61 protein-coding genes and 1 pseudogene are annotated in these 55,556 nt (G+C 67.1%); 41 read left to right on the top strand and 21 right to left on the bottom strand.

Features of this window, described 5'->3' with window-relative positions:
• A pseudogene (locus tag A9W95_RS23275) lies at window positions 1-343 on the bottom strand (S9 family peptidase); the annotation flags it as partial.
• Window positions 344-413: 70 nt separating this feature from the next.
• Between A9W95_RS23275 and A9W95_RS23270 the strand changes: the two are divergent.
• The 6 genes from A9W95_RS23270 to A9W95_RS23245 are packed head-to-tail and all read left to right on the top strand — an operon-like array spanning window position 414 to window position 5,070.
• Window positions 414-1,937 carry an aldehyde dehydrogenase family protein gene (locus A9W95_RS23270; RefSeq protein WP_067418383.1) on the top strand — a complete coding sequence of 508 codons (1,524 nt, stop codon included), beginning with the start codon at window positions 414-416 and terminating at the stop codon, window positions 1,935-1,937.
• Window positions 1,937-2,431 (top strand): DUF779 domain-containing protein, encoded by a 495-nt coding sequence (locus A9W95_RS23265; RefSeq protein WP_067418381.1) that lies wholly within the window; start codon window positions 1,937-1,939, stop codon window positions 2,429-2,431. Before A9W95_RS23270 ends, A9W95_RS23265 begins: the two co-directional genes overlap by 1 nt.
• 20 nt (window positions 2,432-2,451) lie before the next feature.
• Complete coding sequence (locus tag A9W95_RS23260) at window positions 2,452-2,730, top strand: putative holin (protein WP_172826698.1); 279 nt, start codon at window positions 2,452-2,454, stop codon at window positions 2,728-2,730.
• Complete coding sequence (locus A9W95_RS23255; RefSeq protein WP_067418380.1) at window positions 2,723-3,370, top strand: hypothetical protein; 648 nt, start codon at window positions 2,723-2,725, stop codon at window positions 3,368-3,370. The genes A9W95_RS23260 and A9W95_RS23255 overlap by 8 nt, the downstream gene beginning before the upstream one ends.
• 25 nt (window positions 3,371-3,395) lie before the next feature.
• Window positions 3,396-4,790 (top strand): dihydrolipoyl dehydrogenase, encoded by a 1,395-nt coding sequence (lpdA, locus tag A9W95_RS23250; protein WP_067418400.1) that lies wholly within the window; start codon window positions 3,396-3,398, stop codon window positions 4,788-4,790.
• Between the two features lie 4 nt (window positions 4,791-4,794).
• Complete coding sequence (locus tag A9W95_RS23245) at window positions 4,795-5,070, top strand: hypothetical protein (protein ID WP_067418378.1); 276 nt, start codon at window positions 4,795-4,797, stop codon at window positions 5,068-5,070.
• A gap of 4 nt (window positions 5,071-5,074) precedes the next feature.
• Here A9W95_RS23245 and A9W95_RS23240 read toward each other — a convergent pair whose 3' ends face one another.
• Together A9W95_RS23240 and ramB are read right to left on the bottom strand one after the other, a co-directional pair.
• Window positions 5,075-5,644 (bottom strand): carboxymuconolactone decarboxylase family protein, encoded by a 570-nt coding sequence (locus A9W95_RS23240; RefSeq protein WP_067418376.1) that lies wholly within the window; start codon window positions 5,642-5,644, stop codon window positions 5,075-5,077.
• On the bottom strand, window positions 5,641-7,059 hold the full coding sequence (gene ramB, locus A9W95_RS23235; protein ID WP_067418375.1) for an acetate metabolism transcriptional regulator RamB: 1,419 nt from the start codon (window positions 7,057-7,059) through the stop codon (window positions 5,641-5,643). Before ramB ends, A9W95_RS23240 begins: the two co-directional genes overlap by 4 nt.
• A 152-nt stretch (window positions 7,060-7,211) precedes the next feature.
• Here ramB and A9W95_RS23230 point away from each other — a divergent pair, with 152 nt between their 5' ends.
• From A9W95_RS23230 to A9W95_RS23220, 3 genes are all read left to right on the top strand, one after another.
• Complete coding sequence (locus tag A9W95_RS23230) at window positions 7,212-8,006, top strand: acyl-[acyl-carrier-protein] thioesterase (RefSeq protein ID WP_067418398.1); 795 nt, start codon at window positions 7,212-7,214, stop codon at window positions 8,004-8,006.
• Window positions 8,007-8,269: 263 nt separating this feature from the next.
• Complete coding sequence (gene aceA / locus A9W95_RS23225) at window positions 8,270-9,556, top strand: isocitrate lyase (RefSeq protein WP_067418373.1); 1,287 nt, start codon at window positions 8,270-8,272, stop codon at window positions 9,554-9,556.
• Window positions 9,557-9,654: 98 nt separating this feature from the next.
• Window positions 9,655-10,518 (top strand): 3-hydroxybutyryl-CoA dehydrogenase, encoded by an 864-nt coding sequence (locus A9W95_RS23220; RefSeq protein ID WP_067418372.1) that lies wholly within the window; start codon window positions 9,655-9,657, stop codon window positions 10,516-10,518.
• Between the two features lie 5 nt (window positions 10,519-10,523).
• On the opposite strand, the gene pcaA is transcribed toward A9W95_RS23220, so the two are convergent.
• Window positions 10,524-11,387, bottom strand: a complete 864-nt coding sequence (gene pcaA, locus A9W95_RS23215; RefSeq protein ID WP_067418370.1) for a cyclopropane mycolic acid synthase PcaA — start codon at window positions 11,385-11,387, stop codon at window positions 10,524-10,526.
• A 156-nt stretch (window positions 11,388-11,543) separates the two neighbouring features.
• On the bottom strand, window positions 11,544-12,248 hold the full coding sequence (locus A9W95_RS23210) for a TetR/AcrR family transcriptional regulator (RefSeq protein WP_067418369.1): 705 nt from the start codon (window positions 12,246-12,248) through the stop codon (window positions 11,544-11,546).
• A 124-nt stretch (window positions 12,249-12,372) separates the two neighbouring features.
• On the opposite strand from A9W95_RS23210, the gene A9W95_RS23205 reads away from it, so the two are divergent.
• The 6 genes from A9W95_RS23205 to deoC all read left to right on the top strand — a co-directional run bounded on the left by A9W95_RS23205 (window position 12,373) and on the right by deoC (window position 16,807).
• A complete protein-coding gene (locus A9W95_RS23205; RefSeq protein ID WP_371328107.1) occupies window positions 12,373-13,749 on the top strand; it encodes a DUF445 domain-containing protein in 1,377 nt (458 codons plus the stop codon).
• An 87-nt stretch (window positions 13,750-13,836) separates the two neighbouring features.
• Window positions 13,837-14,274, top strand: coding sequence for a helix-turn-helix domain-containing protein (locus A9W95_RS23200; protein WP_067418367.1), 438 nt, complete (start codon window positions 13,837-13,839; stop codon window positions 14,272-14,274).
• Between the two features lie 344 nt (window positions 14,275-14,618).
• Window positions 14,619-15,338, top strand: coding sequence for a heparin-binding hemagglutinin (locus A9W95_RS23195; protein WP_067418365.1), 720 nt, complete (start codon window positions 14,619-14,621; stop codon window positions 15,336-15,338).
• An 87-nt stretch (window positions 15,339-15,425) separates the two neighbouring features.
• On the top strand, window positions 15,426-15,713 hold the full coding sequence (locus A9W95_RS23190) for a DUF2516 family protein (RefSeq protein ID WP_067418362.1): 288 nt from the start codon (window positions 15,426-15,428) through the stop codon (window positions 15,711-15,713).
• A gap of 3 nt (window positions 15,714-15,716) precedes the next feature.
• Window positions 15,717-16,136: a DUF2599 domain-containing protein gene (locus tag A9W95_RS23185; protein WP_067418359.1), complete on the top strand. Its 420-nt coding sequence runs from the start codon at window positions 15,717-15,719 to the stop codon at window positions 16,134-16,136.
• Complete coding sequence (gene deoC, locus A9W95_RS23180; RefSeq protein ID WP_067418357.1) at window positions 16,136-16,807, top strand: deoxyribose-phosphate aldolase; 672 nt, start codon at window positions 16,136-16,138, stop codon at window positions 16,805-16,807. The genes A9W95_RS23185 and deoC overlap by 1 nt, the downstream gene beginning before the upstream one ends.
• Here deoC and A9W95_RS23175 read toward each other — a convergent pair.
• Genes A9W95_RS23175 through A9W95_RS23165 form a run of 3 tightly spaced genes read right to left on the bottom strand, consistent with a single transcriptional unit; the run spans window position 16,797 to window position 19,230 of the window.
• Window positions 16,797-17,843, bottom strand: coding sequence for a DUF2993 domain-containing protein (locus A9W95_RS23175; RefSeq protein ID WP_067418354.1), 1,047 nt, complete (start codon window positions 17,841-17,843; stop codon window positions 16,797-16,799). The two genes, deoC and A9W95_RS23175, sit on opposite strands and share 11 nt — an antisense overlap.
• A complete protein-coding gene (locus tag A9W95_RS23170; RefSeq protein WP_067418351.1) occupies window positions 17,840-18,673 on the bottom strand; it encodes a carbon-nitrogen hydrolase family protein in 834 nt (277 codons plus the stop codon). Before A9W95_RS23170 ends, A9W95_RS23175 begins: the two co-directional genes overlap by 4 nt.
• 32 nt (window positions 18,674-18,705) lie before the next feature.
• On the bottom strand, window positions 18,706-19,230 hold the full coding sequence (locus tag A9W95_RS23165; RefSeq protein WP_067418348.1) for a DUF2505 domain-containing protein: 525 nt from the start codon (window positions 19,228-19,230) through the stop codon (window positions 18,706-18,708).
• A gap of 26 nt (window positions 19,231-19,256) precedes the next feature.
• On the opposite strand from A9W95_RS23165, the gene A9W95_RS23160 reads away from it, so the two are divergent.
• The gene (locus tag A9W95_RS23160; protein WP_067418345.1) at window positions 19,257-20,357 is read left to right on the top strand and encodes a UDP-N-acetylmuramate dehydrogenase; all 1,101 of its coding nucleotides are present in this window, start codon (window positions 19,257-19,259) and stop codon (window positions 20,355-20,357) included.
• Between the two features lie 40 nt (window positions 20,358-20,397).
• On the top strand, window positions 20,398-21,786 hold the full coding sequence (locus A9W95_RS23155; RefSeq protein ID WP_156746362.1) for an Ig-like domain-containing protein: 1,389 nt from the start codon (window positions 20,398-20,400) through the stop codon (window positions 21,784-21,786).
• Here the strand turns inward: A9W95_RS23155 and A9W95_RS23150 are convergent.
• Entirely contained in the window at window positions 21,764-22,522 is a 759-nt protein-coding gene (locus A9W95_RS23150; RefSeq protein WP_067418341.1) for an SDR family NAD(P)-dependent oxidoreductase, read from the bottom strand. The two genes, A9W95_RS23155 and A9W95_RS23150, sit on opposite strands and share 23 nt — an antisense overlap.
• Before the next feature lie 179 nt (window positions 22,523-22,701).
• Here A9W95_RS23150 and A9W95_RS23145 point away from each other — a divergent pair, with 179 nt between their 5' ends.
• From A9W95_RS23145 to regX, 6 genes are all read left to right on the top strand, one after another.
• Entirely contained in the window at window positions 22,702-24,027 is a 1,326-nt protein-coding gene (locus tag A9W95_RS23145; protein WP_082983277.1) for an ROK family transcriptional regulator, read from the top strand.
• 51 nt (window positions 24,028-24,078) lie between these two features.
• Window positions 24,079-25,410: a D-inositol-3-phosphate glycosyltransferase gene (mshA, locus tag A9W95_RS23140; RefSeq protein ID WP_067418338.1), complete on the top strand. Its 1,332-nt coding sequence runs from the start codon at window positions 24,079-24,081 to the stop codon at window positions 25,408-25,410.
• Complete coding sequence (locus tag A9W95_RS23135) at window positions 25,407-25,919, top strand: YbjN domain-containing protein (protein ID WP_067418336.1); 513 nt, start codon at window positions 25,407-25,409, stop codon at window positions 25,917-25,919. Before mshA ends, A9W95_RS23135 begins: the two co-directional genes overlap by 4 nt.
• Before the next feature lie 98 nt (window positions 25,920-26,017).
• Window positions 26,018-26,773 (top strand): phosphoglyceromutase, encoded by a 756-nt coding sequence (locus A9W95_RS23130; RefSeq protein WP_067418333.1) that lies wholly within the window; start codon window positions 26,018-26,020, stop codon window positions 26,771-26,773.
• 146 nt (window positions 26,774-26,919) lie between these two features.
• Window positions 26,920-28,152, top strand: coding sequence for a cell wall metabolism sensor histidine kinase WalK (locus A9W95_RS23125; protein WP_156746358.1), 1,233 nt, complete (start codon window positions 26,920-26,922; stop codon window positions 28,150-28,152).
• Between the two features lie 22 nt (window positions 28,153-28,174).
• Window positions 28,175-28,858, top strand: coding sequence for a two-component sensory transduction protein RegX (gene regX, locus A9W95_RS23120; RefSeq protein ID WP_067418331.1), 684 nt, complete (start codon window positions 28,175-28,177; stop codon window positions 28,856-28,858).
• 110 nt (window positions 28,859-28,968) lie between these two features.
• On the opposite strand, the gene A9W95_RS23115 is transcribed toward regX, so the two are convergent.
• Genes A9W95_RS23115 through A9W95_RS23105 form a run of 3 tightly spaced genes read right to left on the bottom strand, consistent with a single transcriptional unit; the run spans window position 28,969 to window position 32,134 of the window.
• On the bottom strand, window positions 28,969-30,837 hold the full coding sequence (locus tag A9W95_RS23115) for a GMC family oxidoreductase (protein ID WP_067418328.1): 1,869 nt from the start codon (window positions 30,835-30,837) through the stop codon (window positions 28,969-28,971).
• The gene (locus A9W95_RS23110; protein ID WP_067418325.1) at window positions 30,834-31,175 is read right to left on the bottom strand and encodes a hypothetical protein; all 342 of its coding nucleotides are present in this window, start codon (window positions 31,173-31,175) and stop codon (window positions 30,834-30,836) included. Before A9W95_RS23110 ends, A9W95_RS23115 begins: the two co-directional genes overlap by 4 nt.
• Window positions 31,172-32,134, bottom strand: a complete 963-nt coding sequence (locus A9W95_RS23105; RefSeq protein ID WP_067418391.1) for a hypothetical protein — start codon at window positions 32,132-32,134, stop codon at window positions 31,172-31,174. Before A9W95_RS23105 ends, A9W95_RS23110 begins: the two co-directional genes overlap by 4 nt.
• 79 nt (window positions 32,135-32,213) lie before the next feature.
• On the opposite strand from A9W95_RS23105, the gene A9W95_RS23100 reads away from it, so the two are divergent.
• The gene (locus A9W95_RS23100; protein WP_067418322.1) at window positions 32,214-32,936 is read left to right on the top strand and encodes a FadR/GntR family transcriptional regulator; all 723 of its coding nucleotides are present in this window, start codon (window positions 32,214-32,216) and stop codon (window positions 32,934-32,936) included.
• 8 nt (window positions 32,937-32,944) lie between these two features.
• On the opposite strand, the gene A9W95_RS23095 is transcribed toward A9W95_RS23100, so the two are convergent.
• The gene (locus A9W95_RS23095; protein ID WP_067418320.1) at window positions 32,945-33,739 is read right to left on the bottom strand and encodes a hypothetical protein; all 795 of its coding nucleotides are present in this window, start codon (window positions 33,737-33,739) and stop codon (window positions 32,945-32,947) included.
• 106 nt (window positions 33,740-33,845) lie between these two features.
• On the opposite strand from A9W95_RS23095, the gene A9W95_RS23090 reads away from it, so the two are divergent.
• From A9W95_RS23090 to A9W95_RS23055, 9 genes are all read left to right on the top strand, one after another.
• Window positions 33,846-34,880, top strand: coding sequence for a Ppx/GppA family phosphatase (locus A9W95_RS23090; protein WP_067418317.1), 1,035 nt, complete (start codon window positions 33,846-33,848; stop codon window positions 34,878-34,880).
• Window positions 34,877-35,941: a hypothetical protein gene (locus A9W95_RS23085; RefSeq protein WP_067418313.1), complete on the top strand. Its 1,065-nt coding sequence runs from the start codon at window positions 34,877-34,879 to the stop codon at window positions 35,939-35,941. The genes A9W95_RS23090 and A9W95_RS23085 overlap by 4 nt, the downstream gene beginning before the upstream one ends.
• A gap of 16 nt (window positions 35,942-35,957) precedes the next feature.
• On the top strand, window positions 35,958-36,800 hold the full coding sequence (locus tag A9W95_RS23080; RefSeq protein WP_067418311.1) for a sugar phosphate isomerase/epimerase: 843 nt from the start codon (window positions 35,958-35,960) through the stop codon (window positions 36,798-36,800).
• Window positions 36,801-36,813: 13 nt separating this feature from the next.
• Entirely contained in the window at window positions 36,814-37,647 is an 834-nt protein-coding gene (locus A9W95_RS23075) for a thioesterase family protein (RefSeq protein WP_067418308.1), read from the top strand.
• Between the two features lie 36 nt (window positions 37,648-37,683).
• Window positions 37,684-38,553, top strand: a complete 870-nt coding sequence (gene proC / locus A9W95_RS23070) for a pyrroline-5-carboxylate reductase (RefSeq protein ID WP_172826697.1) — start codon at window positions 37,684-37,686, stop codon at window positions 38,551-38,553.
• Window positions 38,554-38,693: 140 nt separating this feature from the next.
• Window positions 38,694-38,951, top strand: coding sequence for a cell division/environmental response transcriptional regulator (locus A9W95_RS23065; RefSeq protein WP_067418303.1), 258 nt, complete (start codon window positions 38,694-38,696; stop codon window positions 38,949-38,951).
• Between the two features lie 141 nt (window positions 38,952-39,092).
• Window positions 39,093-39,194, top strand: a complete 102-nt coding sequence (locus tag A9W95_RS26575) for a 30S ribosomal protein bS22 (protein ID WP_003402602.1) — start codon at window positions 39,093-39,095, stop codon at window positions 39,192-39,194.
• 69 nt (window positions 39,195-39,263) lie between these two features.
• The gene (locus A9W95_RS23060) at window positions 39,264-40,388 is read left to right on the top strand and encodes an SDR family oxidoreductase (protein WP_067418300.1); all 1,125 of its coding nucleotides are present in this window, start codon (window positions 39,264-39,266) and stop codon (window positions 40,386-40,388) included.
• A gap of 5 nt (window positions 40,389-40,393) precedes the next feature.
• Complete coding sequence (locus A9W95_RS23055; RefSeq protein WP_067418298.1) at window positions 40,394-41,461, top strand: lysophospholipid acyltransferase family protein; 1,068 nt, start codon at window positions 40,394-40,396, stop codon at window positions 41,459-41,461.
• 60 nt (window positions 41,462-41,521) lie between these two features.
• Here A9W95_RS23055 and cmaA2 read toward each other — a convergent pair whose 3' ends face one another.
• The 7 genes from cmaA2 to A9W95_RS23020 all read right to left on the bottom strand — a co-directional run bounded on the left by cmaA2 (window position 41,522) and on the right by A9W95_RS23020 (window position 47,366).
• Window positions 41,522-42,427 carry a cyclopropane mycolic acid synthase CmaA2 gene (gene cmaA2 / locus A9W95_RS23050; protein WP_067418295.1) on the bottom strand — a complete coding sequence of 302 codons (906 nt, stop codon included), beginning with the start codon at window positions 42,425-42,427 and terminating at the stop codon, window positions 41,522-41,524.
• A 10-nt stretch (window positions 42,428-42,437) separates the two neighbouring features.
• A complete protein-coding gene (locus A9W95_RS23045; RefSeq protein WP_067418292.1) occupies window positions 42,438-42,950 on the bottom strand; it encodes a MaoC family dehydratase N-terminal domain-containing protein in 513 nt (170 codons plus the stop codon).
• Window positions 42,951-42,993: 43 nt separating this feature from the next.
• Window positions 42,994-43,893, bottom strand: coding sequence for an HAD family phosphatase (locus A9W95_RS23040; protein WP_067418389.1), 900 nt, complete (start codon window positions 43,891-43,893; stop codon window positions 42,994-42,996).
• A 315-nt stretch (window positions 43,894-44,208) separates the two neighbouring features.
• Window positions 44,209-44,424, bottom strand: coding sequence for a hypothetical protein (locus A9W95_RS23035; protein ID WP_067418290.1), 216 nt, complete (start codon window positions 44,422-44,424; stop codon window positions 44,209-44,211).
• A gap of 39 nt (window positions 44,425-44,463) precedes the next feature.
• Window positions 44,464-46,767, bottom strand: a complete 2,304-nt coding sequence (locus tag A9W95_RS23030) for an ADP-ribosyltransferase (protein WP_067418287.1) — start codon at window positions 46,765-46,767, stop codon at window positions 44,464-44,466.
• Window positions 46,768-46,771: 4 nt separating this feature from the next.
• Window positions 46,772-47,062 carry a WXG100 family type VII secretion target gene (locus tag A9W95_RS23025; protein ID WP_067418285.1) on the bottom strand — a complete coding sequence of 97 codons (291 nt, stop codon included), beginning with the start codon at window positions 47,060-47,062 and terminating at the stop codon, window positions 46,772-46,774.
• Complete coding sequence (locus A9W95_RS23020; RefSeq protein ID WP_067418282.1) at window positions 47,055-47,366, bottom strand: WXG100 family type VII secretion target; 312 nt, start codon at window positions 47,364-47,366, stop codon at window positions 47,055-47,057. Before A9W95_RS23020 ends, A9W95_RS23025 begins: the two co-directional genes overlap by 8 nt.
• A gap of 60 nt (window positions 47,367-47,426) precedes the next feature.
• On the opposite strand from A9W95_RS23020, the gene A9W95_RS23015 reads away from it, so the two are divergent.
• From A9W95_RS23015 to A9W95_RS22985, 7 genes are all read left to right on the top strand, one after another.
• On the top strand, window positions 47,427-47,702 hold the full coding sequence (locus A9W95_RS23015) for a glutaredoxin family protein (protein ID WP_067418279.1): 276 nt from the start codon (window positions 47,427-47,429) through the stop codon (window positions 47,700-47,702).
• 76 nt (window positions 47,703-47,778) lie between these two features.
• Window positions 47,779-49,149, top strand: a complete 1,371-nt coding sequence (locus A9W95_RS23010) for a glutamyl-tRNA reductase (RefSeq protein WP_067418276.1) — start codon at window positions 47,779-47,781, stop codon at window positions 49,147-49,149.
• Between the two features lie 4 nt (window positions 49,150-49,153).
• Window positions 49,154-50,110: a hydroxymethylbilane synthase gene (hemC, locus tag A9W95_RS23005; protein ID WP_067418273.1), complete on the top strand. Its 957-nt coding sequence runs from the start codon at window positions 49,154-49,156 to the stop codon at window positions 50,108-50,110.
• 22 nt (window positions 50,111-50,132) lie between these two features.
• Window positions 50,133-51,791 carry a uroporphyrinogen-III synthase gene (locus tag A9W95_RS23000; protein WP_067418271.1) on the top strand — a complete coding sequence of 553 codons (1,659 nt, stop codon included), beginning with the start codon at window positions 50,133-50,135 and terminating at the stop codon, window positions 51,789-51,791.
• Entirely contained in the window at window positions 51,791-52,789 is a 999-nt protein-coding gene (hemB, locus tag A9W95_RS22995; RefSeq protein ID WP_067418268.1) for a porphobilinogen synthase, read from the top strand. The genes A9W95_RS23000 and hemB overlap by 1 nt, the downstream gene beginning before the upstream one ends.
• Before the next feature lie 35 nt (window positions 52,790-52,824).
• Window positions 52,825-53,367: a DUF3093 domain-containing protein gene (locus tag A9W95_RS22990; RefSeq protein WP_067418386.1), complete on the top strand. Its 543-nt coding sequence runs from the start codon at window positions 52,825-52,827 to the stop codon at window positions 53,365-53,367.
• Window positions 53,364-53,612, top strand: coding sequence for a hypothetical protein (locus A9W95_RS22985; protein WP_067418387.1), 249 nt, complete (start codon window positions 53,364-53,366; stop codon window positions 53,610-53,612). The genes A9W95_RS22990 and A9W95_RS22985 overlap by 4 nt, the downstream gene beginning before the upstream one ends.
• Here the strand turns inward: A9W95_RS22985 and A9W95_RS22980 are convergent.
• Complete coding sequence (locus tag A9W95_RS22980) at window positions 53,596-54,021, bottom strand: STAS domain-containing protein (RefSeq protein WP_067418265.1); 426 nt, start codon at window positions 54,019-54,021, stop codon at window positions 53,596-53,598. The genes A9W95_RS22985 and A9W95_RS22980 overlap by 17 nt on opposite strands.
• A gap of 332 nt (window positions 54,022-54,353) precedes the next feature.
• Here A9W95_RS22980 and A9W95_RS22975 point away from each other — a divergent pair.
• Window positions 54,354-55,556 (top strand): acyltransferase (locus A9W95_RS22975; RefSeq protein ID WP_172826695.1); only part of this gene is annotated, 1,203 nt, incomplete at its 3' end.

Here is a 55,556-nt window from a genome sequence, read left to right as displayed (position 1 = left end):
GGCCCAGCGCGTCGACGTCGATCAACACGTCCCACTGCGGCGAGTCGGTGCGGTAGCTGTCCAGCGTGGTGCGCCGCCACAAGCCGCGCGGGTTGGCCGCGTCACGCCAGAAGTTGTACAGATACTCCCCGCGGCGCACCACGTAAGGAATGCGCGCGTCGGTGTCGAGCACTTCGAGCGCCTCTATCCGCATCCGCTCGAATTCCTCGTCGCAGAATTTCGCCAAGGTCGGCTCGTTGCGGGCGCGTACCCAGTCCAGCGCGTCGTCGCCGGTGACGTCCTCGAGCCAGAGGTATGGGTCTGCGTTGTCGTCGGGAGCCGTCTCGGAAGCGGTGGCAGCCATGAAAACCATTGTGTCCTGCGGCGGTAGTGTGAGCTGTATTACATAGTCTTCAAAGAGGAGCCGAAAACCCATGACTGTCTTTTCGCGTCCGGGTTCTGCCGGAGCGCTGATGTCCTTTGAGTCGCGGTACGGAAACTTCATCGGAGGTGAATGGGTCGCGCCGGCACAAGGCCGTTACTTCGAGAACCCGACGCCGGTCACCGGCCAGCCGTTCTGCGAGATCCCGCGTTCGGACGAGGCCGATGTGGACAAGGCGCTGGACGCCGCCCACGCCGCGGCGCCGGGATGGGCCAAAACCTCGCCGGCCAAGCGCGCGGCGATCCTGAGCAAGATCGCCGACCGCATCGACGAGCACACCGCCGCGCTGGCGGTGGCCGAAGTGTGGGACAACGGCAAACCGGTTCGCGAGGCCCTAGCCGCCGACATCCCGTTGGCCGCCGATCATTTCCGGTATTTCGCGGCGGCGATCCGGACCCAGGAAGGCTCGCTGTCCCAGGTCGACGAGGACACCGTGGCCTACCACTTCCACGAACCGCTCGGGGTGGTCGGCCAGATCATTCCGTGGAACTTCCCGATTCTGATGGGCGCCTGGAAATTGGCGCCGGCGCTGGCGGCCGGCAACACCGTGGTCCTCAAGCCGGCTGAGCAGACCCCGGCGTCGGTGCTGTACCTGATGTCGCTGATCGGTGACCTCCTGCCGCCGGGGGTCGTCAACGTCGTCAACGGCTTCGGCGCCGAAGCCGGCAAGCCCTTGGCGTCGAGCAACCGCATCGCCAAGGTCGCGTTCACCGGCGAAACCACCACCGGGCGGCTCATCATGCAATACGCCTCCCAGAACCTGATCCCGGTAACCCTGGAATTGGGCGGCAAGAGCCCGAACATCTTCTTCTCCGACGTGATGGCCGCCCATGACGACTTCCAGGACAAGGCGCTGGAAGGGTTCACGCTGTTCGCGCTCAACCAGGGCGAGGTGTGCACCTGCCCGTCGCGCAGCCTGATCCAGGCCGACATTCACGACGAGTTCCTCGAACTCGCCGCGATCCGCACCAAGGCGGTCCGGCAGGGTGATCCGCTGGACACCGAGACCATGCTCGGGTCGCAGGCCTCCAACGACCAGCTGGAAAAGATCCTGTCCTACATCGAGATTGGCAAGGACGAGGGCGCCAAGCTGATCACCGGCGGCGAGCGCGCCGAACTCGGTGGCGACCTGTCGGGCGGGTACTACATGCAGCCCACCATCTTCAGCGGCAACAACAAGATGCGGATCTTCCAGGAGGAGATCTTCGGGCCGGTGGTCGCCGTGACACCGTTCCAGGACTACGACGACGCCATGGGCATCGCCAACGACACTCTCTACGGCTTGGGCGCCGGGGTGTGGAGCCGGGACGGCAACACCGCCTACCGGGCCGGCCGGGAGATCAAGGCCGGGCGGGTGTGGGTGAACTGCTACCACGTCTACCCCCCGCACGCCGCGTTCGGCGGCTACAAGCTGTCGGGGTTCGGCCGGGAGTGCCACAAGATGGCGCTCGAGCACTACCAGCAGACCAAGAACCTGATGGTGTCCTACTCCGAGAAGGCGCTCGGGCTGTTCTGATGGGCGCGGGGACGTCCGCCGCACCGCCGGGAGCGCTGATCACCGCCGCCGCCGCGGCGCTGCTGGCGCGACTGCAGGATCAGCACGGCCCGGTGATGTTTCACCAGTCTGGCGGGTGCTGCGACGGCTCCTCGCCGATGTGTTACCCGAGCGGGGACTTCCTGGTCGGTGACCGTGACGTGCTGCTCGGGGTGTTGGACGTGGGACCGGACGGAGTTCCGGTGTGGATCTCCGGTGCGCAGTACGAAGCGTGGAAGCACACCCAACTGGTCATCGACGTAGTCCCCGGCCGCGGCGGTGGATTCAGCCTGGAAGCACCCGAAGGAGTGCGGTTCCTCAGCCGCGGCCGGGTGTTCAGCGACGCCGAGAACGCACTATTGGCGGCGACCCCGGTGATCACCGGCGCGACCTATGAGCGGGGTGCGCGGCCTAACGCCCGAGGCGAGGTGATAGCGGACAACGCGCCGGGAACGTGCCCGGTCTCTAGGCCGTAGCCGCAGTAAGGTCGTACACCGTGATTCCGCTACCCCGGGCATGGCTGCTGACTGGCGCCATGTTGGTCGGCGTGGCGGTGGGCCAGTTGGCCGGGGTGGCAGCCGCTGTGCTGGTGCACACCCGGTTGCGCCCAGAACTCGTCGTCGCCCTGGTGGTTGGGGTTCCCAGCGTGATCGGCATGTCGGCGATCCTGTTCTCCGGACGCCGGTGGGTCACGTTGCTGGGGGCGTTCCTCATTGCACTGGCACCCGGCTGGTTCGGTGTGCTGGTGGCGCTGCAGGTGGTCCGCAGTGGCTGACCGAGCCGCTGACGAATCCGCGGATAAGGAACCCGACGCCGGCCCCGGCACCGAACCGTTCGTGCCCGAGTTCGACACCGGCGAGCACTCGCTGCGGCCGCGGCCGGAATTCGAGGACGGCGAACCCTCGGTGCCGTTCGTCCCGGACTTCGACGACGACTCGGAGCCGTTCGTCGCGTTGACCGATCTCCGGGATAAGGCGCCGCCCAAGCCCGAGTCGGCCCAGCCGAAAACCGAGCCCGAGCCAGAGCCGGCCGCCGCCGACGCCGACCCGGCACCCGAGGTGCCCGCCGCGCCGGTGACGGTGCCAGGCCGCTACAGCTACCTCAAGTGGTGGAAATTCGCCCTGTTGCTGCTCGGCGTGTGGTTCGGCGCGGCACAGTTCGGGCTGAGCTTGTACTACTGGTGGTATCACACCATCGACAAGACGGCGCCGATGTTCGTCGTGCTGGTCTACGTCATGGCCTGCACCGTGGCGGCCCTGCTGCTGTCCCTGGTGCAGGGCAGGCCGATGCTCACCGCGCTGTCGCTGGCGGTGATGTCCGGCCCGTTCGCCTCCCTGGCCGCCGCCGCACCGCTGTACGGCTACTTCTACTGCGAGCGGGCGACCCGCTGCCTGGTCGGCGTGCTGCCGTACTAGGTAGCCGCCCACTAGGGTGGTTGCCGTGACCCACTATGACGTCGTCGTCCTCGGAGCCGGTCCCGGCGGATATGTCGCAGCCATCCGCGCCGCGCAGCTCGGACTGAACACCGCAGTCGTCGAACCGAAGTACTGGGGCGGGGTTTGCCTCAACGTCGGCTGCATCCCGTCCAAAGCTTTACTGCGCAACGCCGAACTGGTCCACATCTTCACCAAAGAGGCCAAGACCTTTGGCATGAGCGGCGACGCAACCTTCGACTACGGGGTCGCCTATGACCGCAGCCGCAAGGTGGCCGAAGGCCGTGTGGCGGGCGTGCACTTCCTGATGAAGAAGAACAAGATCACCGAGATCCATGGCTACGGCAAGTTCACCGACGCGCACACCTTGTCGGTCGAGCTCAATGAAGGCGGCACCGAAGAGGTCACCTTCGACAACGTCATCATCGCCACCGGTGCGAGCACCCGCCTGGTTCCGGGCACGTCGCTGTCGGAGAACGTCGTCACCTACGAAGAGCAGATCATGGAGCGCGAACTGCCGAAGTCCATCGTCATCGCCGGTGCCGGAGCGGTGGGCATGGAGTTCGGCTATGTCATGAAGAACTACGGCGTCGACGTGACGATCGTGGAGTTTTTGCCGCGCGCCCTGCCGAACGAGGACGCCGAGGTGTCCAAAGAGATCGAGAAGCAGTTCAAGAAGCTGGGCGTGAAAATCATGACCGGCACCAAGGTCGAATCCATCTCCGACGACGGCTCTGAAGTCACCGTCACCGTCAGCAAGGACGGAAAATCCCAGGAACTCAAGGCCGACAAGGTATTACAGGCCATCGGGTTCGTGCCCAACGTCGAGGGCTACGGCCTGGACAAGGCCGGCGTCGAGTTGAACGACCGCAGGGCCATCGGCATCGGTGACTACATGCAGACATCCGTGTCGCACATCTACGCCATCGGCGACGTGACCGGCAAGCTGCAGCTGGCTCACGTGGCCGAGGCGCAGGGCGTCGTCGCGGCCGAAACCATTGCCGGCGCAGAGACTTTGGCGCTCGGAGACTACCGCATGATGCCGCGCGCCACGTTCTGCCAACCGCAGGTCGCCAGCTTCGGGCTCACCGAGCAGCAGGCCCGCGACGAAGGCTACGACGTCGTGGTCGCCAAGTTCCCGTTCACCGCCAACGGCAAAGCCCACGGCATGGGCGACCCTAGCGGCTTCGTGAAGCTGGTCGCCGACGCCAAGTACGGCGAGCTGCTGGGCGGCCACCTGGTGGGCCATGACGTGTCGGAGTTGCTGCCGGAACTCACCCTGGCCCAGAAGTGGGACTTGACTGCCACCGAGCTGGCCCGCAACGTCCACACGCACCCGACCATGTCCGAGGCGCTGCAGGAGTGCTTCCACGGCCTGACCGGCCACATGATCAACTTCTGACGCGATGATTCGGAACCAAACAGCGATAGGCGCGATCGGCGGTATGGCGACCGGTTACGTGTTGTGGCTGGTCGCCATCTCGATCGGCGAAGACCTGACCACCGTGGGCCGCTGGAGCGTAGCGATCCTGCTGCTGTCGCTGGCGCTGGCGGTCGGTGCCGCGGTGGGCGGGCTGCTCATGCGCTGGCGCCGCAAGTACGCGTGGTCGGCGTTCGTGTTCGGCTTGCCGGTTCTGCCGCTGGTGCTGACGTTGGCCGTGCTGGCCGACATCACGTTCTGACCAATCAGTCGTCGGGATTGTCCAGCGGGACGCCCAGTGTGTGGATGGTGGCCGCCAGCCCGTCGTATTGGGTTGCCAGCAAACAGAATTCGATCAATCGAGGCCGATTGAGGTGTGCGGCCAGCTGCTGCCAGGTGGCGGCGCTGACCGAGCGATCCCGCACCAACTCGTCGGTCGCCTTCAGCAGCGCCTGTTGGCGGGCGCTCAGCACTGCCCTGGGGCCCTTGCCATCTGGCGCCTCGGGCCAGGCGAAGATGGCGGCCTGCAGGTTGGCATCCAGACCCAGCGAGCGCGCCATGCGGCGATGATGCTGCAGCTCGTACTCACAGTCGCGCAGGTGCGCCACCCGCAGGATCACCAACTCGGTGTCGGCCCGCGGAAGACGTCCCCGCAGCAGGCGGGCGCCATAGAGCAGCCACGCCCAAAACAGCGACTGGCGGTAGCCCAGCGTGGTGAACAGATGCATCTCCGGAGCGCGCACCGTGCGCGCGCCCAGCTTGGCGAGCACCCAGTTGACCGGTCCGAGTTGGCGGAACCGGCCGGACGGAATCCGTTGCGGTGTACCGGCGGTCATGCGTGCTTGACCAGGTAGGGCGACACCGTGCTGCGGTGTTCGTCGAGATCCAGCGCACGGCCCAGGGCGGGGAAGGCGCGTTGCGGACAGTTGTCGCGTTCACAGACCCGGCAACCAGCGCCGATCGGGGTGGCGATATCGCCGGACAAGTCGAGTCCTTCCGAGTAGACGAGTCGGTGCGCGTGGCGAAGTTCGCAGCCTAGCCCGATCGCGAAGGTTTTTCCTGGCTGACCATACCGGGCGGCGCGGCGTTCGACGGTGCGAGCCACCCACATGTAGTTGCGGCCGTCGGGCATCTGGGCGATCTGCACCGAGATCTTGCCGGGGTTGGCGAACGTCTCGTAGACATTCCACAACGGGCAGGTGCCTCCGCTGGAGGAGAAGTGAAAACCCGTGGCGGACTGGCGTTTTGACATGTTTCCGGCGCGGTCGACCCGGACGAAGGAGAATGGGACGCCCCGCATCGTGGGCCGCTGCAGCGTCGAGAGCCGGTGTGCGATGGTCTCGTAGCTGACCGAATAGAACGCCGAGAGCCGCTCGACGTCGTAGCGGAAGTTCTCCGCGACGTCGTGGAATTGGCGGTAGGGCAGCACCGCGGCCGCGGCGAAGTAGTTGGCCAGGCCCAGCCGGGCGAGCGTGCGGGACTCGTCACTGGTGAACTTGCCGTCGGCGACCATGCTGTCGATGAGATCGCCGAACTCCAGGTAGGCCAACTCGGCCGCCATCTTGAACACCTGCTGACCCGGGCCGAGGTGATTGCTGATCTCCAGCGTCTTGGTCGCCGGGTCGTAGCGATGCAACACCGTGTCACCCAGATCGATTCGCCGGTTGATGTGCACCCCGTGCACCTCGCTGAGTCGGCGGGTCAACTCGCGGGCCAGGTCGCCGTGATGCATCCGCATCCGGATGGTCAGGTCTTCGGCGGCGGTATCCAACTCGTGCAGATAGTTCTGCCGTTGGTAGAAGTAATCGCGCACCTCTTCGTGCGGCATGGTGATCGACCCGGTGCCGCTGCTGCCGTCGGAGAACCGCTCCTCGGTGGCGGCGGCCAGTTGCGCGGTGGTGATCCGATACCGCCGGTGCAAGTTGACCACCGCGCGGGCCAGGGCGGGATGCGCGTTGACCATCTCGGCGACCTCGCGCGCGTCGATGTCCAGATCCAGGTCGCGGTCGGTGGTGACCTCACGCAGTTCGGCAACCAGCCGGGTGTCGTCCTGGGAGGCGAAGAAGGTCGCGTCGACACCGAACACCTCGGTGATGCGCAGCAGCACCGCCACCGTCAGCGGGCGGACGTCGTGTTCGATCTGGTTGAGGTAACTCGGGGAGATGTCGAGCATCTGGGCCAGGGCCGCCTGGCTGAAGCCGCGCTCGCTGCGCAGCTGGCGCACCCGCGAGCCGACGAACGTCTTGGACACTTCGCCCAGCGTACGCCGGTTGCGAAGATCGGGTTCGCAGTCTTCGCATGACGAGTCAGGTTGGTGTTTCGTTGTGGTCGTTGGCATGATTCGCATCGAGGTCCGCAGCAGAAGCCTGGGGTTCGTCCGAGGAGGAAATGGGGAGCAGCGCCGTGAGCCTGGACAAAAAGTTGATGCCCGTGCCCGACGGCCACCCCGACGTGTTCGATCGCGAATGGCCGCTGCGCGTCGGCGACATCGACCGCACCGGCCGGCTGCGATTGGACGCGGCCTGCCGGCACATCCAGGACATCGGCCAGGACCAACTGCGCGAGATGGGTTTCGAGGAGACCCATCCGCTGTGGATCGTCCGGCGCACCATGGTCGACCTGATCCGGCCCATCGAATTCCAGGACATGCTGCGCTGCCGCCGCTGGTGTTCGGGCACCTCGAACCGGTGGTGCGAGATGCGGGTCCGCATCGACGGTCGCAAGGGTGGCCTCATCGAATCCGAGGCGTTCTGGATCAACATCAACCGCGAGACGCAGATGCCGTCGCGCATCGCCGACGACTTCCTGGCCGGGCTGCACAAAACCACGTCCGTCGACCGGTTGCGCTGGAAGGGCTATCTCAAGCCCGGCAGCCGCGACGACGCGGTGGAGATCCACGAATTCCCGGTGCGGGTCACCGACATCGACCTGTTCGACCACATGAACAACTCGGTGTACTGGAGCGTGATCGAGGACTACTTGTTCTCCCACCCCGAACTGCTCGACGCGCCCCTGCGCGTCACCATCGAGCACGAGGCGCCGGTCGCGCTGGGCGACAAGCTCGAGATCATCAGCCACGTGCACCCGGCCGGTTCCACCGACCAGTTCGGCCCGGGCCTGGCCGACCGCACTGTTAGAACGCTCACATATGCCGTCGGTGACGAGACCAAAGCGGTCGCCGCGCTCTTCACTCTTTAACCGTACGATTGTCCCGGTAAATTGCCGGTGACCTGCGAATTTCGGTTACTGACCGGTAGCTTCTGTAACGGTTAAGTTACTTGCTGGCTTCGCAAGGTTTGCAAAATGACCGCGGGTCATTGCCGAAATTCGCAAGTGAAATGGGTGGACCAGCATAGATAAGCTATGCCATCGTCGAGTTAGCACCCCAGCGAAGTTGAGCAACTAGCCCCGCTGGATGGCGCGGTTTTTAGCAATCAGTAACACCGAAGGAGCCGTCTCACATGTCTGACGTTGGCACCCCGAAGAGTGCGGAGCAGATCCAGCACGACTGGGACACCAATCCGCGCTGGAAGAACATCTCCCGCACTTACTCCGCCGAAGACGTCGTCGCCCTGCAGGGCTCGGTCGTCGAAGAGGCCACCCTGGCGCGCCGCGGCGCGGAGGTGCTGTGGAACCAGCTGCACGACCTGGAATTCGTCAACGCGCTGGGCGCGCTGACCGGCAACATGGCCGTCCAGCAGGTCCGCGCGGGACTGAAGGCCATCTACCTGTCGGGTTGGCAGGTCGCCGGTGACGCGAACCTCTCCGGCCACACCTACCCCGACCAGAGCCTGTACCCCGCCAACTCGGTGCCCCAGGTGGTTCGCCGGATCAACAACGCGCTGCTGCGCGCCGACGAGATCGCCAAGGTCGAAGGCGACACCTCGGTGGAGAACTGGCTGGTGCCGATCGTCGCCGACGGTGAGGCCGGCTTCGGTGGTGCACTCAACGTCTACGAGCTGCAGAAGGCCATGATCGCGGCCGGTGTCGCCGGCTCGCACTGGGAGGACCAGCTGGCCTCGGAGAAGAAGTGCGGTCACCTCGGTGGCAAGGTGCTCATCCCGACCCAGCAGCACATCCGCACCCTGACCTCGGCCCGCCTGGCCGCCGACGTGGCCGACGTTCCGACCGTCGTGATCGCCCGGACCGACGCCGAGGCGGCAACGCTGATCACCTCCGACGTCGACGAGCGCGACCAGCCGTTCATCACCGGTGAGCGGACCAAGGAAGGGTTCTACCGGGTCAAGAACGGTCTCGAGCCGTGCATCGCGCGCGCCAAGGCCTACGCGCCGTACTCCGACCTGATCTGGATGGAGACCGGCACGCCGGACCTCGAGCTGGCCGCCAAGTTCGCCGAGGGCGTCAAGGCCGAGTTCCCCGACCAGCTGCTGGCCTACAACTGCTCGCCGTCGTTCAACTGGAAGAAGCACCTCGACGACGCGACCATCGCGAAGTTCCAGAAGGAGCTGGCGTCGATGGGCTTCAAGTTCCAGTTCATCACGCTGGCCGGCTTCCACGCCCTCAACTACTCGATGTTCGACCTGGCCTACGGGTACGCCCGCAACCAGATGAGCGCCTACGTCGAGTTGCAGGAGCGCGAGTTCGCCGCCGAGGAGCGCGGTTACACCGCGACGAAGCACCAGCGCGAGGTCGGTGCCGGTTACTTCGACCGGATCGCCACCACGGTCGACCCCACCTCGTCGACCACGGCGCTGACCGGCTCCACCGAAGAGGGTCAGTTCCACTGAGTTAGTTGAGTTAGTCTGCCGAGCAGACGCAGAATCGCCCAGTTGCACCGCAATTGACGCGATTTTGCGTCTGCTCGGCGCATTTATGAGGAGGGTCAGTGAGTGACGCAGCGATACAGCGAGTAGGGGTCGTGGGAGCCGGGCAGATGGGATCCGGCATCGCCGAGGTCTCCGCCCGCGCCGGCGTCGCGGTGACGGTGTTCGAGACGACCGACGCGCTCATCACCGCCGGGCGCAACCGCATCGTGAAGTCCCTGGAACGCGGCGTGAGCGCAGGCAAGGTGACCGAACGCGAGCGCGACCGCGCGCTGGGACAGCTGACCTTCACCACCGACCTCAACGACCTGGCCGATCGGCAACTGGTCATCGAGGCCATCATCGAAGACGAGACCATCAAGGCCTCGGTGTTCGCCAAGCTCGACGAGGTCATTACCGACCCCGAGGCCGTGCTGGCGTCGAACACGTCGAGCATCCCGATCATGAAGATCGCGGCGGCCACCAAGAACCCGCAGCGGGTCCTGGGGCTGCACTTCTTCAACCCCGTTCCGGTGCTGCCGCTGGTGGAACTGGTCAGCACGCTGGTCACCGACGAGGCCGCCGCCGCCCGCACCGAGGAGTTTGCCAGCACCGTGCTGGGCAAACAGGTGGTGCGCTGCTCGGACCGGTCGGGCTTCGTGGTCAACGCGCTGCTGGTGCCCTACCTGCTGTCGGCCATCCGGATGGTCGAGGCGGGTTTCGCCACTGTGGCCGACGTCGACAAAGCCGTGGTCGCGGGACTGTCCCACCCGATGGGGCCGCTGCGGCTATCTGACCTGGTCGGACTGGACACGCTGAAGTTAATCGCGGACAAGCTGTACGAGGAGTTCAAGGAACCCCACTACGGTCCGCCGCCGCTGTTGCTGCGCATGGTGGAAGCCGGCCAGCTCGGCAAGAAATCCGGCCGCGGCTTCTACACGTACTGAGCCGGCTACTTCTCCATCGTGTACTGCACGACGTCGGTGTAGCCGTCGCGGAACAGCTTGGCGCAGCCAGTCAAATACTTCATGTAGCGGTCGTAGACCTCTTGGGACTGCAGCGCCACGGCTTGGTCCTTCTGCGCCTCCAATGCGGCGGCCCAGGTCTCCAGCGTCCTGGCGTAGTGCAGTTGCAACGACTGAACCCGCGTCGTGTTGAAGCCGGCGTGAGCGCCGTGCTCTACCACCGAGGGAACTGTCGGCAGCCAGCCACCCGGGAAGATCTCGGCCAGGATGAACTGGGTGAAGTGCACGATCTCGTGGGTCAGCGTAAGGCCTTTGGCCCGAGCGTCTTTGAAGGTCGGGCGGGCGATGGTGTGCAGCAGCATGACGCCGTCGCTGGGCAGCACATCGTGAGCCATCTGGAAGAACCGGTTGTACCGTAGGCGGCCGAAGTGCTCGAAGGCGCCTATGGAGACGATGCGGTCGACGGGGTCGTGGAACTTCTCCCAGCCCTCCAGCAGCACCTCCCGCCGGCGGGGTGTGTCCATCCCGTCGAACATCTTCTGCACGTGGGCCGCCTGGTTCTCAGACAGCGTCAGCCCCACCACGTTGACGTCGTACTTCTCGATGGCGCGCCGCATGGTGGCCCCCCACCCGCAGCCGATGTCCAGCAGGGTCATGCCCGGCTCGAGCCCCAGTTTGCCCAGCGCGAGGTCGATCTTGGCGACCTGAGCCTCTTCCAGCGTCATGTCCTCGCGCTCGAAGAAGGCGCAGCTGTAGGTCTGAGTGGGATCCAGGAACAACCGGAAGAAGTCGTCGGATAGGTCGTAATGGGCTTGTACGTTCCCAAAATGCGGCGTCAGCTGCGCAGACATCACGATCGGCCTTTCTATGTTCGGGAGGCGTACGGCAGTTACCACTCACCCCACACTGCGTTAGCCCCCGATGCATGCTAACCGCTATTGGCGCTATGGCCCGCTTTCCGCAGGTCAGGAGGGGGTCAGCCGGGGCGCACCACGCCCAGGCGGGGCCTAGTAGTCGCCGCGGGGCGGCACGATGGGCGAAGGATGGGGCTGTTCGCGGAATTTTTCCAGCGATCCGCCGACCTCGACGATGCCGCACAGCGCATTCCAGCTCAGCATCGTCAGGTAGTCGATGAGTTCCTCGCTGCTCATCCGCGGGTCCGACATCCACGAGTGGGTGGCCAGCTGCACACCGCCGACGATCAGGTAGGCCCACGGTTCCACGCCGCCGGTGTCCATCCCGGCTTCCTGCATGCGGCGGCGCAGCATCACCGCGAGCATGCGGGCGATGATGCGCTCGGAGTCGGCGATCACCTTGGACTTGCTGGCCGAGCTGTTGGCCATGACGAAGCGGTAGGGCTCGGGCTCGGCGGCCACCGTTTCGACGTAGACGCGGATGATCTCGCGGGCCAGATCGATGCCGTCGAGGTTGGACGACAAGGCCGCCGCCATGTTGGGGATCAGCGTGGTCTGCGCGAACCGCATCATCACCGCGGTGGTGAGGTCGTTCTTGTCGACGAAGTAGCGGTACAGCACCGTTTTGGACACCCCGATTTCGGCCGCGATGTCGTCCATGCTCAGGAAGCGGCCGCGTCGGCGGATCGCCACGATGGTGCCGTCTACCAGCTCGTTGCGCCGGTCCACCTTGTGTTGGTGCCAACGCCGCTTACGGCCATCGGTTTTTACTGTTACGGCCGGGATGTTGTCTGCCACTTTCCGCCGATTCCCATTCATCAGGACGCCCTTGATACTACGGCGTGAGAGCGTCCATATGGCGCATCGGCCAAATGCCGCCGAGGCGGGCCGAACAGGGGAGTCACACTAACTCGTTCGGCCGATAGCCCATGATGGTGTAGTGGCACACCGAGCCGAAGCAGCGGACTGGATACCGGGGGTGGGCGTGGACTCCGCACCCAAGGAGCCGTCCCGGCAGTCGTTCGCGGAGTCGTTCGCCGGCGCGGACCCGGCAGCCGACGCCGAGCGACGCACCGCGCTGCGCCGGATGAAGGTTGTCGCGCTGAGCTTTCTGGTGGGCGCCACGGTGGTGTTCCTCGCCTGCCGATGGGCCCAAGCACACGGCTCCGCGCCGACCTGGGTGGGGTACGTCGGCGCGGGCGCGGAAGCCGGCATGGTGGGCGCGCTGGCGGACTGGTTTGCGGTGACGGCGCTGTTCAAGCACCCGCTGGGCATCCCGATTCCGCATACCGCGATCATCAAACGCAAGAAAGACCAGTTGGGCGAGGGGTTGGGCACCTTCGTGCGGGAGAACTTCCTGTCCGCGCAGGTGGTCGAGACCAAATTGCGTGACGCGCAGGTGCCCAGCCGGCTGGGCAAGTGGCTGTCGGACTCCGCGCACGCCGAGCGGGTAGCCGCCGAGACGTCGACGGTGCTGCGGGTACTGGTTGAGCTGCTGCGCGACGACGACGTCCAGCAAGTGCTCGACCGGATGATCGTGCGCCGCATCGCCGAGCCGCAGTGGGGCCCGCCGGTAGGCCGGGTGCTGCAGACGTTGCTGGCCGAGAACCGGCAGGAGGCGCTGATCCAATTGCTCGCCGACCGGGCGTTCCAATGGTCGCTCAACGCCGGCGTGGTGATTCAGCGGGTGGTCGAGCGCGACTCACCGACCTGGTCGCCGAAGTTCGTCGACCACCTCGTCGGCGACCGGATTCACCGGGAGCTGATGGACTTCACCGACAAGGTGCGCCGCAACCCGGACCACGAATTGCGCCGCTCGGCGACGCGCTTCCTGTTCGAATTCGCCGACGACCTGCAGAACGACCCCGACACCATCGCCCGAGCCGACGCGGTCAAGGAACAGTTGATGGCCCGCGACGAGGTGGCCAATGCCGCGGCCACCGCCTGGAAAACGCTCAAGCGCCTGGTGCTCGAAGGTGTCGACGACCCCTCCAGCGCGCTGCGTACCCGGATCGCCGAAACCGTCGTCCGGCTTGGGGAATCCCTGCGGGACGACGCCGACCTACGCGACAAGGTGGACAACTGGATGGTGCGCGCGGCTCAGCACCTGGTGTCGCAATACGGGGTGGAAATCACCGCGATCATCACCGAGACGATCGAGCGCTGGGACGCGGAGGAGGCCAGTCGGCGCATCGAGTTACACGTGGGCCGTGACCTGCAGTTCATCCGGATCAACGGGACCGTCGTGGGGGCGCTGGCGGGCCTGGTGATCTATGCGATCGCGCAACTACTTTTCTGAGTGGTGCTAACAAGTGCTTGCAAAAGCAAGCACCCATTTGTACCCTGATGGGCGTAAACGACCGTGTGAACGCCAGGAGTACACCCCATGACAGCGGAGGAGAAGCTCGGCACCAAGGTGTCCGGGGTATCCGCGGTGTCCTCGGTGTCTTCGAAGGCGTCCGACATCGGCAGCTTCATCAGGACGCAGCGCGAAACCGCGCAGGTCTCGATGCGGCAACTGGCCGAGCGTTCCGGCGTGAGCAACCCGTACCTGAGCCAGGTGGAACGCGGACTGCGTAAGCCGTCTGCTGACGTGCTGGCCCAGATCGCAAAGGCGCTGCGGGTTTCGGCCGAGGTCCTCTACGTGCGCGCCGGAATCCTCGAACCGAGCGAGACCAGCCAGGTGCGTGACGCGATCATCACCGACACGGCCATCACCGAGCGTCAGAAGCAAATTCTGCTCGATATCTACGCATCGTTTACCCAGCAGAATGAAGCCACCCGTGAGGAGTGTTCGAGCGAACCCACCGGGACGGACGACTAGCCCCGAGGGGTCACCGTGGACACCGCAGGCCCTGCAGCTGAGTCCGCGGCGACAGCAGTCTTCCGTCTCGTCCGGTCGCTGGCGCAGCCAGCTGACTGGCCGGCCTCGCTCGAAGACCACAAAGGAGACCGCGATGAGCACGTGTATGAGGAGCGATCCGGCGGCGCCATAGGCGCCTACGGCCAACGACTCGACCGTCACCCGACCCGACAACCAGGAGGTTTCTCGCAAGCAGCGTGCCACGTCAATCCACGGGTCTTGACTACTCCCCTCAGGAGCCGACGCTTGCCGCTTCAACATGACCACGCACTATCGCCGATTTTCGAAATCAGAAAGGAAACACCATGGCTGACAACACGAACATTGAAGACCTGCGAGCTCCGCTGCTCGCCGCGCTGGGCGCCGCCGATCTGGCCCTGGCCACCGTCAACGACCTGATCACCACCCTGCGCGAGCGCGCCGAGGAAACTCGCACCGACACCCGCAGCCGGGTCGAGGAGCGGCGTAGCCGCCTGAGCAGCCGGGTCGAGGAGAGCCGTAGCCGGCTGACCAACCTGCGCGAAGACCTGCCCGAGCAGCTCAACGAGCAGATCACCGAGCTGCGCGAGCGTTTCACCCCCGAGGAGCTGCGTAAGGCCGCCGAGGGGTACCTGGAGGCGGCCACCAGCCGGTACAACGAGCTCGTCGAGCGTGGCGAGGCCGCGCTGGAGCGGCTGCGCAGCCAATCGGCCTTCGAAGACGCGTCCTCGCGCGCCGAGGGCTACGTGGACCAGGCAGTCGAGCTGACCCAGGAGGCGCTGGGCACCGTGGCCTCGCAGACCCGCGCGGTCGGTGAGCGGGCCGCGAAGCTGGTCGGCATCGAGCTGCCCAAGAAGGGCGACAAGGCCGAGAAGGCCGACAAGAGCGACAAGGGCCAGGCCAAGAAGGTGCCCGCGGCGCCGGCCAAGAAGGCTGTGCCGGCTCCCAAGCCCGTCGCCGCCAAGGCCGTCCCGGCCAAGAAGTCCGTCCCGGCCAAGAAGGCCCCGGCCAAGAAGGCCGCGGCCAAGAAGGTCACCCAGAAGTAATAGGTAGTAGCACTCCCAGTCGACTCCGAGTCGCCGCACGGCGGCTCGGAGTCGACGTTTCTGACGCAACCCGCATACTCTGGACGCGTGAGCAACCTCGTGGGCACCGTCCTGTTGGTCGTGCAGGTGGCCGTCCTGGTGACGGCGGTCTACGCGTTCGTGCACGCTGCGATGCAACGCACGGACGCCTACACCGCCGCCGAAAAGCAGACCAAGCCGGTGTGGTTGCTGATCTTGGGCGCGGCCGTCGCGCTGGCGTCGATCTTGAGTTACGTGTTCGGCGTCTTCGGGATGGCGGTGGCCGCTGGTGCCGCCGGCCTGTATCTGGTCGACGTTCGCCCCAAACTCCTAGAAGTACAGGGCAAGTCGCGCTAGGGCATGAAGACCCGGATCTTGGCGCCCGCGGCGGCGCTCGGCGCCCTGCTGTGTGCCGCCCCGGCCGCGGCTGACCCCACCTCCGGCCCCTGGTATGCGCCGCCGTATGTCGACCACACCGAATGGGTGCAGTGGGGGCGGCTGACCAGCTTGCGCGTATACCCGACCCAGAGCGGACGACTGGCGGCGCGGCAGGAAGGTGCCGGCCCGGCAGCCGACGAGGCCTGGGCCGAAGTGCTGGCGCAATCACCGAACGCCGACACTGCCGGAATGCGCGCTCAGTTCCTGTGCCATTGGCAATTCGCCGAAGTGGCTCAGCCCGGTAAGACCAGCTGGAACCTCGAGCCGTGGCGGCCCGTCGTCAACGACGCGCAAATGGTGGCAGCAGGGTGCAACCCGGGCGGCTCGGAGGAGCCGTTCTAGTGCCCATCACCCGGGAGCAGTTGGCGGCCTTGGTGGACCACACGCTGCTCAAGCCCGAGGCCACCGAAGCCGATGTGACCGCGCTGGTCGCCGAAGCGGCCGACCTGGGCGCCTACGCGGTGTGTGTCTCGCCGTCCCTGGTGCCGGCGGCCGTCGGGGCCGGTGCTCGACGGGTCGCCACGGTGGCCGGCTTCCCTTCTGGCAAGCACCGCTCGGCGATCAAGGCACAGGAAGCCGCGCAAGCCGTCGCCGACGGCGCGGTCGAGGTCGACATGGTCATCGACGTCGGCGCCGCCCTGGCCGGGGAGTTCGCCGCGGTGCGCTCCGACATCGAGGCCGTCCGGGCGGCGACGGCGGGCGTGGTGCTCAAGGTGATCGTGGAATCCGCGGTGCTGCTCGCCCAGGCGGACGACGACGTCTTGACGAAGGTGTGCGACGCCGCCGAGCGGGCCGGCGCGGACTTCGTCAAAACCTCGACCGGGTTTCATCCGGCGGGCGGTGCGACCACGCGGGCGGTGGACGTGATGCACCGGGCCGTCGGCGGCCGGCTAGGCATCAAAGCCAGCGGCGGCATCCGCACTGCCGCCGACGCGCTGGCACTGCTGGATGCCGGCGCTACCAGGCTGGGCCTGTCCGGCACCCGCGCGGTGCTCGACGGGCTCAGAGGTTAGCGAAGCAGGGGTCGTTCCCGCCGGCCGGAATGGTGGCGTTGCGGGTGGAGAAGTGCGCCACCACGCTGTTGTCGGTGACCTGAACGTTGTCCGCGTGCACACCCAGCGGGTAGTTCTTGGTCAGGTTCGAGGTGTATTCGGTGAGTGTGGACTGCACCGACTCCTTCGGCAGCGAGAAGCCCAGTGTGTTGAAGCTGACGATCTGAAGGTCCAGGCCGTTGCCGGAGATCACCGGCTTGGCGACGATGTCGTTGAGCATGCCCTTGAGCTCGACGGTGCCGTCGCTGGGATGGGTGGTCACGCTGCTGGTCACGAATTCGCCCAGCACCGGAATGGCGTTCTGCACTGACTGCTTGATGCCGTCGGCCGTCCAGGTGATGGTCGCATCCAGGGCGCCCAGGGTCCCCTTGGAATCCCCGTTGTCACGCAACTGCACATCTTGGATGTTGAGCTGCATCTTCATGCCCTTGGCATCGCGGATCTGGTTGCCTGCCGTTTCCACCGTGATGTTGGTGTAGTGATCCGTGGCGACCTGCCACAGCAGCAGCGGCGCCACCCCGAACGACGCGGTGGCCTGGTCCTTGACCTCACACGCGACCGCGGCGGCGACCTTGCTGTTGGCCTGGTGGCGGACGTAGAGCTCGGCGCCGATCAGGCCGGCCAGCAGCAGCGCGAACACGATGATCACGACGAGGAAGATCGAGAGCGGATCGCGCAGTCGGCGCCGCTTCTTCTTACCCTCCGGCGGCTGTTCCTGCGGCGGGGTGAGCGAAGTGGTCGGGGCGCCGGCGGGGTTTGGCGGCGGGCTGTAGACAGGTCGCTGCGCGTCGGCGTGGGCCGCGCCGCCCGGCGGCTGGTTCTGGTAGGACGGTTGCCCGGGTGGGGGAGGCTGGGCACGACCACCGGCCGCGGCGCCGGGGCGCAGCTGGGTGGTGGGGTGCTCAGACGGTAACGGCGGCCGGCCAAGCGGGCTGTGATCGCCAGGACGCGCCCATGTGTTTGGGCCTTCGTTCGGGGGTCCCTGCGGATTCGTCACCCGGGTGATTCTGCCTTATCAAGCTGAACAAATCTTGAGTGGTTGCGCAGCACCGCGATGCTTTCCCGAGCGGCGGCGACCCGGGCGGGGTCGATATCGGCGACGACGAGCTGCGGATCGGCGCCCGCGGATGCCACCACTTCGCCGAACGGCGAGGCCACCAGGCTGCCGCCCACTCCGGTCGGCGCCCCCGACGACGCGCCTGGCCCGCTCAGCGAGTCGCCGGGATCTGCCTGCCCGCTGGCGGCGATGTAACTCATCGAGTCCAACGCGCGGGCGCGAGCCAGCAGCGTCCACTGCTCGAGTTTGCCGGGTCCCGACCCCCACGACGCCGCCACCACAATGACCTGAGCGCCCCGCCGGGCCAGCTCGGTGTACAGCGCCGGAAAGCGGATGTCATAGCAAACGGTCAGCCCGATTGCGACACCGTCGACGGTGATGACCACCGGATCCCGCCCGGGCGCGACGGTGCGCGACTCGGTGAACCCGAACGCGTCGTAGAGATGGATCTTGTCATAGTGCACGCTCGGCCCCCCGGGAGCGGCGGCGAGCAGCGTGTTGGTCACCCGGCCGTCGCCTGACGGCGTGAACATGCCCGCGACCACGGTGATGCCGGTCTCGGTCGCGATCTGTCGCACGCCGTCGGCCCACGGGCCATCCACCGGCTCGGCGACCGGTGCCAGCGGCACCCCGAAGCGGCACATCGTCGCCTCGGGAAACACCACGACACTCGCACCGACATCGGCGGCTTGGCCGGCGTGTTGCCGCACCAACTGCAAATTGGCTGCCGGATCCGTGCCACTGAGAATCTGCGCCAACGCGATTCGCATGTTCGCCAGCTTAGAAGCTCGCGCCGGAAGGCTCAGCAGTTGTCGGCGACCCACTGCGTGGTGAATCGCTGCTCGAGGGTCACCAGCTGGCCCAATTCATTGCCGATGATGCTTTCCAGCTTGCCGCCGATCAACGGGATGCGTACGTGGATGGACAGCTGCAGCGTCATCCGGGAACCGCCGTTCTCGGCGACGGGTGCCAACACGGCGGTGCCCGACAGGCTCACCGGAGCATCCACGATGGATCCCTTGATGGTGGCGGTGGCGATGCCGTCGGTCACCGGGCCCCAGGTCTCCTCCCGCCGGACACACAGGTCGCCCCGGTGCAGTTGCGTGACGAGCCCCGGCAGGTTGTGGCTGCACACCGTCTGCAGGGTGACCACTTCGATGATGCCGTCATCGCCGGAGTCGCGGCCTACCCGCATCGACTCGATGGTCGCGATGTCGACCGGCGTTTCGGCCAGCCGGCCTTTCCAGTAGTCCGGGTCTTGAAAAGCCCGGTGAACCTGTTCGACGCTGCCCTCATAGTCGGCAGACATGTCGAATGAACGGGGCATAGCTGGTCACGCTACCGTTACGGGCCATGAAGCGGAGCGGTGCCGGCGTGCTCTTTGCCGGTGCGCAGGTCGAGGAGTCGGTTTCGCTGGCGCCGCTGACCACTCTGCGGGTCGGGCCGGTCGCCGAACGGCTAATCACCTGCGCCGCCACCGATCAAGTGATCGCCGTGTTGCGCCAGCTCGACGCCGACGCTGACGCCGGTGTAAGCGGCCCTGTGTTGGTGTTTGCTGGTGGCTCCAATCTGGTGATCGGAGACGCGCTCGAAGACCTGACCGCGGTGCGGCTGGCCAACGACGCCGTCACCGTGACTGGCAATCTTCTCCGCGCCGAGGCGGGGGCGGTGTGGGACGACGTGGTGGTCACCGCGATCGAGCATGGGCTGGGCGGGCTGGAATGCCTGTCCGGAATCCCCGGCTCCACCGGGGCCACCCCAGTGCAGAACGTGGGCGCCTACGGCGCGGAGGTGTCCGACACGATCACCCGGGTGCGCCTGCTGGAGCGCAACAGCGGCGCGGTGCGCTGGGCCGACGCCGACGAGTTGGGCTTCGGGTACCGAACCAGCGTGCTCAAGCGGGCGGCCGGGCTGGATCTGCCCGCCGTGGTGTTGGAAGTGGAGTTCGCGCTGGACGCCTCGGGCCGCAGTGCGCCGTTGCGGTACGGCGAGCTGACCGCCGCGCTGGGCGCACGCAGCGGCGAGCGCGCCGATCCGCGGGCGGTGCGCGATGCCGTGCTGGCGTTGCGCACCCGCAAAGGCATGGTCCTCGACTCCGCTGACCGGGACACCTGGAGCGTGGGCTCGTTTTTCACCAATCCGGTGGTCGCACCGGAGGTCTACGAACGGCTGGCCGCGCACAGCGACGTTGCGGTGCCGCACTTTCCAGCTCCCGACGGCGTGAAGCTGGCCGCCGGCTGGCTGGTGGAGCACGCCGGCTTCGGCAAGGGCTACCCCGCCGACCAGAACGCACCGTGCCGACTGTCCACCAAACATGCGCTGGCGGTGACCAACCGGGGCGCAGCGACCGCGGAGGACGTGATGCTACTGGCCCGCACCGTCCGCGACGGCGTCCGTGATGTGTTTGGTATCACACTGCAACCCGAACCTGTCCTGGTCGGTTGCGCGCTGTAGCTGCTATTTTCGTCGCCAAGTGCCCCCGCCGCGCCTCTTTGTGGCGGGGAAGCGGGTGTTTCTGCCGGTATCTTTGACTCTCGTGAGCACATCCAGCACCCCGGAAAGTCGAGGGCCGATCACTCGGCGCAAGGCTTTGACCGCCCTTGGCGTCGGGGTGTTTGCACCGAGCGTGCTGGCTGCTTGTGCTGGAAAAGCCGGCTTGCAACAGGCCGAGAAAAAGCCGCCCCCGGCGCCGAAGCTTACGTTTCGCCCGGCCGACGCGGCCCAAGACGTGGTCCCGATCGCCCCGATCAGCGTGGAGATCAGCGACGGCTGGTTCCAGCGCGTTGCGTTGACCAACTCCGCCGGCAAGCCCGTCGCCGGCGCCTTCAACCAAGACCGCACCGTCTTCACCACTACCGAGCCGCTCGGCTACGACTCGACGTACACCTGGTCGGGCTCGGCCGTGGGCCATGACGGCAAGGCCGTTCCGGTGGCCGGCAAGTTCACCACCGTCACGCCCAAGAAGAAGATCGACGGCGGATTCCAGCTCGCCGACGGCCAGACGGTCGGCGTCGCCGCCCCGATCATCATCCAGTTCGACGCCCCGATCAGCGACAAGGCCGCCGTCGAACGGGCGCTCAGCGTCACCACCAACCCGCCCGTCGAGGGCAGCTGGGCGTGGCTGCCCGACGAGGCCAAGGGTGCGCGCATCCACTACCGTCCGAGGGAGTACTACCCCGCGGGCACCACCGTCAACGTCGACGCGAAGCTCTACGGGCTGCCGTTCGGGGACGGTGCCTATGGCGCGCAAGACTTTTCGCTGAACATTCAGATCGGCCGCCGCCAGGTGGTCAAGGCCGAAGTCTCCTCACACCGCATCCAGGTGATCACCGACGCCGGCGTCATCATGGACTTCCCGTGCAGCTACGGCGAGGCCGACAAGGCGCGCAACGTCACCCGCAACGGCATCCACGTGGTCACCGAGAAGTACGCCGACTTCTACATGTCCAACCCGGCCGCCGGCTACAGCAACGTGCACGAACGCTGGGCGGTGCGCATCTCCAACAACGGCGAGTTCATTCACGCCAACCCGATGAGCGCCGGGGCGCAGGGCAACAGCAACGTCACCAACGGCTGCATCAACCTCTCCACGGCCGATGCTGCGGAGTACTTCCCGACGGCGATGTACGGCGACCCGGTCGAGGTGACCGGTAGCTCGATCCAGCTGTCCTACAGCGACGGCGACATCTGGGACTGGGCCGTGGACTGGGACACCTGGGTGTCGATGTCCGCGCTTCCGCCGCCCACCTCGCACCCGCCGTCGACGCAGATCCCGGTCACCGCGCCGGCCACGCCGTCGAACGCGCCCAGCCTGTCGGGCACCCCCACGACCTCCTCGACGACGACCTCTTCGACCACGCCTAGCTCTGGTCCAGGTGGTTGAACCGGCGCGTCGCTGAAGCCTGGTCGCGTGGCCGGATGATGATCTGGTCCAGATTGACGTGCGGGGGCCGGGACGCCACAAAGCCGATCACCTCGGCGACGTCGGCGGCCACCAGCGGCGTCATGCCGGTGTAGACGGCGTCCGCGCGGTCCTGGTCACCGGCGAACCGAACCAACGAGAACTCCGTCTCCACCGCGCCGGGCGCAATTTCGGTGAGCCGCACGGGTTTTCCCAACAATTCGCCGCGCAGCGTGCGGTGCAACGCGCCCTGGGCGTGTTTGGCCGCGGTGTAACCCGCGCCGCCGTCGTAGACCTCCATGGCGGCGATCGAGGTGACCGTGACGATCAGCCCGTTCCCGGACTCGATCAGCTTGGGCAACAGCGCGCGGGTCACCTGCAAGGTGCCCAGCACGTTGGTCTCCCACATCCAGCGCCAGTTGTCGAGATCGGCGTCGGCCACGGGTTCCAGCCCCTTGGCGCCGCCGGCGTTGTTGACCAGCACGTCGACTCGGCTCAACTGGCGGGCCAGCGCTTCCACCTGATCGGCTTGTGTGACATCGGCCACAACGGCACTACCGCCGATCTCGTCGGCCAGGGCACTGATGCGGTCTTTTCGACGTGCCACCGCGACAACGTGAAACCCTTGCGCGGCAAGGGTTTTGGCTGTCGCTGCGCCGATGCCGGAGCTGGCCCCGGTAACCACCGCAATGCGTTGCTGCGTGCCCGAAGTTGTCATCGAGAACAACTCTAGTAAACGTGCTAAATTTTCCGATGTGTACCGCAGCGCCTTGTTCAGCACGATGACCGCGTGTCTTTGCGCGGGCGCGTGTTGTTGTCGCGCACTTTGCCGCGCCTGACTTTTCGTCGGCAGGTGTGGCCAAGGACCGGCCAGCTGAACTCGGACAAAGGACGCACGTGCACACCACTACTCTCACCCAACGTTCCCACCGTCGTACCGCCGCGACCAAGGGTCAGCTGCGGACCTACCGCCAGGTAGTGCCGCCGGCGCTGCAGTTGTCGGATTCCGCGGCCGCCTCGGTCTTCCGCGCGGTGCGACTGCGCGGACCGGTCGGACGCGATGTGATCGCCAATGTCACATCGCTGAGCATCGCCACGGTGAACCGCCAGGTCATTGCGCTGCTCGATGCCGGCCTGCTGCGCGAGCGCGCCGACCTGGCCGTGTCCGGCGCGATCGGCCGGCCCCGGGTACCCGTGGAGGTCAACCACGAGCCGTTCGTGACGCTGGGCATCCACATCGGGGCGCGGACCACCAGCATCGTGGCCACCGACCTGTTCGGTCGCACCCTCGACACCGTCGAGACGCCCACTCCGCTCAGCCCGGCCGGGCCCGCTCTGACCTCCCTGGCCCACAGCGCCTCGCGCTACCTGCGCCGTTGGCACCGCCGTCGGGCCTTGTGGGTCGGTGTGGCGATCGGTGGCACCGTCGACGGCGCCACCGGCCTGGTCGATCACCCGCGGCTGGGGTGGCGGCAGGCGCCGGTCGGTCCGGTGCTGGCCGACGCGCTGAGCCTGCCCGTCTCGGTGGCCTCCCACGTCGATGCCATGGCGGGCGCCGAACTGTTGCTCGGGATGCGCCGGTTCGCCCCGAATTCGTCGACCAGCCTGTACGTCTATGCGCGGGAAACCGTGGGCTATGCCCTGGTGATCGGTGGCCGGGTGCACTGCCCCGCCAGCGGCCCGGGAACCATCGCGCCGTTGCCGGTCAACTCCGAATTACTGGGCGGCGCAGGGCAATTGGAGTCAACTGTCAGCGACGAGGCGGTGCTGGCGGCCGCGCGCCGGCTCAAGCTTCTGCCCAGCCTGGTGCCCGGCGCGGCTCCGGTGAGCCGGGCCGGCGGAGCGGCCACGGCGGTGACCGATCTGCTGCGGATGGCGCGCGGGGGCAACCAGCCGGCCCAGGAATTGTTGGCCGAGCGCGCCCGCGTGCTCGGCGAGGCGGTGGCCTTGCTGCGCGACATGCTCAACCCCGACGAACTGGTCGTCGGCGGGCAGGCGTTCACCGAGTATCCGGAGGGCATGGAGCACGTGGAGGCCGCGTTCGCGGCGCGCTCGGTGCTGGCGCCGCGGGACATTCGCGTCACCGCCTTCGGCAACCGGGTGCAGGAAGCCGGGGCCGGCATCGTGTCGTTGGCCGGGCTGTACGCCGACCCGCTGGGGGCGATGCGCCGCTCGGGTGCGCTGGACAACCGGCTTCCCGACAGCGAAGCTCTGGCCGAGTAGTGCTGACGTGCGACGACCGGTCGTCGCGGCCCGTCCTGTAAACATGACAGTGTGCGGCGCGACGACTCGGCGGTGACTGACCCGCGCCGCGTGGCACTTCTGGCGGTGCACACCTCACCCTTGGCGCAACCGGGCACCGGCGACGCCGGCGGCATGAACGTGTATGTGCTGCAAAGCGCGCTGCATCTGGCTCAACGCGGCATCGAAGTGGAGATCTTCACGCGCGCCACCGCATCGGTGGACCCGCCGATCGTGCGGGTCGCACCCGGTGTGCTGGTGCGCAATGTGGTGGCCGGCCCGTTCGAGGGCTTGGATAAGTACGACCTGCCGACCCAGCTGTGCGCGTTCGCCGCCGGGGTGCTGCGCGCTGAAGCCGCCCACGAACCGGGCTACTACGACATCGTCCACTCGCACTACTGGTTGTCGGGCCAGGTCGGCTGGCTGGCCCGCGACCGCTGGGCGGTGCCGCTGGTGCACACCGCGCACACGTTGGCCGCGGTGAAGAACGCCGCGCTGGCCGACGGTGACACCCCCGAGCCGCCGCTGCGCACGGTCGGTGAGCAACAGGTGGTCGACGAAGCCGACCGGCTCATCGTCAACACCGAAGACGAAGCGGCGCAGTTGATTTCGCTTCACCGCGCCGACCCGGCGCGGATCGATGTGGTGCATCCCGGGGTCGATCTGAAGCTGTTCCGGCCGGGAGATCGCCAGGCGGCGCGCGCCGCACTGGGGCTGCCGCCCGACGAACAGGTGGTGGCCTTCGTGGGCCGCATCCAGCCCCTCAAAGCGCCCGACATCGTGCTGCGGGCCGCCGTCGCGCTGCCCGGGGTTCGCATCGTCGTGGCGGGTGGTCCGTCGGGCAGCGGTTTGGCTTCACCGGACGGACTGGCGCGGCTTGCCGACGAATTGGGGATTGCCGAGCGGGTGACGTTTCTGCCGCCGCAGTCACGCGAGGACTTGGCGACGGTTTATCGCGCGGCCGACTTGGTGGCGGTGCCCAGCTATTCGGAGTCGTTCGGGTTGGTCGCGATCGAGGCGCAGGCCTGCGGAACGCCGGTGGTAGCGGCCGCGGTCGGCGGGCTGCCGGTGGCTGTGCGCGACGGGATCACCGGCACGCTGGTGGCCGGGCATGACGTCGCCGGGTGGACGACGGCTATCGGTCACCTGCTCGAGGCCGGCGCCGGACCGCAAGGCTGGGCGATGAGGCGTGCAGCGGCCAAGCATGCCGCGGGCTTTTCGTGGGAATACACCACCGATGCGCTACTGGCCAGTTACCGGCGTGCGATCGGTGACTTCACTGCCGAGCGCCGGGGACGAGTGCGCGACCTGGTCGCTGCCCGCAAGCCCAGGCGCTGGACGACGCGTCGAGGGGTGGGGGCATGACGACTAGCGTGACCGTGCAGCGCGTGATCGAGGACGCGCTGAAAGCCAGTCAGCTGAACTACTCGTTCCACGCCGGCGCACACGGCGGCCTGCCGGGAATCATCGTGGAACTGCCCGGCGAGCGCCGGCTCAAGACCAACACGATCCTGAGCATCGGGGAGCATTCGGTGCGCGTCGAGGCCTTCGTGTGCCGCAAGCCCGACGAGAACCATGAAGGCGTCTACCGGTTCCTGCTCAAGCGCAATCGGCGTCTGTACGGGGTGGCCTACACGTTGGACAACGTCGGCGACATCTACCTGGTGGGCCGGATGTCGTTGGACTCGGTGGACGCCGAGGAGGTCGACCGGGTACTCGGGCAGGTCCTCGAGGCCGTCGACGCGGACTTCAACACCTTGCTGGAGTTGGGTTTCCGCTCCTCCATCCAGAAAGAGTGGGAGTGGCGGGTGTCGCGCGGGGAGTCGTTGAAGAACCTGCAGGCGTTCGCGCACTTGATCGACGACGACGACTAGTCTCCCGCGAGCGGAACCGGGCCGCGAATTTCGGGCCCGCCTTTCGCGGTGGCGTTACGCTCGGCGAGCCTTAGACCGCGCGTGAGAGACTGGCCGGCATGGGTGACACCGCCACGCTGGTCTTGCTGCGCCACGGTGAGAGCGAATGGAATGCGCTCAACCTGTTCACCGGCTGGGTGGACGTCGGGCTGACCGAGAAGGGCCGCGGCGAGGCCGTCCGCGGCGGCGAGCTGATGGCCCAGGAGAACCTGCTGCCCGACGTGCTGTACACGTCGCTGCTGCGGCGCGCGATCACCACCGCGCACCTGGCGCTCGACGCCGCCGATCGATTGTGGATTCCGGTGCGGCGCAGCTGGCGGCTCAACGAACGCCATTACGGCGCGCTGCAGGGCCTGGACAAGGCCGAGACCAAAGAGCGTTACGGCGAAGAGCAGTTCATGGCCTGGCGGCGCAGCTACGACACCCCGCCACCACCCATCGAGAAGGGCAGCAAGTTCAGCCAGGACGCCGACCCGCGATACGCCAACATCGACGGCGGTCCGTTGACCGAATGCCTGGCCGACGTGGTGGCCCGATTCCTGCCCTATTTCACCGACGTCATCGTCCCGGACCTGCGCACCGGTAAGACGGTGCTGATCGCCGCGCACGGCAACTCCCTGCGGGCTCTGGTCAAGTACCTGGACCAGATGTCCGACGAGGACGTCGTCGGACTGAACATCCCGACTGGTATTCCGCTGCGCTACGACCTGGACGCGCAGTTGCGGCCGGTGGTGCCCGGCGGCACGTATCTGGACCCCGAGGCGGCCGAAGCGGGCGCTGCCGCGGTCGCTGGGCAGGGCGGCAAAAAAGCCTGATGGCGCCGCCTTTCGCAACGCCGAAAGGACCTCTTGCTGAACATCGCGTGAACGGCAGCCGAACACATGCCACGCAGTATGTGACTTGTCCGATTTTGGCCGCGCTCCGCTAGGGTGTCGTTCACCCAATTTGTAGGATTTTGGTTGTGACTGTGTTCTCGGCACTGTTGCTGGCCGGGGTTTTGTCCGGGCTGGCACTGGCCGCAGGCTTTGCCCTAGGCGCTCGGCTGTCGGGGCGGGTTACGCAACGTCGGCCCCGCGCGGCCACCGACTGGGCGGGCATCACCGTCGCCCAGATGCTGCAACGCATCGTCGCCCTGATGCCGCTGGGGGCGGCGGTGGTCGACAACCACCGCGATGTCGTCTACCTCAATGACCGGGCTCAGGAATTGGGCCTGGTGCGTGACCGCCAACTCGACAAGCAGGCCTGGCAGGCCGCTCAGCAGGCGTTGAGCGGAGACACCGTCGAATTCGACCTGATGCCGCCGAAGCGTCCGGGCGGCCGATCCGGATTGTCGGTGCACGGCCAGGCCCGGCTGTTGAGCGAGGAAGACCGCCGGTTCGCCGTCGTCTTCGTGCACGACCAGTCCGACTACGCGCGCATGGAGGCCACCCGGCGCGACTTCGTGGCCAACGTCAGCCACGAACTCAAGACGCCGGTGGGTGCCATGGCGTTGCTTGCCGAGGCGTTGCTGGCCTCGGCGGACGACTCCGAGACGGTGCGGCGGTTCGCCGAGAAGGTGCTCATCGAGGCCAACCGGTTGGGGGACATGGTCGCCGAACTGATTGAGCTGTCCCGCCTGCAGGGTGCCGAACGGCTGTCCAACGTGACCGAGGTCGATGTCGACGACGTTGTGTCCGAAGCTATTTCGCGTCACAAGGTGGCCGCCGAGAACGCCAAGATCGAGATTCGCACCGACTCGCCCAGTGGATTGCGGGTGCTCGGCGACGAGACCCTGCTGGTCACCGCACTGGCCAACCTGGTGTCCAACGCCATCGCCTATTCGCCGAAGGGCTCGCTGGTGTCGATCAGCCGCCGCAGGCGCGGCGACAACGTCGAGATCGCCGTGACCGACCGCGGGATCGGGATCGCTTTGGAAGACCAGGAGCGCGTCTTCGAGCGGTTCTTCCGCGGCGACAAAGCGCGATCGCGCGCGACCGGCGGCAGCGGCCTGGGGCTGGCGATCGTCAAACACGTCGCGGCCAATCACAACGGCAGCATCGGCGTGTGGAGCAAGCCCGGAACCGGATCGACGTTCACGTTGTCGATTCCGGCTGTCAAGGCGACTCCGCACGACGATGACGAGGAGCCTGAGCCGTTTCTCAGCCACGACGTGAGGTTCAGCAGATCACAACGAGAGGAAGAGCTGAGTCGATGATCCGCGAAATAGAGTGGCGCCGATGACGAGCGTGTTGATCGTCGAGGACGAGGAGTCGTTGGCCGACCCCCTCGCATTCCTGTTGCGCAAGGAGGGCTTCGAGGCCACGGTGGTGACCGATGGCCCTGCTGCGCTCGCCGAATTCGACCGGGGCGGGGCAGACATCGTGCTGCTCGACCTGATGTTGCCGGGCATGTCGGGCACCGATGTGTGCAAGCAGCTGCGTGCCCGGTCCGGCGTGCCGGTCATCATGGTGACCGCCCGTGACAGCGAGATCGACAAGGTCGTGGGTCTCGAGTTGGGCGCGGACGACTACGTCACCAAGCCGTACTCGGCGCGCGAACTGATCGCCCGCATCCGGGCGGTGCTTCGCCGCGGCGGCGACGACGACTCCGAGATCAGCGACGGCATCCTGGAATCCGGTCCGGTACGGATGGACGTGGAACGCCACGTCGTCTCGGTCAACGGCGACACGATCACGTTGCCGCTCAAGGAATTCGATCTGCTCGAGTACCTGATGCGCAACAGTGGGCGAGTGTTGACCCGCGGCCAGCTCATCGACCGGGTGTGGGGCGCCGACTATGTGGGGGACACCAAGACCCTCGACGTCCACGTCAAGCGGTTGCGGTCCAAGATCGAAGCCGATCCCGCCAACCCGGTGCACCTGGTGACCGTGCGCGGACTGGGCTACAAGCTCGAGGGCTAGCTGGTCCCCGGCGCGAGTGTGCCTTGACGGCGCGGAGTCTGCGCTGATGGCCGACTTTCGGGCTTAGGGCCGCCCGGGATGCACACTCGGCGCCCAGGACGCACCGTCGACTAGCCGCGCGCGCCGACGATCTCGTCGGCTACCGCCAGTGCCATCGCCATGATCGACACCTGCGGGTTCACTTCCGGGCAGCTGGGCAAAATCGACGCGTCGGCGACCCAGGCGCCGTCGATTCCGCGCAGTCGACCGGTGGGATCGACCGGGCAGACCTCCTCGTCGGCGCCGGCGGCCGCCGTACCGGTCGGGTGGAACGCCGCCAAATGCAAGCCGCGCGGGCTGCACCGTTCCAACGCCTCCTGCAGCGCCTCGGGCGAGGCCACCGTGCGCGCACCGGGCAGGCCGGTGAGGACTTCGACCGCGCCGGCGGTGAACAGCAACCGACCGATGGCGCCCATGGCCACCCGCAACTTGGCCACATCGGCCGGGGCGATGTCGTAGCGCACCAGCGGTGTCCCGCGCAGCGACAGCACCGACCCCACCCCCTGATCGGCCACCATCGCGCCGAACGTTGCGATATTTGGGGCGCGGTCCAGCCAGCCCAGCAATTCGGCGCCGTAGCCGGGGAACACCATCGACCCCATGCCCGGCGGTGTGGAGGTCGCTTCGATCAGCACCCCGTCGGACTCGTGGAATTCGTGGACGGCCGCGCTCTGCAGCACGCCGCGCCAGGCGTACACGTCATCCTCGAAGCGCCCGGCGAGCATCGTCGCCGGATGCAGTGCCAGGTTGCGCCCAATTCGGGGATGGGCACCAAGGCCGCTGCGCCGCAACAACATCGGCGTTTCGACGGCCCCGGCGGCCACCACGACGATGTCGGCCAGCACGTCGACGGCGGTGCCGTCGGGGCGCCGGGCCCGCACTCCGCGGGCGCAGCCACGCTGATGCAGCACCCGTTCCACGCGCGCGTTGCAGACGATCCGCGCGCCCGCCTCGCATGCTTGGGGCAGCGCGTTGAGATGGACCCCGAACTTGGCGTTGTGCGGGCAGCCGATCGCGCACTGGCAGCAGCCCTCACAGCCCGGCGCGTTGCGTGGGATGGGTGCGGCTTGCCAACCCAAGGACTGCGCGGCGTTCAGCAGGAGATTCCCATTGCGGCCCATGATGTCTCGCGGCGCCGGTGCGACTTGCAGGGTGCGTTCTACATCGTCGAGGTGACCGGCCAGGCGGTCCGGGTCGGCCAGGCCGAAACCGAACTCGTCACACCAGCGTCGCTGGACCGAGAGCGGCGGCCGGTAGCAGGTGCCGGAGTTGACCACGGTGGTGCCGCCGACCGCGCGGCCCATCGGCAACACCACCGAGGGGCGGCCGACCGCGACGGTGGCGCCGGCGCCGCGATACAGCCCGGCGTAGCGGTCGATCGGATGGGTGGAGCGGAACTCCTCAACGGTCCAGCGCCGTCCCTCTTCCAAGACGACGACGTCCAGGCCGGCCCGCGCCAGGGTGCGCGCGGCCATGGCGCCTCCGGCGCCGGACCCGACGATCACCGCATCTGCGTGAAGGACCGAAGGGCTTTCGGTCGCCGAGGTGATGGTCAGCGCCGCATCGGGCCGCACCGCGTGCTGCTCTTGGGCGCGGCTGAGCAGTTCGTGGGCGTAGGCGTCCGCACCGTTGGCCAGCAGCGCGATCACCTTGATGCCGTCCACCGCCGCACCGGCATCCGGCCCCAGTGCCGCGATGCGACGCAGCACCTGTTCGCGCGCAACGGGATTCAGCCGCGACAGCGAGCGTCCGGTAGTGAAGTAGCTCGCCGCCGCCAGCGACATCAGCCCGGCGCGCACCGCCAGCCGAGAGGTGACCGGCATCCGCGCCAGGTAGCGGTCTAGGCGCTCGACGAACTCGGCCGGAGCCGGACCGCCGTGCTCCTCGGGCAGTAGTGCGGTGCCGAAGTCTGCCGTCGCGCGCTCTGCCAACCGGCTCATGGCCGCGTCGACAGGACACGGCCGAGCGCGCGCCCGAACTTGATGAAGAACGGGTAGGTGGCGAAGATGCCCCCGGCGGCGGCGTGCAACGGCCACTGCGCCTTGTCGGTCTCCACGCCGAAAACTCCGCTGTTCCACATGAAGTCGCGACCGTTGCGAGCCCGGAACGCTCGCCACAGGAATCCCAGCCCGGGCACGTTCTGGTACAGCCCGAAGGACCCGGCGAAAAAGATGCCAAGGATGGCGGCTTCGACGAGCCCGCGGCGGCGCTGCGGCACGCCGCGCTCGACGAGCACTCCGGAGACGAACAACAGCGGCGGATCGAGAGCAAAACTCATGACGATGTCCCTTCGTTGACCCTCTCGTTGACCATGGGAGCCTGCTCGCCGCGCAGGCCGACTTCGGCATGTCCGGTGCCCAGCACTGACCAACGCCGGTCGTCGACCTCGATGTGGATGTCGGCCTGCTCGGTGTTGGTGCATACCGCGGTGCCGCCGTCGGGATCGGTGTATTGCAGACTCACGCACTTGTGCGGCGGCTGGTCGACGCGGATGAGCACGTGGCGCCCGCGGATGCGTCCCTCGAGTTGCCAGTGCTGCACACCGAGCGTCGTGCGTAACCGCAGCGACGGCAAGGGACCTGCGGGCCAATCCTTTCCGTCGATGCGGAAGCGGACGAAGGCCAGTGGCGCCAATCGGCGCAGTCCGGGTTTGTGGGACACGGCGGTCACCGCTTCCACGACGTCGCCGTCGCCGAGGTCGGCGTGCAGCCAGGCCCAGCGCTTGGCGTTGCCGTGTCCGTAGATATGGGCGACGGCACCGCGCCACCCGTCGACGACGTGACTGGTCTCGCCGACGGTCAACGAACCGGTGAAGTCGGCGGTAGGGGCAAGCACCACCTGCGCGCCGGGCAGCAATTCACGTTCCCAGGCCACCCGGGGAAACGTCCACAACGGCGCCGCGGTGTCCTTCCAGGACAGTTCCCAGCCGAATGCTCCGGCCCGCCCGGACAGTCCCTCCGGGCCGGCGTGCGCGCCCGCCGCATCGAACCAGGCCCGGTCGGTCGGCGGCTCCACGGGCTGTGGGCCGAACCGTTGCGTGCGTGGTGGCGCGTCTGCCGGAAACCAGGTCACCCAGCCGTGCGCGTAGGGCACCCCGGAAGTGGGTGCCACCGTCTCGTAGTGCACCCAGAGGCCGTCGCGGGTCACCGGATTGGACAAGGTGGCGTACCAGACTTCCAATCGACCCGGCTTGCCGCGCCAGCGCGGGGCGACGGCCGTCCTCATCTCGTCGTCCACTTGTTCCTCCTGCGATTGGCGACACGCGGCGGCCGGTGGTTTCGGACCTCCGGTGGCATCCACTATATTGGTTGAGCCAATGAACCAGTCAAGTCCGCTGCAACCGCCGGAACGCCAGCGCGTCGATGAACAGATCGCCGCGCAGCTCGCCGACGCCATCCTCGACGGCGTTTTTCCGCCCGGTTCGACATTGCCGCCTGAGCGCGACCTGGCCGACCAGTTCGACGTCAACCGCACCTCGTTACGGCAGGGTTTGGCGCGGCTCCAGCAGATGGGGCTGATCGAAGCCCGGCAGGGCAGCGGCAACGTGGTCCGGGACCCGGAGGGACTGACCCATCCGGCGGTGGTCGAGGCCCTGGTACGCAAATTGGGGCCGGAGTTCCTGGTCGAATTGCTGGAAATCCGGGCGGCCCTGGGTCCGCTGATCGGGCGCCTGGCCGCTGGCCGCAGCACCGGCGACGACGTCGAGGCGCTCCGTGCCGCGCTGGGCGAGGTGCAGGCAACCGACACCGCGGGGGCGCGGCAAGCCGCCGACCTGGCCTTCTTCCACGTGCTGATTCACAGCACCGGCAACCGCGCGTTGGGTTTGCTGTACCGCTGGGTAGAACATGCCTTCGGCGGCCGTGAACACGAACTCACCGGCGCCTACGAGGACGCCGATGCGGTGGTCGCGGACCTGCGGGCGATCACCGACGCCGTCGCGGCGCGGGATGCACCCGCGGCGGCTACCGCCGTCGAAACGTATCTGAACGCCAGCGCCCTGCGCATGGTGCTCGCTTACACCAAGGACAACGGCGGCTGACCGGCGCGCTATTGCGCGGCGCGGGTCGCGGGATGCACCGCGATCAACCCTAATTGGCTGCGCCGCTTGCACATTGCGGCCAGCTCGGCGTAAGCCTTCTCGCCCAGCAGTTCGGTGAGCTCGTCGGCCAGGGTCTGCCAGACCTGCTTGGCGCCCACGTGTGCGCCCGGGTCTCCGGTGCAATACCAGTGCAGGTCCGCGCCTCCCGAGCCCCAGCCGCGGCGGTCGTACTCGGTGACGGTGGTCTTGAGAATCTCGGTGTCGTCGGGGCGGGTGATCCACTCCTGGCTGCGTCGGATAGGCAGTTGCCAGCACACGTCGGGCTTCATCGTCAGCGGTGGCACCCCCAGCTTGAGAGCTTTGCTATGCAACGCGCAGCCGATACCACCGGCAAAGCCGGGCCGGTTGAGGAAGATGCAGGCGTTCTTGTGTTTGCGGGTGCGGAAGGAGGGCTGCCCGTCATGCTCGTCGAGTTCGAGGTAGCCCTTGCGGCCCAGGCCCTTCTCCCGGAACTGCCAGTCCTCGTCGGTCAGCTTCTGCACCGCGTCGTCCAACCGCGCGCGGTCGTCGTCGTCGGACAAGAAGGCTCCGTGGGAACAGCAACCGTCATCGGGGCGGCCGGCCACCGTGCCGTGGCAGGCGGGTGTGCCGAACACGCAGGTCCACCGGGACAGCAACCAGGTCAGGTCCGCGGCGATCAGGTGCTCGGGATTGTCGGGGTCGTAGAACTCCACCCATTCCCGGGCGAAATCCAATTCGACCTCTTGCCCGGGAAGCGCCGGCGTGGGGCGCGAATGTGCCACGGCTCCAACGTTAGACCACTTTTCGGTTCGGCCCGCCCGGCGACGCGGGGGGAGCCGGGCGTGGGTCGAGATACTCCCGCAACCTTCTCCGACTAGGTTGTTTCCCGTGCGATTGGGTGTGTTGGACGTGGGGAGCAACACGGTCCACCTGTTGGTGGTCGATGCTCACCGTGGCGGGCACCCGACCCCGATGAGCTCGACGAAGGCGACGCTGCGCCTGGCCGAGGCCACCGACAGCTCGGGCAAGCTCACCAAACGCGGTGCCGACAAGTTGATCTCCACGATCGACGAGTTCGCCAAGATCGCGGTCAGCTCGGGCTGCAGCGAGCTAATGGCCTTCGCCACTTCGGCGGTGCGCGACGCCGAGAACTCCGAGGACGTGCTGGCTCGCGTCCGCAAAGAAACCGGCGTCGAACTGGTGGCGTTGCGCGGCGTCGACGAGTCACGCCTCACCTTCCTCGCGGTGCGCCGGTGGTACGGGTGGAGCGCGGGTCGGATCATCAACCTGGACATCGGTGGCGGATCGCTGGAGCTGTCCAGCGGCGTCGACGAGGAACCCGAGGTGGCGTTGTCGTTGCCGCTGGGGGCGGGGCGGCTGACCCGGGAATGGCTGCCGGACGATCCGCCGGGCCGTCGGCGGGTGGGCATGCTGCGCGATTGGCTGGATGCCGAGCTCGCCGAGGCCAGCGCGACCGTTCTGGAGGCCGGCGAACCCGACTTGGCGGTGGCAACGTCGAAGACCTTCCGATCGCTGGCCCGCCTCACCGGGGCGGCACCGTCGGCGGACGGTCCGCGGGTGAAGAGGACGCTCACGGCCAATGGCCTCAGACAACTCATATCTTTCATCTCTAGGATGACGACCGCTGATCGGGCAGAACTGGAAGGGGTGAGCGCCGAGCGCGCGCCGCAGATTGTGGCGGGTGCTCTGGTGGCGGAAGCAAGCATGCGTGCGCTGTCGATAGAAGCGGTGGACATCTGCCCGTGGGCGCTACGGGAGGGTCTCATCTTGCGCAAACTCGACAGTGAAGCCGACGGGACCGCGTTCATGGATTCTTCGGCTGTAGAGACTTCGGTGCGCGATGCTAAAGGTCAGGTAGGTGATCGGATGGCAGCTAACCGATCGAGAGGCAACAAACCATGACCGGACCCCACTCCGAGACCGAGGACGGCGCCACCCGGCAAATCTCGGTCGCTGAACTGCTGGCCAGGAACGGGAACATCGGCGCGCCCGCGCCCACCCGGCGCCGACGCCGGCGCCGCGGTGACAGCGACGCGGTCACCGTCGCCGAACTGACCGGCGAAATTCCGGTCATCCGGGACGAGCCGCGCGAGACCCGCACGGCGCCGCCGGCGCCAGAGGCGTCCGAGCCAGGCAACGGCCGGGTGGCGGTGGCCGAGCCCGCGCCGCAACCGGCTCCCGAACCGGTCCTCGACGAGCCCGTCGGGCAAGCGCCCGAGACGGTGTCAGACGACGTCGCCGAAGCGGTTCCCGACCAACCGGCCAAAAGCGCGTATTGGTCGGAGCCGGAGCCGCGCTGGCCCAAGTCCGACCCGGTGACCCGGCGCGGAACCGGCCCCGAACGCAGCGAATATCCGCGCCCACTGCGCTACAGCGACGACGCGGACGCCGACCGGCGCGGGCAATCCGGCGCCGAGGACATGAGCCCAGACCCGGTGGAGCACTACGGCGACACCTCGGTCGACACCTCGGTCGACCTCGCCGACGGCGACGTGCCCGCCACGACGGCGGAGGAGACGGCCGAAGACTCCGCGTACGTGCGTTCCTACCTGCACGGCTCTGAAGGGACCTTGTTCGGCGGGCAGTCGCTGGCCGACGAGGTGGCTCGTCGGCGCAGTGAGCAGGCGCCGTCGGTGTTCGACGAAGAAGAGGACCGCGACCAGGAGGAAGCCGAACACACCGGGCAGACCACGGGGACGCTGACCGCACTGTGGCGCGGCGCGGTCATCGTCTTGCAGTCGATCCTGGCCGTCGCGTTCGGCGCCGGCCTGTTCATCGCCTTCGATCAGCTGTGGCGCTGGAACAGCATCGTGGCCCTGGTGCTCTCGGTGCTGGTCATCCTCGGCCTGGTGGTCGGGGTGCGGGTGGTCCGCAAGACCGAAGACATCGCCAGCACGTTGATCGCAGTTGCCGTGGGGGCACTGATCACCCTGGGGCCCTTGGCGCTGTTGCAGTCGGGTTAGGCGCCCACCACCCACTGTGCGCCCAGCAATCAAAGTCGGCCTGTCGACAGCATCCGTGTACCCGTTGCGGGCCGAGGCAGCTTTCGACTATGCCGCCCGGCTGGGCTACGACGGGGTCGAGTTGATGGTTTGGGGCGAGTCGGTCAGCCAGGACGTCGGCGCGGTCAGGAAGCTGTCGCAGCGCTACCGGATGCCGGTGTTGTCGGTGCATGCGCCGTGTTTGCTCATCTCCCAACGGGTCTGGGGCGCCAACCCGATTCCCAAGCTGGACCGCAGTGTGCGGGCCGCGGAGGAGCTGGGCGCTCAGACCGTGGTGGTACACCCGCCCTTTCGCTGGCAACGGCGGTACGCCGAAGGATTCACCGAGCAGGTGGCGGCCCTGGAAGACACCAGCGGGGTGCTGGTGGCCGTGGAGAACATGTTCCCGTTCCGCGCGGATCGGTTCTTCGGCGCCGACCAGTCCCGGGAACGCATGCGCCGGCGCGGCGGCGGACCCGGGCCGGCGATCTCGGCGTTCTCCCCGTCCTACGACCCGCTGGACGGCAACCACGCCCACTACACCCTGGACCTGTCGCACACCTCCACCGCCGGCAGCGACGCCCTGGACATGGCGTCGCGGATGGGTGCGGGCCTGGTCCACCTGCACCTGTGTGACGGCAGTGGGTTGCCCGCCGATGAGCACCTGGTGCCCGGCCGTGGCACCCAGCCGACCGCCGAGGTGTGCCAGAGCCTGGCGAGTGGGGCGTTCAACGGGCACGTCATCCTCGAGGTGTCGACCTCGTCGGCGCGGTCGGCCAGTGAGCGCGAGACCATGCTGGCCGAGTCGTTGCAATTCGCTCGCACTCATCTGCTGCGCTGACCCCCAGGAGACCATGAACGCGTTATTCACCACCGCGATGACCTTGCGGGAGGTAGGGCCCGGCGCTTACGCCGGCGAGCTCAACGAGCACTGGACCATCGGTCCCAAGGTGCATGGCGGCGCCATGGTCGCGCTGTGCGCCAACGCCGCGCGCACCGCGGGTGCCGGACCCGACCAGCAGCCGGTCGCGGTGTCGGCGAACTTTCTGTGGGCGCCCGACCCCGGGCCGATGCAGCTGCTGACCTCCATCCGGAAGCGAGGCCGCCGCATCAGCGTGGTCGACGTCGAGCTGAACCAGGGGGAGCGCACGGCAGTGCACGCCGTGGTCACGCTGGGCGAGCCGGAACACCATCTCCCGGGCGGGACCACTGCTCCGCTGCTGTCGGCGAACCCGGTGCTGGACCTGATGGCCCCGGAACCGCCCGAGGATGTGGCGCCGATCGGAGCCGGGCACCGGCTCGCGGGTCTGGTGCACCTGGGCGAAGGTTGCGACGTGCGGCCCCTGTTGTCGACGATGGAGCCCGCCAACGAAGGGTGGTCCGGCCGGCCGCCGATGCTGCAGATGTGGGCGCGGCCGCGCGGGGTGGCTCCCGACGCCCTGTTCGCGTTGATGTGCGGCGACCTTTCGGCGCCGGTCACCTTCGCGGTGGATCGCACTGGCTGGGCGCCGACTGTGCAGCTGACCGCGTTCCTGCGCGCCTTGCCGGTGGACGGCTGGCTGCGCGTGGTGTGCACCTGCGTCGAGATCGGGCACGACTGGTTCGACGAGGACCACATCGTCGTCGACCAAGCCGGTCGTCTGGTCGCGCAGTCGCGCCAACTGGCGATGGTGCCCGCCGCCCGGTAGCCCGTCGAGGCCGAGGTGTCTGACATGCTTTCCGGCATGGCACGAATCGCGATCATCGGCGGAGGCAGCATGGGCGAGGCCCTGCTCGCGGGCCTGTTGCGGGCCGGGCGGCAGGTCAAGGACCTAGTGGTCGCCGAGCGGATGCCGGATCGCGCCAAATATCTGGCGCAGACGTACTCGGTGCGGGTGACGTCGGTGCAGGACGCGGTGGAAAGCGCGACTTTCGTGGTGGTCGCCGTCAAACCCGCCGACGTCGAGGCGGTGATGGGGGACTTGGCGAACGCGGCCGTGGCCGCCGACAACGACAGCGCCGAACAGGTGTTCATCACCGTGGCCGCCGGCATCACGATCACCTATTTCGAGTCCAAGCTGCCCGCCGGAACCCCCGTCATCCGGGCGATGCCCAACGCGGCCGCGCTGGTGGGCGCCGGCGTCACCGCCCTGGCCAAAGGCCGATTCGTCTCCGCCGAACAGCTCGCCGAGGCATCGGCACTGTTCGACGCCGTCGGCGGTGTGCTCACCGTCCCGGAATCGCAGATGGACGCGGTGACCGCCGTGTCCGGCTCGGGCCCGGCGTATTTCCTGCTGCTGGTGGAAGCTCTGGTCGAGGCGGCGGTGGCGGTCGGCATCAGCAGGCCGGTCGCCAACGACCTGGCCGTGCAGACCATGGCTGGAGCGGCGGCCATGCTGCTGGAACGGATGGACCAAGACCGCGACCAGGCCGACGGTGAGCCGCTGCGGGTGGACACCTCAGCCTTCGAGCTGCGGGCGTCGATCGTCTCGCCCGGCGGGACCACCGCAGCGGCGCTGCGCGAGCTGGAACGAGGCGGATTTCGGGCGACCGTGGACGCCGCCGTCCAGGCCGCCAAAACCCGCTCTGAGCAGCTAAGAATTACATCGGAATAATTCAAGTTTTTTGAACTAGTTGTCCCCCACCAGTACCAGTAACCCCACTAGTCCCGCTATTCTCCTCTTTGTATGCACTCGTTGGTGCCAGCGGAGGGGAAGCCGCTGGGATTGCGGGCGCCTGACACGATTGGGTTGCGATGACGTCTAGTAACGGGCCATCAGCACGGGATTCTGCAGGTAAGGGACGCGACGCCGGTTCGGCCGAAGGTCAACAGTCCCGGACACAATTTCTCACCGTCGCCGAGGTCGCCGCGTTGATGCGGGTCTCGAAGATGACGGTGTACCGGCTGGTGCACAACGGCGAGCTGCCCGCGGTTCGGGTCGGGCGCTCCTTCCGAGTGCACGCCAAGGCCGTCCACGACATGTTGGAGACGTCCTACTTCGACGCGGGCTGAACCCAACCCGTCTCTGCCTGAATAGCGTCGCGCGCCCTGGAACTGGTCGCGCGGCTGCCGGTTTGGTGTTCGATGTGGGCTGCCGGGTAAAGTGTCTGGGTCAATTCCAATTAGCCGGTAACGGGTCAGATAGCGGAGTCCATGGGTTCAGTCATTAAGAAGCGGCGCAAGCGGATGTCCAAGAAAAAGCATCGCAAGCTGTTGCGTCGCACCCGGGTGCAGCGCAGAAAACTCGGCAAGTAGGCCCACGGCCGGCGCGCAGCGTCACCATCCCGTAACGCTCCTGTTCCGCCTCGCGGCTAGGCTATCGGGGTGGAATCGTCGAATGGCCGTGGCGGTGGTGACACCAGCGGCGGCGACAATGTGCACTATCCGAAAGTCGTGCTGGTTACCGGCGCGTGCCGGTTTCTCGGCGGCTATTTGACCGCACGCCTCGCTCAGAACCCGTTGATCAACCGGGTCATCGCGGTCGATGCGATCGCGCCGAGCAAAGACATGCTGCGACGAATGGGCCGCGCGGAGTTCGTGCGCGCCGACATCCGGAATCCATTCATTGCCAAAGTAATTCGCAACGGCGAGGTCGACACCGTGGTACACGCCGCGGCGGCTTCCTACGCGCCCCGGTCCGGCGGCACCGCGGCCTTGAAGGAACTCAACGTGATGGGCGCGATGCAGCTGTTCGCGGCCTGTCAGAAGGCGCCGTCGGTGCGCCGCGTCGTACTCAAGTCCACCTCCGAGGTGTATGGCTCGAGTGCGCATGATCCGGCGGTGTTCACCGAAGACTGCAGCAGCCGTCGACCCTTCCGGGAAGGCTTTGCCAAAGACAGCCTCGACATCGAGGGCTACGTGCGCGGGCTGGGCCGGCGCCGGCCCGACATCGCGGTGACCATCTTGCGGCTAGCAAACATGATCGGGCCCGCGATGGACACCACGCTGTCCCGCTATCTGGCCGGACCGCTGGTGCCTACGATGTTCGGCCGCGACGCCCGGCTGCAGCTGTTGCACGAGCAGGATGCGCTCGGCGCGCTGGAGCGTGCCGCCATGGCCGGTAAGGCGGGCACGTTCAATATCGGCGCCAACGGGGTAATCATGCTGTCTCAAGCGATCCGTCGGGCGGGTCGAATTCCCTTACCGGTACCCGGCTTTGGCGTGTGGGCGCTCGATTCGCTGAGACGCGCTAATCGTTACACCGAAATCAATCGCGAGCAGTTTGATTACTTGAGTTATGGGCGCGTCATGGATACGACAAGAATGCGTACGGAACTTGGATTCGAACCGAAATGGTCGACGGCGGAAGCCTTCGACGATTACCTTCGCGGACGAGGCATGACTCCCATTATCGACCCAGATCGGGTACGCTCCTGGGAAGGTCGCGCCGTCGCGTTAGCGCAGCGTTTGGGTAGCCGAAATCCAATTCCGTGGGGTGGGGTCAGGTAGATATTGTGGCTGGTGAGTCCAGAGCGAATGTCATTCCACTGCACACTAATCGGGGCCGGGTAGCCGCGCGTCGCCGTGCTACGCAACGGGCCGACGCCGCTCGACAGCACCCCTCCTTGCTCACCGACCCCAGTGGCCGCGCCTCGGCCGAACAGATCGCCGCCGTCGTCCGCGAAATCGATGAGCACCGCCGTGCCGCCGGGGGGACGTCGACCCCCGAGGCGCCGCTGAACGATGTCGCCCAGCGCGTCGCCGCCGTCGCCGGTTTCCTTCGGCAACGGCTGATCGGCGAGTACGAGGTCGACGAATTCGGATTCGATCCGCACTTCAATGACGCGATCGTGCGGCCTTTGCTGCGGTTCTTCTTCAAGTCGTGGTTCCGGGTCGAGGTCAGTGGCGTGGAGAACATCCCGAGCGACGGCGCCGCTCTGGTGGTGGCCAACCATGCCGGAGTGCTGCCATTCGACGGCCTGATGCTGTCAGTGGCGGTGCACGACGAACACCCGGCGCACCGCGATCTGCGACTGTTGGCCGCCGACATGGTGTTCGACCTGCCGGTGGTCGGAGCGGCCGCCCGCAAAGCCGGCCACACCATGGCATGCACCACCGACGCGCATCGCCTCCTGGCCTCCGGTGAGCTCACCGCGGTGTTCCCCGAGGGTTACAAGGGCCTGGGCAAGCGCTTCGAGGATCGCTACCGACTGCAGCGGTTCGGCCGCGGTGGATTCGTCTCTGCGGCCCTGCGCACCAAGGCGCCGATCGTGCCGTGCTCGATCATCGGGTCCGAAGAGATCTATCCGATGCTCACCGACGTCAAGCTGCTAGCCCGGTTGCTTGGCCTGCCGTACTTCCCGGTGACGCCGCTGTTCCCGCTGGCCGGTCCGGCGGGTCTGGTGCCGCTGCCGTCCAAGTGGCACATCGCGTTCGGCGAGCCCATTTACACCGCCGACTACGCGACCGGTGACGCCGAGGACCCCATGGTGACCTTCGAGTTGACCGACCAGGTGCGCGAGACCATCCAGCAGACGCTATATCGGCTGTTGGCCGGGCGGCGCAACATCTTTTTCGGCTGAGCCAGATACGCAAATAACCCCCGGCGGGCCAGGCCCCCGGAGGTTATTTGCGTCGTCTGTCTACTTGACCAGAGTGAACTGGCATACCCCGGTGTACCGGTCCCGGAACAGGTCCGAGCAGCCCCGCAGGTAGTGCATGTAGATGTCGTAGGTTTCTTGACCCTTGAGCTCGATCGCCTTTTCCTTGTTCGCCTCGAGCGCGTCCGCCCAGGCATCCAGGGTCGGCACGTAGTTGTGGCCGATCTTGTGGTAGCGCTCGACCTTCCAGCCGGCCTGTGAGGAGTAGTGGTCGACCTGCGAGATACGCGGCAGCCGACCGCCCGGGAAGATCTCCGTCAGAATGAACTTGATGAAGCGCAGCAGGCTCATCGGCGACGTCAGGCCCCACTCCTTGGCCTCTTCGGGTTCGGGAATGGTGATGGTGTGCAGCAACATCCGGCCGTCTTCGGGCGTCAGGTCGTAGAACTTCTTGAAGAAGGTGGCGTAACGCTCGAACCCGGCGTCACCGGCGCCGTCGGCGAAGTGCTCGAACGCACCCAGTGACACGATCCGGTCGACCGGCTCGTCGAACTCTTCCCAGCCCTGGATGCGGACCTCTTTGCGGCGGGAACTGTCGACCTCTTTGAACTTCTCGACGTCGTGGGCGTACTGGTTCTCGCTCAGCGTCAGCCCGATGACGTTGACGTCGTACTCCTGGACCGCGTGGCGCATGGTGGAGCCCCAGCCACAACCGATGTCGAGCAGCGTCATGCCCGGCTCTAGGTTGAGCTTGTCCAGCGCGAGCTTGCGCTTGGCGTACTGGGCCTCTTCCAACGTCTTGGCGCCGTCTTCCCAGTAGGCGCAGCTGTAGGTCATCGACGGGTCAAGCCACAGCTTGAAGAACTCGTTAGATTTGTCGTAGTGGGAGCGGACTGCCTCGACCGGCGGCTTGAGCTGGGTGTCACCCGTGGGACCCTGTGACGTCATTGATTTGACCCTACTTTCCGGCTGATATGGATGCAATTGCGGCGACGGTTTCCTCCGTGCTCGCCTCTTGAGTTGCGGCTTCTCCCAGCATCGTGACGATGCCGGTGACGACCGGTTTGCCCTCGGCGTCTGTGATCTCGCTGCGAATTTCAGCAAGCACAGTACCGTGCGACTCGATCACCGAGTCTAGATAGGTATCGAAGAAGAGCTTATCGTGGGCCAGGATTGGCCGGTGGAAGCGCAGCTTCTGGTCGCGGTGGATGACCCGGGCGATGTTGATGGGGATCTTGAATTTCGTGAAGATCTCCAGCTGCACACGCCGGCCGGCGACCGCGGCGAAGGTCAGGGGCGCCACCAACGCCGGATATCCGAAGGCTTCGGCGTCGGCTTCGCTGTAGTGCGCCGGGTGGTCGTCTTTGACCGCGACCGCGAATTCCCGGATCTTTTCGCGTCCCACCTCGAAGTAGTCCGATCCTCGGTAATTGCTGCCGATGAGACCTTCGGCTTCCTGGGGGGTCGTCATACGCTGTGCTCTCCGCTCGAATAGATGCTAGCGGCGCAGCCTATCAGCGCGATTGCCGCCTAGAAGCCAAGGCGGCCAACGCGCCCCCGGCCGCACCGAGCGCCAGCGCCGACGGAACGCCGATGCGTGCGGCTTTCCGCGCGGTCCGGAAATCGCGGATCTCCCAGCCCCGCTCGCGCGCGAGACTGCGTAACCGGGCGTCGGGATTGATGGCGACGGCCGTGCCCACCAGCGACAACATCGGCACGTCGTTGTAGCTATCGGAGTACGCGGTGCAGCGTTTGAGGTTGAGCCCTTCGCGGATGGCCAACGAGCGGACAGCGTGCGCCTTGCCGGTTCCGTGCAGGATTTCACCGGCGAGCCGGCCGGTGAAGATGCCGTCGACCGACTCCGCGACGGTGCCCAGCGCGCCGGTCAAGCCCAGCCGGCGGGCGATGGTGGCGGCCAACTCGTAGGGGGTGGCGGTGATCAGCCACACCTGCTGACCGGCGTCGAGATGCATTTGGGTGAGCTCGCGGGTGCCGGGCCATATCTTGTCGGCGATGATCTCGTCGTAGATCTCCTCGCCCAGCGAGATGAGCTCTTCCACCGAGCGGCCTTCGATGAAGGCCAAAGCTTTGCGCCGACCCGCGGCGACGTCGTTGCTGTTCTCCTTGCCCAGGACCTGGAATTTGGCCTGGGCGTAGATGAAGCCGAGGACGTCGCGATAAGTGAAGTACTCGCGGGCGGCCAAGCCCCGGCCGAAGTGGACGGCCGAGGAGCCCTGCACGAGCGTGTTGTCCACGTCGAAGAAAGCCGCAGCGGTGAGGTCGACGGGGGGCTGTTGGCGACTGTCGTCGGCGCGAATGTCGTCGAGCGCGCGTTCGGCGCTGGCGCTCCCGGCCAGCGACCCCAGGTCGGCGCGACCGAGGTGGTCTGCGTTGCCTGGGACAGAGGTAGCCATCGCCGAACCTCCCAAGTCGCTGTGCCCGGTGGCCGGTGTCATGCGGCCGATATCAACCCTATCCGGCGGGGGTGGTGTGGCGTTGAGGGCCGTTGCGGTGGTGGCGGCCTGGTCGGTGCCGCGAGTGTGCGGCTAGGGCGGGTCACCGCCGCGAGTGTGCGGCTAGAGCGGGCTACTGCCGCGAGTGTGCGGCCAGGGTGTGTCACCGCCGCGAGTGTGCGGCTAGGGCGGGTCACCACCGCGAGTGTGCGGCTAGCCGCACCGTCGACGCCGAGTGCGCGGCCAGCCTCACACTCGGCCGGGGCGCGGCGGGCCTCAGCTGTGTGGCCGCTGCTCGTACTCGGTCCCCGAGGTGTCGTCCCAGAACTTCGGGGACACGTCGGTCACTCGGTCTTCTGGCGCGATAGCGTCTACTTCTCGCTGGAACGCGTCAAACATCTGCCGTGCTCGTACCAATTCCTCTGCGCTCGGCGGAGTGACGCCCGCCTCCTCCGCTGTTAAGAAGGTCTTGCCAGCGATCTTCTTACTCATGAGATTATCATTACCCTTCCTAGTTAAATTAGCTACACGTTATCTTTCAATCATTTCGATGGTGGTTCTGCCTGTTACGGGATCTCGATACTTATCTACGACGTAAAATCTGGTACCGGCTGGAAAAAGAACTTCTTGTTCGCCTGGGTGAAGAGAGATTGCGGAGACGTCTCGTCCTCTGCTCGAGATTATCCTGAACTCGACGTTGCCAGCGAAAGTTGGCGATTGAGCTACACCTCTATCCCTTGTGGCACTGAAGAATCCGTCTTCGATTATGAATTCACCGGGGCGGTAGTCGGCAAGCAGTTCAGGCGGCACATTGGTCCCGCGAACGACTGTGCCGTGATATTCGGGCAGCTTCGCCAACGCGTCGTTCAATGAATTAACGCGCGCCTGTTGATCTGCGTCCAAGACGCCGCTCCTCAAGGCGCTGTTCATATCGATATACCCGTAGCCAGTGTAGTCGCGTATAGCGGCCAAATCGTTCGGCGTTAAGGCGCTCAAATCCCCCGCGTGCAGGGATGGATCGTCGGAGCTGCCATGATCGGCACCGCCGTTGGCGGGTGGCTGATGGTTGTCATCTCCTTCTGTGGCAAGAGTGTCGTTCTGGGTGTCGACGTCTGCACGGGGAGCCGTTGTCGGTGTATGCGGCTGGGGTGCAGAGGCAGTGGGTGTTGTGGGAGTCGCCTGCGCCGTCGCCGGAAGCTCGCTCTGAGGTGGGTGGACACCCTGCCCGATGGTCGAAGCAGGATGCTCCCCCAATGAAGCAGTACTCGGCGGAGGGTGATGAGGGGCCGACTGCGACGGCGTAATCGATGGTTTTGGAGCCTCAATCTTGGGCTCCGTTGGACCATGGGGAAGCTTCTGAGTAAGTGGCGCAGACCCGGGCCTTGGCTTCGCGGTCGGCAAGGGCGCCTGATTCCCAGGCGCCGGCGGCTTGGTGACCGGCGGTGGCTCTTTCGGGGCCGGGATGGGCCGCTCAATTGGCGGCGCACCACGCGGCGCCTCGAACGGTGGCGGCTTCTTCAACCCTTTGAGCGCATCGGCGGCCGAGCGACCGGCCTTGCCCAGCTTCGACAACGGCCCACCGGGCAGCGCCAGCGTGCCGAGGTCGAACACCGATCTGCCCACCGCTTCAGCGGGATTCGACTGGAATTCGTCCCAGTGACTCAGGCTCCTGCCGAGTTGTTTCCACGACTCTTCGACCGACGGCGCATGGTCGCCGCCCAAGCCGACCAACGGCAGCGCTCCACCAACCATGTCGCGCATCGAGTGATGAAAACCCAGCGGGTCGATCAGGGCCCGCGGCTGGCTGATCTCCCAGAGCCCTTTGAGCATCCCGCCGGCTTCCAGGCCGATACCTTTGAAGTACTGACCGGCAGTGTCGACGTTGCATCCCACATCACTGTGGTGCAGGAACTGATCCCACTGCCTGGCGGCATAGCTACTCATCGTGGCGATGACCCGCCCGGCCTCCGCAGTCACACCGGCGATCTGCGCGCCCAGCGCGCTGACCTCAGCCGCGAAATGAACGACCACCGTGCGAATGTCATTGGCAATCCGGCGAATCTCGTCTTCGTCCTCGCCGGTCAGCACGTCCCAGACTTCTTTGATGCCGGTCAGCGGATCGCAGATGCGGGCCAGCAAATCCAAGATCGCGGCGTGCACCGCATCGATTGCCCCCGCGTAGCCGGTGAGCTGCTCCGCCACCGAAGAGCACTGCTGCACAAGCGATGTGGTGCTCCCGCACACATCAGACAGGGCCGCTTCGATGGCAGCATCCTCCGGAATATCCTGCGCCCGAACAACTTCCATTGGGGCGCCGGTGTCGAGCAGCTCGCCAAGAGCGAACTTGTTGCCCGCCGCGGTCCACGCCTGCGCCGCCGCCCGCAGCCGTGCGGAATCGCCACTCGGCCAGATCATGCCGACGTCCGGAGCCACCCATCCCCAACCCGGCGGGGCGCTGCTACTAGCACCCACCGACGACGGAAGAGAACCCGCCGAGAACCCTGTGCTCAGCGCGGGTGCGGGCAGCGGATCACCGCGTCCCGACACATCGGACATCGCCTCGGCCACCGAATAGTTGTGCGCCGAGACCCGAATGCCATCACCCAGACCGCACAGCGCATTGCGCGCCGTCGCCATCGCTTCGACCACTTTGGCCGCGGATCCGTCATAACCGCGCCCGAACGCCGCCCCGGCCGGATCGTCACCGGCCATGCCCGCACATCCCGCCAGCGCACTGAGCAATGCGGACACGACCGCCTGCAGACCCTCACCGGCAGAGATCACCGCGACGCCGGCGCCGTCCAACGCCGCGGGATCGACTGCCAGAGTGGTCATTACGTCATGACCACATACTCAAGTTCGTCGACATCGCGGTGGCGTAGTTCGCGTGCGCACCGGCGCCCGCCGCGCGTAGCCGCGCCAGCGCCTCACGCATCATCGCCTCACCCGCGGCCCAATGCCGATGCGCCTCGGCGTGCGCCGCCGCGGCCCGCCCCGACCAGGAGCAGTGCAGATCCGTCATAAGGCAATCGATTTCGCTGAGCACGCTCTCGGCATGGCGCTGGAACTCGCCCATCTGCTCGACGGCGTCAGCCAGCGCCTGCGGCTCCACCCGGAACGCCTCAGCCACGGCTCAGTCCCCGCACCGCCGCCGCGGACGCATGCTCGTTGGCGCGATAGCCGCCGCCCGCCTGGGCCACCAGACGCCCCAGCATGGACAGGCCGAGCTCCACTTCCCCCGCCCCGCGATGCCACAGCTCCCACGCCGACGCAAAGGCCTCCCCCGAGGAACCACGCCAACCATGCAACAACTCCCCGACATGAGCATCGAGCTCGGCCAATCGCGCCCGCAGTTCTTCGGCGCCGCCGACCAGCGCTTGGGCATACCCCTGCAGCAGCTCAGGATCGACATGTAACTCGCTGGAACCGGTCACAGCGGCAACGTAACGAGCACACCACCCGCCCACAATTCACCCCGGTGCCACACTGGGGCCATGACCTCAGCCCGGCCCCAGGTGCAGCTGCTCACCCGCGACGGCTGCGCAATCTGCCTGCGCGTATATGCGCGATTGGTCGAGCTGGCCGAGGAGTTGCAATTCGACCTGACCATGACCGACGTCGACGCACAAGCCCACGCGGGAGACCCTTCGCTGCGGGCTGAATTCGGCGATCGGCTGCCGGTCGTCCTGCTCAACGGCCGTGAACACAGCTATTGGGAGATCGACGAACCGCGGTTGCGGGTGGACCTGGCCCGAACCGATATTTGGTAGGCCAGCTGACGAACGTCTACCGTAGGTAGTAGTTCACTTTCTGATTACGCAAGGGAGCGGGCCAGGTGATGCTGCCGTGAGCATCCTGCTCTTCGGGGTTTCGCACCGGAGCGCGCCGGTTTCGGTCCTGGAACAGCTGAGCATCGACGAGTCCGATCGAGTCAAGATCGTCGACCGGGTGTTGCAGTCGCCGCTGGTGACCGAGGCCATGGTGCTGTCGACGTGCAACCGGGTGGAGGTCTACGCCGTGGTCGAGGCCTTCCACGGCGGGTTGGCGGTCGTCGGCCAAGCCTTATCCGAATACTCCGGCATGACCATGGGCGACCTCACCAAGTTCGCCTACGTTCGGTATAGCGAGGCGGCTGTCGAGCACCTGTTCGCCGTCGCGAGCGGCCTGGATTCTGCGGTGGTCGGCGAGCACCAGGTGCTCGGCCAGGTCCGCCGTGCCTACGCCACCGCCGAGGCCAACCGCACCGTCGGCCGGGTCTTGCACGAGTTGGCCCAGCGGGCGCTGTCGGTCGGCAAGCGCGTCCACTCCGAAACCGCCATCGACGCCGCGGGAGCCTCCGTGGTCTCCGTCGCGCTCGGCATGGCCGACCGGCGACTGGGCGGGCTGACCGGGAAAACCGCCGTGGTCGTCGGCGCCGGCGCGATGGGAGCCCTGTCGGCCGCCCACCTGACCCGGGCCGGCATCGGACACATCCGGGTGCTCAACCGGTCGCTGCCCCGCGCCCAGCGTTTGACGCGCAAGTTGCGCGAGTCCGGTGTGCAAGCCGAGGCCATGGCCCTGGACCGGCTCTCCGATGCATTGGCCGACGCCGACGTGGTGGTCAGCTGTACCGGGGCGGTAAGCCCGGTGGTGTCGCTGGCCGACGTGCACCACGCGCTGGCCGCCGCGCACCGCGACGAGTCCGAGACCCTGGTCATCTGCGACTTGGGCATGCCGCGAGACGTCGACCCAGCAGTGGCCGGACTGCCCGGGGTCTGGGTGGTCGACGTCGACCGCATCCAACACGAGCCGGCGGCGCACGCCGCGGCCTCCGACGTCGACGCCGCGCGCCACATCGTCGCCGCCGAAGTCGCCAGCTACCTGGCCGGCCAGCGAATGGCCGAAGTCACCCCCACGGTGACCGCGCTGCGCCAGCGCGCCGCCGACGTCGTCGAGGCCGAGTTGTTGCGCCTGGACAACCGGCTGCCCGGGTTGCAGATCGCCGAGCGTGAAGAGGTCGCTCGAACCGTGCGTCGAGTCGTGGACAAGCTGTTGCACGCGCCCACCGTGCGCATCAAGCAGCTGGCCAGCGCGCCCGGCGGCGACAGCTACGCCGAGGCCCTGCGCGAGCTCTTCGAACTAGACCAGACCGCCGTCGACGCCGTTGCCACCGCGGGCGAATTGCCCGCTGTAGCAACGGGATTCGACGCCGGCACGCCACCGCAATCCACCGAGTAGCCGCTTGACCGACGTTATCCGAATCGGCACTCGGGGGAGTTTGCTGGCCACCACCCAGGCTGCCACCGTCCGAGACGCCCTGATCGCCAACGGCCATGCCGCGGAGTTGGTGACCATCAGCACCGCGGGCGACCGATCGTCCGCGCCGATCGCCACCTTGGGCGTCGGCGCCTTCACGACGGCGATCCGGGAAGCCATCAACGACGGCCGGGTCGACGCCGCGGTGCACTCGCACAAAGATTTGCCGACCGCCGAGGACCCCCGATTCACCATCGCGGCGATTCCACCGCGCAACGACCCGCGCGACGCCGTGGTCGCCCGCGACGGGCTGGTGCTGGGGGAGTTGCCGGCTGGTTCGCTGGTCGGAACGTCGTCCCCGCGGCGGGCCGCACAGCTTAGAGCACTGGGTCTCGGTTTGGAAATCCGCCCCCTACGAGGCAACCTAGATACCAGGTTGAACAGGGTAAGCAGTGGTGATCTCGACGCCATCGTGGTGGCCCGGGCCGGTCTGGCCCGACTGGGCCGTCTCGACGACGTCACCGAGACGCTCGAGCCGGTGCAGATGTTGCCAGCGCCGGCTCAGGGCGCGCTCGCGGTCGAATGCCGCGCCGGCGACAGCCGGTTGGCGGCAGTGTTGGCGGAGTTGGACGACGCCGACACACGCGCAGCGGTCACCGCGGAACGAGCCTTGCTCGCCGAACTGGAGGCCGGCTGTTCGGCACCGGTGGGCGCGATCGCCGAAGTGGTCGAGTCGATCGATGACGACGGCCACGTCTTCGAGGAGCTGTCGCTGCGCGGCTGTGTGGCGGCGCTGGATGGGTCCGACGTGATCCGCGCATCCGGCATCGGAGCTCCGGAGCGGGCCCGGGAGCTTGGCCTCTCGGTCGCCGCGGAGCTGTTCGAGCTGGGCGCTCGGGAGCTGATGAGGGGAGCGCGGGAAGACCCCGCGCGAGGAAGTTGAGAACGATTACGTGGGAGCGACAATGACGACGCGAGGCCGTAAGCCGAGACCGGGCCGCATCACCTTCGTGGGTTCCGGTCCCGGCGACCCAGGCCTGTTGACCACGCGGGCCGCCACGGTCCTGGCCAACGCGGCCTTGGTGTTCACCGACCCCGATGTGCCCGAGCAGGTGCTGGCGCTGATCGGCAAGGACCTGCCGCCGGTGTCGGGACCAGTGCCTGCCGACCCGCCCGCCGGCGCGGACGGGACCGCCGAGACGGACACGCCTGCGACCCCGACGGTCATGCCCGCCGGACCCGACATCCGTCCGGCGCTCGGTGATCCCACCGAGGTCGCCAAGACCCTGACCGCCGAGGCCCGCGGGGGTGCCGACGTGGTGCGCCTGGTGTCCGGCGATCCGCTCACGGTGGATGCGGTGATCACCGAGGTCAACGCCGTTGCCCGCGCCCACCTGCACCTCGAGATCGTGCCCGGACTGGCCGCCACCGGTGCGGTTCCGACCTACGCCGGGCTGCCGCTGGGCTCGTCGCACACCGTGGCCGACGTGCGCGGTGAGGTGGACTGGGAGGCGCTGGCCGCCGCGCCGGGACCGCTGATCCTGCAGGCCACCGCATCGCACCTGCCCGACGCCGCGCGCACTCTGATCGAGCACGAGTTGGCCGAGGCCACCCCCTGTGTGGTCACCGCGCAGGGCACCACCTGCCAGCAGCGTTCGGTGGAAACCACGCTGCAGGGCCTGACCGACCCCGCAGTGCTGTGCGGCAACGACCCGGCGGGCCCGCTGACCGGGCCCCTGGTGGTGACCATCGGCAAGACCGTGGCCAGCCGGGCGAAGCTGAACTGGTGGGAAAGCCGGGCGCTGTACGGCTGGACGGTGTTGGTGCCCCGCACCAAGGACCAAGCCGGTGAGATGAGCGAGCGGCTGACCTCCTACGGCGCGCTGCCCATCGAGGTGCCGACCATCGCCGTCGAGCCGCCGCGCAGCCCCGCCCAGATGGAACGGGCCGTCAAGGGTTTGGTCGACGGCCGCTTCCAGTGGGTGGTGTTCACCTCCACCAACGCGGTACGCGCCGTGTGGGAGAAGTTCGGCGAGTTCGGCCTGGATGCCCGCGCGTTCTCCGGCGTCAAGATCGCCTGCGTCGGCGAGTCCACGGCCGACCGAGTCCGCGCGTTCGGCATCAGTCCGGAGTTGGTGCCCGCCGGGGAACAGTCCTCGTTGGGCCTGCTCGACGAATTCCCGCCCTACGACAGCATTTTCGACCCGGTGAACCGAGTCTTGTTGCCGCGGGCCGACATTGCCACCGAGACGTTGGCCGAGGGCCTGCGTGAGCGCGGCTGGGAGATCGAGGACGTCACCGCCTACCGGACCGTGCGGGCGGCCCCACCGCCGGCGGCTACCCGCGAAATGATCAAGACGGGCGGATTCGACGCGGTGTGCTTTACGTCGAGTTCGACGGTGCGCAACCTGGTCGGCATCGCGGGTAAGCCGCACGCGCGGACCATCATCGCCTGCATCGGCCCGAAGACGGCCGAGACCGCCGCGGAGTTCGGCTTGCGGGTGGATGTTCAGCCCGACACCGCCGCGGTCGGCCCGCTGGTTGACGCGCTGGCCGAGCACGCCGCCCGGCTGCGCGCCGAGGGCGCGCTGCCCCCGCCGCGCAAGAAGAGCCGCAGGCGCTAGTGCCGCGGCCGGGAAGCAGCGCGTACCCGCGGCAGCGTCCGCGCCGGTTGCGCTCCACCCCGGCCGTGCGGCGCCTGGTGGCGCAGACCTCCGTGGAGCCGCGACACCTGGTGCTGCCGATGTTCGTCGCCGACGGCATCGACGAACCGCGGCCGATCGCGTCCATGCCCGGCGTGCTGCAACACACCCGGGAGTCGCTGCGCCGCGCAGCCGCCGACGCCGTCGCCGCCGGGGTGGGCGGGCTGATGCTCTTCGGTGTGCCGCGCGAGGAGGACAAGGACCGTGTGGGCTCGGCGGGCACCGACCGCGACGGCATCCTCAACCTCGCGCTGCGCGATTTGGCCAAAGACCTCGGCGATGCCACCGTGCTGATGGCCGACACCTGCCTGGACGAGTTCACCGACCACGGGCATTGTGGCGTTCTGGACGCCCGCGGCCGGGTGGACAACGATGCCACCCTGGCCCGATATGTGGAAATGGCTGTGGCGCAGGCGGATTCGGGTGCTCGTGTGGTCGGTCCGAGTGGGATGATGGACGGTCAGGTGGCGGCCATCCGCGACGGACTGGACGCCGCCGGCTTCACCGATGTAGTGATCTTGGCCTACGCCGCGAAATTCGCCTCGGCGTTCTACGGGCCGTTCCGCGAAGCGGTGTGTTCGAGTCTGTCCGGTGATCGGCGCACCTATCAGCAGGAGCCGGGCAACGCCCGGGAGGCGTTGCGCGAGGTGCGACTCGACCTCGACGAGGGCGCCGACATCGTCATGGTCAAACCCGCACTGGGCTATTTGGACGTGCTGGCCGCCGCGGCCGACGTATCGCCGGTGCCGGTGGCGGCCTATCAGGTGTCGGGGGAATACGCGATGATTCGCGCTGCGGCCGCGAACAATTGGATCGACGAACGCGCGGCGGCATTGGAGTCATTGACCAGCATTCGCCGCGCCGGTGCCGATATCGTGCTCACATATTGGGCGGCCGAAGCGGCCGGCTGGCTGACATGACGGACGCGGGTGACGAGAACCAGGGTGAGGCGGACATGACATCAGCGGAGGACACCGATCCCAAGCCGTTGTTCTACGAGTCGGGCGCCAGCTGGTATTGGCTGCTGGCCGGCCCGCTCGGTGCGCTCACCATGGTCTTCCTGCAGAAGTCCGGCGGCGCCAGCGTGGGGCTGCTCATCCCGGTGTTGTTCCTGATACTGGTGTCCATCTTCCTCGGGATACAGGTCATGGCGGCACGCATCCACACCTCGGTCGAGCTGACCGACATGGCCTTGCGTCAGGGCACCGAAACCATCCTGGTGTCCGAGATCGTCCGCGTTTATCCCGAACCGGAGAACTCGGTGAAGTCCGACAAGCCGTTACAGAAATGGCAAACCGCGCGCACCCTCGGCGAACTCAACGGTGTACCGCGCGGGCGAACCGGCATCGGTTTGAAGCTCACCGGAGGCCGCACCGCCCAGGCCTGGGCGCGGCGCCATCGCCACTTGCGCGCTGCGCTGACCCCCCTGGTGCAGGAACGGGTAGCGCCAGTGCAAATCGACGACGACCGCGACGACGACAACGAGTCACGGTGGTGATCGGTCGTTCCCGCAGTGTGGTGGAACTCGTGGTGGCCGCCGGGGTTCTGGTCGCTGCCGCGGTCAGTTGGGCGCATACCCGCACCACGGTGGCCGTCGCGCCGGTCGCCGAAGGGCAGCCCGCCACGCATTCGGTCGTGTTTCACCCTGACTTGTTGGTACTGACACTGTTCCTGGCCACGGTGGCCGGGGTGCTGGCCGTGGTGGCGGTGGCCAGGTTGCGCCGCGCTAAGCCGTCTTCTTGATCAGCGTCAGCATGCAACGACGGCGGCGGGCGATCGCGTCGGTCAAGCTGCGCAACGCCTCGTGCACCGAACGGGCGATCGGCAGCAGGGCCCAGTCCTTTCCCCCGCTGAGCTGATCGATCACGGCTGCGCTGGGCACCAGTGTCCATTCCGCCCCGGCCGCGCTGCACTCGTCGTCGACGGCGTAGAGCAGCGACGTCCCAGCCGTCGAGAACTGCGTGACGTCGCTCAGGTCGAGCACGACGCGATCCTTTTCGCTGATGAAGTGCCCGACGTAATCAGCGAGCCGATCGACGTTGACGGCGTCGATCTCGCCTCGGATGGTCACCACCGTCGCCACGTGGTGGCAGTACGCCCGCACCTGAGCGCCACCACACTCGACGGCGCCATTGTTGATAGCGGTAGTCATCAGCAGTCCCCATTCCCCATGGCATTGCGGAGGCCGCCACGCCGACCAACCTCTGTGCTCTTAGCTAACCCGCAAAGCTTAAGGAGACCGAGAGCCGCGTCTAACTCTTTGCTAAGAAGCTTTTTGGCCCGAATTCAGGGTGATTCACAGCAACTTCACCGGTGTTCGGCACGGCCACGGTTACTTCGTCGCACGCCGTCGCGCTGCTAGGCTGCGATGGCTGCCGGTTGCTTGTCGCGGAGCTGGGGGATGGCCTGCGATACGAATCAGTCGCCCGGTCAGCCGAATTTGGCAAGCGAACGACACAGCAGAGTTTTGGGCGAGAGAGCATCGTGCGCAGCGGAGAAATCAAGGCCCTGACAGGCCTGCGCATCATCGCCGCGGTGTGGGTGGTGCTGTTCCACTTCCGCCCGATGATTGCCGACGCGTCGCCGGACTTCCGCGACAATCTGGCCCCGGTGCTCAACTGCGGGGCCCAAGGCGTCGACCTGTTCTTCATCCTCAGCGGGTTCGTGCTGACCTGGAATTACTTGGAAAGGATGGGCCGGTCCTTCTCGACGCGCGCAACCCTGCACTTCCTCTGGCTGCGGCTGGCGCGGGTATGGCCGGTCTACCTGGTCACCCTGCACCTGGCCGCCCTGTGGGTGATCTTCACCCTGCACGTCGGTCACATACCGTCCCCGGAGGCCGGGCAGCTCACCGCGATCAGCTACCTGCGCCAGATCGTGCTGGTGCAGTTGTGGTTCGAGCCGTTCTTCGACGGGACCAGTTGGGACGGCCCGGCGTGGTCGATCAGCGCGGAATGGCTGGCTTACCTGCTGTTCGGCGCGCTGGTGTTGGTGATCTATCGCATGAAGCACGCCACCCGGGCCCGCAGCCTGATGTGGCTGGCCGTCGCGGCGTCACTGCCGCCGGTGGTGCTGCTGCTGGCCAGCGGCCAGTTCTACACGCCGTGGAGCTGGCTGCCAAGGATCGTGACGCAGTTCGCCGCCGGCGCGTTGGCCTGTGCCGCGGTGCGCCGACTGCGGCCCACCGACCGCACCCGCCGGGTCGCCGGATACCTGTCCGTCGTCCTGATCGCCGCGATGGTTGGGGTCTTGTATCTGCTCGACGCGCACCCGATCAGCGGAGTCGTCGACAGCGGCGGTGTGGTCGACATCTTGTTCGTGCCGCTGGTGATCACGCTGGCCATCGGCGTGGGCAGCCTGCCCAGACTGCTGTCCACCCGGGTCATGGTGTTCGGCGGACAGATCTCGTTCTGCCTGTACATGGTGCATGAGCTGGTGCACACCGCGTGGGGCTGGGCGGTGTTGCAGTTCGAGCTGACACCGGAGGACAACCCGTGGAAGTGGAACATCTTCGCGCTGCTGGCGATCGCGGTGGCCGGCTCGGTGTTGCTGTATCACTTCGTCGAGGAGCCGGGTCGTCGCTGGATGCGCAGGATGGCCGACATCCGGCCCGCGACCGCCAAACCAGAGCCCGGTGAGTCGAGCAAGGTGCACCAGCTAGGCGATGCGCGGGAGGCGGTGTCGGCC

The organism is Mycobacterium sp. 1423905.2, from assembly GCF_001673155.1.
GTDB lineage: Bacteria > Actinomycetota > Actinomycetes > Mycobacteriales > Mycobacteriaceae > Mycobacterium.
The sequence above is the reverse complement of the archived record's forward strand: the minus strand, read 5'-3'. Positions and strand labels throughout refer to the sequence as shown.

Excerpts from the sequence above, each read along its gene's own strand:
- A9W95_RS23270 (WP_067418383.1), top strand. The coding sequence starts at position 414 with ATGACTGTCTTTTCGCGTCCGGGTTCTGCCGGAGCGCTGATGTCCTTT.
- A9W95_RS23265 (WP_067418381.1), top strand. The coding sequence starts at position 1,937 with ATGGGCGCGGGGACGTCCGCCGCACCGCCGGGAGCGCTGATCACCGCC.
- A9W95_RS23245 (WP_067418378.1), top strand. The coding sequence starts at position 4,795 with ATGATTCGGAACCAAACAGCGATAGGCGCGATCGGCGGTATGGCGACC.
- A9W95_RS23240 (WP_067418376.1), bottom strand. The coding sequence starts at position 5,644 with ATGACCGCCGGTACACCGCAACGGATTCCGTCCGGCCGGTTCCGCCAA.
- aceA (WP_067418373.1), top strand. The coding sequence starts at position 8,270 with ATGTCTGACGTTGGCACCCCGAAGAGTGCGGAGCAGATCCAGCACGAC.
- pcaA (WP_067418370.1), bottom strand. The coding sequence starts at position 11,387 with ATGTCTGCGCAGCTGACGCCGCATTTTGGGAACGTACAAGCCCATTAC.
- A9W95_RS23200 (WP_067418367.1), top strand. The coding sequence starts at position 13,837 with ATGACAGCGGAGGAGAAGCTCGGCACCAAGGTGTCCGGGGTATCCGCG.
- A9W95_RS23195 (WP_067418365.1), top strand. The coding sequence starts at position 14,619 with ATGGCTGACAACACGAACATTGAAGACCTGCGAGCTCCGCTGCTCGCC.
- A9W95_RS23185 (WP_067418359.1), top strand. The coding sequence starts at position 15,717 with ATGAAGACCCGGATCTTGGCGCCCGCGGCGGCGCTCGGCGCCCTGCTG.
- A9W95_RS23170 (WP_067418351.1), bottom strand. The coding sequence starts at position 18,673 with ATGCGAATCGCGTTGGCGCAGATTCTCAGTGGCACGGATCCGGCAGCC.
- A9W95_RS23165 (WP_067418348.1), bottom strand. The coding sequence starts at position 19,230 with ATGCCCCGTTCATTCGACATGTCTGCCGACTATGAGGGCAGCGTCGAA.
- A9W95_RS23160 (WP_067418345.1), top strand. The coding sequence starts at position 19,257 with ATGAAGCGGAGCGGTGCCGGCGTGCTCTTTGCCGGTGCGCAGGTCGAG.
- A9W95_RS23150 (WP_067418341.1), bottom strand. The coding sequence starts at position 22,522 with ATGACAACTTCGGGCACGCAGCAACGCATTGCGGTGGTTACCGGGGCC.
- A9W95_RS23135 (WP_067418336.1), top strand. The coding sequence starts at position 25,407 with ATGACGACTAGCGTGACCGTGCAGCGCGTGATCGAGGACGCGCTGAAA.
- A9W95_RS23130 (WP_067418333.1), top strand. The coding sequence starts at position 26,018 with ATGGGTGACACCGCCACGCTGGTCTTGCTGCGCCACGGTGAGAGCGAA.
- regX (WP_067418331.1), top strand. The coding sequence starts at position 28,175 with ATGACGAGCGTGTTGATCGTCGAGGACGAGGAGTCGTTGGCCGACCCC.
- A9W95_RS23115 (WP_067418328.1), bottom strand. The coding sequence starts at position 30,837 with ATGAGCCGGTTGGCAGAGCGCGCGACGGCAGACTTCGGCACCGCACTA.
- A9W95_RS23110 (WP_067418325.1), bottom strand. The coding sequence starts at position 31,175 with ATGAGTTTTGCTCTCGATCCGCCGCTGTTGTTCGTCTCCGGAGTGCTC.
- A9W95_RS23100 (WP_067418322.1), top strand. The coding sequence starts at position 32,214 with ATGAACCAGTCAAGTCCGCTGCAACCGCCGGAACGCCAGCGCGTCGAT.
- A9W95_RS23085 (WP_067418313.1), top strand. The coding sequence starts at position 34,877 with ATGACCGGACCCCACTCCGAGACCGAGGACGGCGCCACCCGGCAAATC.
- A9W95_RS23075 (WP_067418308.1), top strand. The coding sequence starts at position 36,814 with ATGAACGCGTTATTCACCACCGCGATGACCTTGCGGGAGGTAGGGCCC.
- proC (WP_172826697.1), top strand. The coding sequence starts at position 37,684 with ATGGCACGAATCGCGATCATCGGCGGAGGCAGCATGGGCGAGGCCCTG.
- A9W95_RS23065 (WP_067418303.1), top strand. The coding sequence starts at position 38,694 with ATGACGTCTAGTAACGGGCCATCAGCACGGGATTCTGCAGGTAAGGGA.
- A9W95_RS26575 (WP_003402602.1), top strand. The coding sequence starts at position 39,093 with ATGGGTTCAGTCATTAAGAAGCGGCGCAAGCGGATGTCCAAGAAAAAG.
- cmaA2 (WP_067418295.1), bottom strand. The coding sequence starts at position 42,427 with ATGACGTCACAGGGTCCCACGGGTGACACCCAGCTCAAGCCGCCGGTC.
- A9W95_RS23045 (WP_067418292.1), bottom strand. The coding sequence starts at position 42,950 with ATGACGACCCCCCAGGAAGCCGAAGGTCTCATCGGCAGCAATTACCGA.
- A9W95_RS23040 (WP_067418389.1), bottom strand. The coding sequence starts at position 43,893 with ATGGCTACCTCTGTCCCAGGCAACGCAGACCACCTCGGTCGCGCCGAC.
- A9W95_RS23035 (WP_067418290.1), bottom strand. The coding sequence starts at position 44,424 with ATGAGTAAGAAGATCGCTGGCAAGACCTTCTTAACAGCGGAGGAGGCG.
- A9W95_RS23030 (WP_067418287.1), bottom strand. The coding sequence starts at position 46,767 with ATGACCACTCTGGCAGTCGATCCCGCGGCGTTGGACGGCGCCGGCGTC.
- A9W95_RS23015 (WP_067418279.1), top strand. The coding sequence starts at position 47,427 with ATGACCTCAGCCCGGCCCCAGGTGCAGCTGCTCACCCGCGACGGCTGC.
- A9W95_RS23000 (WP_067418271.1), top strand. The coding sequence starts at position 50,133 with ATGACGACGCGAGGCCGTAAGCCGAGACCGGGCCGCATCACCTTCGTG.
- A9W95_RS22990 (WP_067418386.1), top strand. The coding sequence starts at position 52,825 with ATGACATCAGCGGAGGACACCGATCCCAAGCCGTTGTTCTACGAGTCG.
- A9W95_RS22980 (WP_067418265.1), bottom strand. The coding sequence starts at position 54,021 with ATGACTACCGCTATCAACAATGGCGCCGTCGAGTGTGGTGGCGCTCAG.